Here is a 55,484-nt window from a genome sequence, read left to right as displayed (position 1 = left end):
CACTTTGCTTTGGATTGTGTTTTTTAAACTAAAGTAAGGCACCCAGGGCAATGCTGTGTTCCAGGGGCGAGGGGAACCATGAAAACAGACTATGCTTGCTCCGTCAGGTAATTTTCCATTACCTGTCCCATCGTATAGTTCAGGGTTAAAACCAATCATTTTTGGTGTTGCTATATTAGCTTTATAACTAATAATTCTTCCGGGTAAGATGTTTTGCCATCTTTCAGCATCTTGACATATTCTGCCGATAAATCCTTGATCGCCATGATAGGGCGGGGTTCTTATGGCATTGATTTCCTTTTCAGGATTTTTCATAAATTCATCCCACACATTTTTTTTTGCGGGTGCAGGAATAAACATAATACCTGTTGCTGGCGCAACTGAAGCACCATGCTGAGAAAAGTCATTAAGTAATGTTATTTTTTTCATAGTTGTCAGAGGAGTAATATCTCCCACAATAACGCTATCTATATCAATATAGAGAATATCCTCATTACCAAGAACAGGATGCAGTGGATTGAAAAGTTCTAGTTTTGCCCACCATCCTGGCCAATCATACAAAAGAGGCGCTGTATTTACCCCTTTTATCTTTAGCGCATCTGTTAAACAAACAGAATCATAACCTTTGAGCTGCTTATGTAACCATTGAGCATGTTTTGTGGTGAAGTCTTTGCTTTGTCTGAGCACAGAAACAATAATCATTATATTCCCCGGTGAATATTAGGTGATTTTAGCCATGTTCCACTATATTTAATGTGCTTTATATTGCAACAAAATTAGTGTTCATATGGTTATCGAAGTTTAATTACATTCAAGATGTGAATGTAATTTATTTGTTTATAATGTTATTAATATATGTAATATAAGTTGATAAATGTTTTAATGGTTGTTTTGTCTTTTATATTTCCATGGGGAGATATAAAATAAGAGTTGGGATGGGAGTGATCTTATTTCCCCTTTTTACTGCTCCCAGCTCTATATCAATTCCAAATTTGGAATTTAGCTTGCGATTAATCTATAATCCAGTTTTTTTCTGTTTTTTTGAACCATAGATATACATCTCATTTGCCAGACGCTACCAAAATAAAAAATTAAGACGGCGATTGTTATTGGCCTGCATAAGTAATCGATATAATAAAAATTCATTACTGCGAATAATCTCATGTCGCCAGTATTTCCGTAATCCATTTCCTTTTTTAGATATGGAAAATAATAAGCAATGTAAGAGTTTGATTTTTTCTTCCTCCAATGAAGAAAGCTAGATTGTTAAATAAATGTTATTATCGTGGGGGGTTCACGTATCAATTGGTAAAAATACTATAAGATGGTTTTTTATAATACTTCATTTGCTATGCAAACTGAACATTTGATGCTAAAAAATAATAAAGGGTATTACTTTAATTCAACACCGCCGGGCTTTATACCCGGCGAGAGATTCAACAATCGTATTGCCAGCTACTAACTAAGGCATAAAGGTGGCTGGGGGAGTAGCGCCAGCTATCGTTTAGTCCGAGAAATTCAGCGCAAAACTCGCTGCAAAACAGTTTATCTTTGCGCTCCCGGTTATACAGCGCGATACCGAGCGCGCCCTGCCAGTCATAGCGTTTGCCGTTATGTTTGCGGAAAAAGGCCTCCACTTCCGGCAACGTGGCCTTTAACGGTAGCTTATCCCACTTATCGTCCGGTAACGGTATTATCTTTCCCCGCACGCCGCGATCGCGAAACGATGCAGAGTAGCAGAGGTATTCATTACCGCCGTGCGCCACCGCCAGTTCACAGTGAGAGTAGATACCGCGCGTGACTTTGCGCGTGAGCCAGTCGGCAAACCTGGCGATGCCGCGATACTCCGATCGCCCCTTATAGCAAGCGAGCCAGACGGTGGTTTGACTCATGGCTGCCAGCCTGATGAATAGTCGTAGTCGAGCACTTCCTGGATATCCCCCAGCGCTTCTACCGCCGCAATATGCCGCTGCGCGTTGGCAAACAGGCGCATATCGTGATCCATAGTGACGGTTTCAAACTGCGCGGCGATGTCGTTGGTCAGTTTAATCAAACCGTTATTTTTGGTCTGCCACATTAACCCTGCCGGAATCTGCTTTGCCTGACCCATTCTGGTGAGTGACATTTGCTGAATACGGCTGTTAGCATCGCTGTGGAAATGGTTGCCGTCGATAACGATATAATCGGTGGTAACGGTGTCGCGGTGAGCTTTTATACTTCGAACTACATTTTCTTTTTTATTTACCAGCGCATCATTGAAAGCTGTCGGGTTGTATATCCATTTATCACCTACCAGTTGATAAAATTCACATGGCGGTGGTGTAGTGATAAATGAAAATGGTGCTAAACAAATCCAGCATGGTTTTCCTCTTAATTGCCATTGTTCGTCATTTACTGGTTTTATAGATTCTGGTAATACAACATTTAGCGAGGTATCGTCAATCCAGTCGATAACCTCAAAAGTCGAAGGATGGTAGTACACATATTTAGTCATATTTTCACCATGAAATTTTTACAAAACCATCAGAACCGCGCCCACCAGAATATCCAGATATCGCGGAGCGCGTATTTTGGCTCAATGACGCACCACCACCACCACCAGCTCCATAGCCATCGGCATTTCCTCCGTTTGCAAATGCAGCCGCACTGCCGCCTGTGCCAAAGGCCGAACCCACACCAACCCCTCCTGGAGATGATTCGGTAGATGTAAATTCTGCTATTTTGCCGCTGCTACCTAATCCGCCTTTAGCAGTGATATTAATAAAAGATGAGTCGCCTCCATCAAGCCCTAGTTCACCTGCATCCCCTTTAATTAGCGTATGGCCTTGTCCATTAGGACCAATAGATGTTCTATCTTCATATGAACGTACAAAACCGCCGCCTCCACCTGAACCTCCAGCCCCAACAGAAACCGTATAAGTTTTTTTAGATGTCACACCTATAATGGCAATTTTTAATTCTCCATGATTACCTCCCCTACCAGCTGAATAGGCATTAGTCTTATCGGGATCAGGAGTACATCCACCACCACCTCCTCCACCACCTCCTCCCAGCATTTCAACAAAAACCTGCGTTACCCCATCAGGCACAGTAAAAGTCCCATTAGCTGTAAAAAACTGGTATCGAGGCCCGTTTGAAGCTGCCGTATTTGCCAGATTCAGTGCCGCATTCGCCTTATCCATCGCCGCTTTCACCGCGCTCGGCGTCGCCGCCTCCGTCGTACTGGTGCTGTCGGTGGCGTTATTAAGCTTCACGATCCCTTTTTGCGTTAGCGTACCGTCCGGGGTGCCGGTGATCTGCCCCCAGGCGTGAGTATGGCTGGCCGGGGCCGCCGCACTCGCCTTATCCATCGCCGCCTTTACCGCACTGGGCGTTGCCGCTTCTGTGGTACTGGTGCTGTCCGTCGCGCTGTTAAGTTTCACGATCCCTTTTTGCGTCAGCGTGCCGTCCGGGACGCCGGTAATCTGGTTCCAGGCGTGAGTATGGCTGGCCGGAGCTGCCGCATTCGCCTTATCCATCGCCGCCTTGACCGCGCTCGGCGTTGCCGCTTCCGTTGTGCTGGTGCTGTCCGTCGCACTGTTAAGCTTAACAATCCCCTTTTGCGTCAGCGTACCGTCGGGAACGCCGGTGATCTGATTCCAGGTATGCGTGTGATTACGCGCTTCCGCCATCGCCGCTTTTACCGCCTTTGGCGTAGCCGCTTTGGTTTCGTCATCGCTGTCAGTGGCGTTACTGAGCTGCGTAAACCCTTTCTGCGTTAATGTCGCATCCGGGTGATTTGTCGAATGTTCATGCTCGTCCAGCCGGACATCCACATAGTCGCGCGTCGCCAGCACAATGCTCGGATCGACCGTCAGCGTCACCGCCGTGGTGTTGGAGACCTCCATAATCAGGCGGATACAGACCTGCTTGCCGCAGCCGCCGGGCAACAGCGGTTTGTAGGATTCCGGGAACTTGCCGATGGCGATTAGCTCGCCCTCGTCGTCGAACACGCCCACTTCACGCACATACCAGCCGCCAACGTCCTCCGGCAGCACCAGTTCGGCAATCAGCCAGTTGGGATTATTCGGCGCAACGGTCAGCGTATTCATCTCACCGCGCCAGACTTCGCGGCGTAAAGTGGTCTGGCTGGCGGTTGGTTCATAATATTGCCCACCGCCGTCGCCAACCGCCATCTTTTGCAGATGTATCTGCTTTTTATCCGCCAGGGCGCTGGCGATTTTCGCCATTCCCCTGTCAGTCAGGAGGGTATAAAACTCATTATCCATAATTACTCCGGGTAAATAGATGTAATTTCAAGGCTCCATTGCCCTGTACCGAAATAGATCGGTTTAGTTTGTTGAACTTCCAGAACCTGGAAGGGTAAGACGGTCGTTATTTCTCCACCGTAAAGCGCGCTGCCGATAACAGGAATAGCGCTTTGGTTAATTATCCAGACAATTAACGCTTCCAGCTTTGAGCGCACGTTCTTATACTCATGAATAAGATCGACCAGGTTATTAAACAGATTTTCATCCATGCCCTGGTTGATTAGCTTAATTTCAACCTTAAAAAAATAAGCCTTACCGCCATACTCAAACCATTCGGAAATCGTGCCGGGTAAGGATAATATTTCCAGTACACGGCGAACGGCCCAGGGAGTTCCTTTATATTTATGCAGTTCAATCGCCTGTTTAATTAACTCTCGTTTCTCCTGTTCATTGGCGGCAAATAGCCAGCCCTCCAGCCCTTGAACATGAAACTGTCCGGCCAACGAGGGCAGTGCCGAGGCATCAACGATATCCACCAGATAGACCAGCAACGCCGTCAGGTCGATTTGTGCAAAGCGTTCGGCGGCAATATTCGCCAGAATCGAAAAACGTTCGTCGCTGGCCAGCGGCGGCGGCAGAAGCAGTTTATCCATCGCTGACCCCGGCAATCGTCACGTCAATAGCCGTGCATTCCGCCCATTCGTGCGCCTGCAATACCTTTTTCGCGGGCATATCCAGCGCGACGTCGTAAACGCCATCGACCTGCAATACTTTAATTATCTGGTTTGGCACAATGTCCTGGCCCAGCCGGGTCTGGCGCGAGCGCGTCCATCTATTAATCGCTTCACGCGCGGCGGCAAGCGTCGTCTCCTGATCGGCGGTGGTAAACAGCGTTAGCCGGGCGCGGATCTGATAAGCCACGCGCGGAGAACATTTAGCGCTCACCTTATCGGTTAGCGGGCGCTTTTTCTCTTTGCTCACCTCCCGTTCGATCTGGGCAAGAAGCTCCGGCCCCGGCAGTCCGTTCAGGGTCAGCGGATAGAGTTCCACGCAGCCTTCCGCCAGCCCTTCATCCGGCCCCAGCACCGCCACGTCGATAATCGACTGGCTGACCGAGAGCGTATGGAAGCGATAGGCGCCATAGCTGCCCGCGTTGCTGAAACTTTCCGGCGCTAGCTGGACGCGTTTACGTAGCGCGTCGTCGTTCTCTTCGCCGCAGCCGCCACTTGAGGCCGTCAGATTGGTGACGCTGAGATCGTAATTGCCTACCCGATCCACCAGCGCGCTGATTTGCGCAGGTTGCCAGTTATTGCCGGATTCACCGGTCGCTACACAGGTTGCAGTTACCGCAACGCTCAGGCTGCCCGCAGGCAACACAACATCTTCGTCGGTGGCGAACATCACGCTATCCGACGCGCTGGCGCGAGTCCCTTGTGGAATCACCAGGTTACTTTTAGCCGCTTGCGTAACAGAAAACTGTAGCGTGGTTTTCGCCGCCTGAGCGGGTAGACGGTGAACGCCAACCAGCTCGCCTAAATAATCCAGCATCGGCGCACGGGAATACGCGACCAGGTTTTGCTTCGCCGCCTCCTGGATGGCGATGCGGACAAGGTTTTCACGATAAGCAAACAGGTCAATGAGCAGCCGCTCAGCCTGTGCCGGGTAGAGTTTTTTACCGCTGGCTTCTTCATATTGCGCAATCATCTCGCTGGTGATTTGCGCGGGATCGCGGTCAATAAAGTCGGGTTCGGCTATCGCCATAACACCTCCGTTGAGTTGATTACGCCGTCTGCGGCGCGCCATTGCACGCGTAACGTCAGGTGTTCGCCGTCAATCGTCGGCGTCACCTTCAGCAACCGGCAGCGGGGTTCCCACATGCGAATCGCTTCCACCGATTCGCGAACAACGTGCGGAATGGCCCGCTCGATCGGGTAATCGATGTAGCGCCACAGATTGCTGCCAAAAAGCGGCCTGTGGGGATCGCTGCCGCGCGGCGTGCGCAGAATGATGTGTATTGCCTGATGAATATCATCCAGCCCGCAGACGTATTCTTCAGGACGTTGCAAGGCAGGTTGCCAGTGCAGGGTCGAGGGTCGTGTTTTTGTGTTCATGAGGCTATTTTCGCCTTCCGGCGGGGGGAGAGATATTAAAGCGCTTTAAGGAAATAATTGATGGCGGGGTCAGAATGTGTTTTGCCCGGTGGCGCTTCTGCGCTTACCGGGCCTGTGTTGATGCGCATTTTGTTAAATGGCGAAGATCGCGTTTTACGTAAAGTTAAAATGAAATTGCTGTAATTTCACCTTTGCCTACAGAAGCGTAGTACCAGAATTCATCATTGATTTCTGCGTGCTTCATTTTTTCAACTGGAATCGTTTTCTGCCGTCCATTAACCGAGAGTGTGATCGAACCCGTTAGCTGCTCCCGGCTGATAATAGCGAAATCCCCGCGGGTGTTGCTATAAGCCGTCGTTTCATTGGAAAGGCTGTGCTTCGCTCCATTAGCGATTACAGAATAATCAAAATTGACTTTCTTTTTGAAAATAGCTTGTACATGATAATACTCGCCGTAAACAGCAGGATCATGGAATAAACCAAAATGACCACCGCTATTTTGCAACTTGACGAAATAATAGTCAGGGATGATAAACTTCTGTTTACCTGCCGCTATTTCTTTAGTAATGATTTTTTGTCTTACGATTTCCTGTCCGGCCGTTTTTTTATAACCGTTAAGCATCAATGAATAGGACCAAAGGAATACGATACCACAGAGGACAGTCACGGCAGTTACGCCGACGACTCCAGCCTTAACGCCACTTTTCAACAGGGCGTAAGCGATGAAGGAGATAGCTAAAAGGAAAAACATAAACGTACCGTTCATAACCCGATCGGGGTAGGACGGCGACGCGAACATAATTAAGGAAGTGCTAATACCTATACATACGACTAACGCAGCGCAGATAAGGGACGTTTTATCAATTTTGGCGCGAATCTGCTTATTGAATATGACCAGTAAGACCAGCAATAACAAAACAACATAAGCTATCCAGATCAGCGCCAGATGGTTATGAACGCGTTCTGTTAAGTGAATGAAAATACGTTCAAAAATCGGCCTTCCATACCAGAATTCTTTGCCGCTGGCGCGGATGAAATTGCCCGGAGAAAGTATCAATACGCATGAACCTGCGATTGCACAGAGACTATAAACTATCTTATTGCGCGAAACAGATTTGTTTTGCCATAACTCGTATGCAATGGCCAGAACAGAAATAAGCGAGACGAAAGGTGAGACGCTTTCATTGGAACAGCCTGCCATAAAGCTTAGTAATGCAACCCACGGGCTGATCGCTTTACTGTTTTTTATTGTTATGGTGTAAAAGAAGAACAGCCATGCAACAACGAACAGATTCGTCCACAAATAATTCGCAGCACCAACGATCCAGAAAGTGGTTTGACCCAAATTCGGGTTCGAAATCCAGTAAGTGAAGAATATTAGTGGGAATAATAAGTAGTCGGATTTATTCCAGCGTAATGTACCTGAGGGTGTCTTCACAATGAAATAACAAAATACCAGTGTCGAAACGGCAGCGCTGATGGAATACACGAGTTGAGAACGTGTATACAGGATAAGTGCGCTGGTGTAATCAGCTATAATCCTGCCACTCCATGTCATATAATGATGAAAATGTGATTCCGGCGAAATTCCTAAAAGGTAATAGCGGTAATCATCAGAGTGAATGGGGGTATACCATTCAATAAGAAAAATGGCCAAAAAAGCCAGTAGTATCATCGCCGTTTTCGGTAATATCTTGAGCATAGTAATCATTATTCCATCATTATTCCATCATTGTTTTTTTGTTTTTCACGATATAGCGAGGCCTTTGCTTTACCTCCGTGTAAACGCGTCCGATATATTCACCCATGATGCCTATGCCGATAAGCTGGATGCCGCCTAAGAAGAGAATCGCGGTCATAAGCGAAGGATAACCAGGAACAGGGTTTCCCCACATCAATTTATCAATGATCATCCACATGGCATATATCAGGGAGAGGGCAGAAACGCTCACTCCTATATACGTCCAGATACGCAAAGGGAAAGTAGAAAAACTTGTAATCCCCTCCAGCGCCAGGTTCCAGAGTTTCCAGCCATTAAATTTTGAGTTACCTGCGACACGTTCAGCACGGGCATATTCGACAACATCTGTTTGACCTCCAACCCATGAAAGTATACCTTTCATGAAAAGGTTACGTTCTGGTAATAGCTTGATATTTTCTACAATCTCGCGCGACATCAATCGAAAATCACCGACATTCTCTTCAATCTTTGGCGTACTGATTTTGTTATGCAGCCTGTAGAACCACTCAGCGCTTTTACGCTTCAGGTGGCCATCCGTTGAACGATCGATACGCTTAGCCAGCACCATTTCTGCACCAGCCTGCCATTTATTGATCAAATGTGGGATTACTTCGATGGGATCTTGTAAATCAACATCGATAGGGATCACCACATCTCCGGTCGCGTAATCCAATCCGGCAAAAAGTGCAGGTTCTTTACCAAAATTGCGGGTAAATGAGATCGGAACAACAAGAGGATCGGCAACAGCTAATGCGCTGATGATTGATTCAGTCGCATCGTGACTCCCATCATTAACGAAGATAATCTCAACGTTATAAGGTTTAAGTGAACTGTATTCTCTGACCGTTTTATAGAAAATAGGGATCGCGTCCTCTTCATTAAAGACGGGAACCACTAATGAAATTTTCATTTCTCATTCCTGAAAACAATGAATCTGGAATATAAAAATCCGCAAATAAGGCTAATTGCGGAAAATACAATGAGCGTAAAAATGGGAGGCATAGCACACTTGTCGCCTGTCCATCCCACGACGGCGCTCAGCACGCCCATAAAACCGACGTACAGCAAATAACGTCCGGTTGATACGCTGGCTCCAAAGGTAAACCGGGCGTTAGCGAAAAAACTAAAACTGACAGCGACAGCAAAGCCCGTTACGTTTGCCAAAGCCTGACTTGTTTGAAATCCATAGACGCAAAGGGCAAAGATAGCCCAGTGCAAAGCAGTATTAAGTACGCCTATCGAAACGTACTTTATAAATAATTTTATCATTATAGCAATCAAGAAGTTGTAATTCAGCGAAGTCTACCAGACAAAACTGAGAGGATCATTCCTGAACAGCAGATTTTATGTAAGCAGGGCGAAGTTAAAGTAAAAAATAGCGTTAGTTTTCCAATATACATATATGCAATATTTGCAGCGCAAAGTGATTACATTTTCATCGGAAATAGCGCGCGAAAAGGGACTAATCACGTTGCGCTGAAAATAAATATCCTCCAGCAATTTGCCCGGTGGCGCTTTTGCGCTTACCGGGCCGGTGTTTATGCACCTTTTGCAGGCTGGATAAGGCGAAGCCACCATCCAGCAGCAATTTGCAGGTTAGTGGGAGTGGTGGTTAGAGTTGCCGCCGTTGTCCATCAGCGTGCCGCTGGCGTTAACGTTGCCGAGGACATTCACGTTGCCCGTGATAACCGCGCTGTTTCCGACGCCGCCGCTACCGGCCATACCGCCAAGCCAGGTGAGTTTTTTCATCACGGTAACGTCGCCGGTAAAGGTGCTGAGCGGCGCATCGACGGTGACATTCAGCGCTTTAATGCCCGTATGGGGCGCTTCCACGTTGACATCTACCGCCTTGACGCCCACGGAGGTGGCCGCCACGTCTACGGTTTCTGATATCACCGTGACGTGCTGCGCCCTGACCTCTACTTGCGGTGAAGTAAGCTGCGTACGTTCCTTCACTTCAATGACGATTTTTTCTATGCCGCCGTTGACGGTGAGCTGGTGTAACGCACGGTCATATTCAAAGGCCGCGCCGTCGGAAAACTGCACGTAGCGCTTGTCGCGCGAGGCCAGCGGCGCGGTATCCACGCTGGAGTAGACCGCGCCCAGCACCACCCCATCCTCGCCGTTGTCGTCGAGCAAAACTTCCACCTGTTCGCCAATATCCGGCAACCAGTAATCTTTGTTGTCCTGCGTGTTGCGTTGCAGCACCGCAAGCCAGTTACTGCGCAGGTTATCGCACTCCGGTAGAGTGACTCTGACGCGCACGACCGCCTCATCAATATCGCTGATAATACCCGTCTGGCGGGTAACGCCTTTCATATTGCCTCCTTACTGGCTGGTTGCCGGTCCGCGTGAAATGTCGATTTCGGTAGTGTAGCCGCCGCTGCGCGTGAGTTTGTGCATGGATTTATCAATCAGCCACTGCCCGGAAAGTACGCCAAAATCGCTCAGTTCTATCTTGTTGCCCGCCGTCAACTGCGGGCAGCCCATCAGGGTGAGCGTGCCGGTTTGCTGGTATTCGTTGTGGCTGTCCAGCGCGGCATTGGCTTTAGCCTGCGCCGCGCCGGTATCCGGAGCGCGACTGTTGATCTTCAGGGTATCGGCGCTGGTCGCCGCACCGCGCGCCGAGGTCTTTTCCTGGCTATCATGGGTATAAATAACCAGTTCTTTTTGCTTGCTATTTTGATGCTGCACGGTGGCGTTTTTGTAGATCCGGTTGATGGTATCTTTGAACGTGTAGTGCGAAACATCCGTCCGCCTGAGCGTCTTCACCGGCGCCAGACAGCGCAGCGTCGGCAGATGCGAAAAGATCAGCTCCGTCGCCGTCACTTTCACGGTATAGCCATATTCACTCGCCAGCCGTTTGAGAAACGCCACATCGGTTTCGGCATATTGCGTGACCCGATCAATCGTCAGCGGCGCAATCTTGCCCGCCAGTGTTAAACCGTGTTTTTGCGCGATGCGACTGGCGATGGCGGAAAGCGTCGTCTCCTCAAAGCCCTGGCTGTTTTTGGTGCGTAGCGCTTTGCTGACCGAGGTGGCGATACCGTCGATATTGACCGTCGAAGGTGGCGCGCTGATATCAATTTTATCAATGATATAGATTCCGCAATCGAGCAGATCTTCGCCCTGGTAGCCCAGGCGCAGCGCCAGCGTGTCGCCTTTTCCTGGATACCATTCGTTTACCCAGCGCCCGGCGCTATCTTCCAGCGCAATGGCAATAACATCCGACTCGTTTTTAATGCTGTCGCTGTAACTGATGCTGGTGACGTAAGGCGCGATGTCGTAAGTGATCTCTTTATGTCCGTACCAAAGGGTAAAAATGGGCGTCAGGGTGGCGAACACCCCGCCGGATACCGTTATCTCAGCCATGGCGGTAGCTCCGGGGTCGTTTGCGTAACGCTGATAACCGGGATGATCAGCCGCACGCCTGACGGCAAAACCGGCATAATAGCGACGTGCGGATTGGCCGCGATGATGCGTTCGTAGGCCAGCGCATCGCCGTAATAGCGCCAGGCGAGATTATCCCAGCGTTCGCCGTCGGTAGTGACATGTTCAAGGTAGCGCATTACAGACTCCTCGTAATATCGGTGGCAGCAAGCTGGCTCACGTCAGGGGCGCTTGTTTGCAGCGTGCCGCGCGCCTGATTGACCAGCGTCGCGGCGCTGTCGTAAGTCGCTTCCGCGACGCTGCTGGTGATAGCGTCAAACAGCGATTCGGCGTGTTCGATAAGCGTGCCGGCATCGCCCGCGCATTCGCGGATCCCCGGCAGGCTGTCGATCAGTTCCTGCATTTTCGCCGCCAGCGCTTTCGGCAGCCCGGCCAGCGTTTGCAAATCCAGCGGCTGCTGGAACAGCGCGTCTATCGCGCTAATGGTTTTTTTCAGCGAATCGACGATATCGCCGCATTTTTCTTTCAGCGCTTTGGCTTCCTTCACCAGCTCTTTCGCCTGGGCGATCGTTTTTTTGATGTCATCAATGGCGTCGGCCACCTCATTCATCATCTCTTTGGCTTCACGCATACCCTCTTCGACGGCGCTCAGCAGTTCATCGAACCAGGAATCGCTAACGTCGGGAAGCTCATCCAACATCTCGTCAATGTTCGGTTCCTGAGTGGTGATGGCCGGAGGCAGTAACGGACTCTTCGGATCGCCGGTGTACTCCTGTAGCGACAGAGTGCCGCCCTGGGCAATGACGTTACCGTAAGGATCGGTGTGTTGGTGGGTAGCGGTCAGATCGGTAATCACGAACCAGCCGCGATAATCGCCATTGCCGAACACCAGCGCCATCGCCTGGTGCGCGGTCATCGCTTCCCGCAGACGGTTCAGCTCGGTGGTCGGCTGGCAATACTGACTATGAAAGTTGAATTTCAGGGTGATTTTGTCCAGCTTATCGCCGATAAATTGCACGCCCGGTTTCCCTTCAATACGGGCATGGCTGGTATAATCCACGCCCATCGTGCTTTCAAATTCGTCCCAGTAAGCGACGACGTCAAATTCTATTTCGCCTAATACGGCATACATTATGCGTACTCCCGGCGCCGTTGTTGCGCCATGACATCGTTAATCATTCTCTCCAGCTCGCGTTTGCTCAGCGACAGCACGTTGTTGATATCTTTAGCGGCATTCGCGCCGCTTCCCTGCACGGTAACCTGCGGGGAAAAGTGTACCTGCACGTTGCTTTGCGCGCGGGAGGGCAGCGTATAAGGTTTCCCGCCTGATTTGCCGGGAAGCGCGGCTGGCGTCGGCGGCGTGGCGGCGCTTTTCGTCTTCACAGGCTGCGGCGAGGTCATCGTTTTGGCCGAGGTTGTCACCGCTTTCGCTCCCGATGCCAGCGGCACGCTGGCCTGTTGCGCGACCATTGTTCCGGCAATACCGGGGACGGCGGCGGCGACAGACGGCATTTCAGCGTTGATGCCCAGCGCGCTTTTCGCCCAGTCGGGGATCAGCGCTTTTATCTTCTCAATCGCCCCGTTCAGGAAAGGAAGCGCATTCAGAATGCCGTTGATCAGGCTATCGAGAATATTGCCGCCAAATTCGCTGAAGCTGGCGGGGAGCTCAATGCCAAACCAGTCCAGTACGCTGGCGAAGGCGCGGTAAAACAGCCCCAGCGGCGACCAGTCGAGAATCAGACGCGTGATGCCTGCAATACCTCCGTCAAAGGCGGTTTTGATACGCTCCCAGACTCCGGCAAAGAAACCGGAAATCGGTTCCCAGTAGCGATAAAGTAAATAGGCGGCGCCTGCGATAGCGGTGATAGTCAGGCCGACAGGGTTCATCAGCAGCGCCCGACCCAGCCAGATAAACGTCTGGCCGACCAGCCGTAGCCCTTTTATCAGGCCATTTCCCAGCAGCATCGTCAGGCTTTTCGCACCGTTGCCAAACGATTTCAGAACCGACAGCGCGCGACTGCCGCCGCCCAGCGCCAGACCGGCTTTGACCTTCAGGAAGATATCGATCAGGCGAATAAACGGTGACGCAATGAGGTTTGCTCCCAGCCTGAGAATATTCAGCGCCCCGTTGAACAGCCAGATAACGCCAACGACTTTAGCGACCCCTTGCACCAGCGCCGGATTTTCCCGCAGCCAGGCGCTGAACTGCCGCACCAGCGGCGTGATGCTTTGCGCCAGTTCGCCAATGGCGGGCATCAGCGCCAGGCCGACGGTCAGCCACAGATCGTTAAGTGAAAGTTGTAACGCTTTGGTCTGTTCTCCGGGCGATGTCATTTTCGCGGCGAAGTCATCATCAATAAAATGTTGCCCCGCCGCCTGCATTGCGGAGGCTTTTAGCTGGCGATATTCGTCCATATTCGCCAGCATCGGGGCGAGAAAATCCCGCGTTTGCGCATCGCCGAACATCGCGCCAAGGTTAAATTTCTCCGTTATGGCCTGTAGCGCGTCGCCGCGCGCGGAAAGATCCTCAATTTTCATGGTTTGCCTGAAGGTGTCGAGGATCTGCGGGTTCATTTTCTCCAGTTGCATCTGCACGATGTGGGCCATCGCTTCGGTGATGCCGATGCCGTTTTGCTGATGCTCCAGCAGCGATCCCTGAAGATCCACGCCCTGGCGGGCAAACCAACTGTCCGTCTCTTTCGAAAAGGCGGATTTCAGGAAATGGTCGAAATTCGCTGCCGCCGCGCCTGCGTCAGGAGCGTTTTTCATGGCGATTTGCATCGTTGCGGTCAGTTCCGCAATGCCTTCTTTTCCCTGAGCGCCGGTTTTTCCGGCAAAGGCGTTAATCCACTGGGTTTGTTCTGCAACGGAGCCGCCGCCGCTTTTTGCCACGCTGTACAGCATATTTTGCGCAAAACGGAAGTCGTCAGGGGCGATGTTCAGTTTGTCGCGAGTGGCCAGAGCCGCCTGCGCCCAGCTTTGCGCGCTGTCGCGGGAGGCGGTTGCGGCTTTGGCGATATCGGGCATGTAGCGGCTAAGATCCTGCAATGCGCTGACGCCGCCTTCGATCATCGTGGCGGCGGCGCTTTGCAGATCTTTTTGATCCTGATTGAAATCAAGGCTCCAGTCGCGGATATTCAGGCTCAGGGCGTTCCGCGCGGTGTTATCCATGCCGCCTTTCGCCGCCATATCGACCATGTTGCCCTGAAATTCGTAAGGCAGCTTCCAGTCGGGAGTCTCAACGTTCAGGAGCTTGCCGAGCTGTCCGGCGAACGTTTGTGTTTTTTCCAGCAACCCGGCGCGCTGTTTATCGTTCTCTTCCCGGCGAAGGGCAGAGTTAGCGAGCTGTTGCGTAAGCCGGGTGATTTTTGTTTGCTCAAAGCTGAGCGTGTGCAGCGTGCTGGCGTTGAGTGAGCCGTAACGGGCTATTGCCTGCGTCAACGTCTCATTACGCGCCTGAAGCTGAGTAATAATGTCGTTGGCCAAAATAGTGTCTCGTATAAGTTGCCCGGTAACAGGCTGCTTGCCGGAAAAAGAACAGGGAAGGAGTGAACCGGGCTTGGGTCAGGAAACCCGCAGGCATTAAGCCTGCGAGTCGTATTCGTGTTTAATTTGCGCGCTGGCTTCGTCCAGCCAGCAGGTAAAATCGTCAACCGACAGCGCGTCAATTTCACTGGGCGGAAAGTGAAACCACCTCGCCAGCAGCGCCATTGCCTGCCACAACTGCTGTGGGTTCTGTAGCCATGCTAAGCATGGCCTGAAATCGTTTCTGCAATGCCTGATAGTCCAGCAGATCCATTTCCGCCAGATCTTCGGCTACCAGCCCGGTCATAGCCGCCATCAGCGGCTCATCCCACTCTTCCGGTTTATCGCTGGCGCGTCGCGCGGCGCGCATATCTTTTACCTTCAGGCGACGTAATTGCAGAACGTCGATACGTTCCCCGGCGGCGGAGGTAAACGGGAATTGCAGGGTATATTTTTCGTTCATGGTGTAGTCCTTATTCGTCGTGTTAAATTCGGGGCCGTAGCCCCGAAGTAATTAACCGCCAATATTATTGCGGTAGGCACTTAATTGATCCGCGCCATTTACGCGGAAAATATTCGCCAGATAATCCAGTTCAAGAAGCGTTTCACCGTCAACCACCTGTTTAATATAAGTGCAGCCGAAGGCGCTGCTAAATTCCGGGTTTTCATTCTGTTTAAACGTTCCCAGCGGGTTCTTTTTAAACATTACGGTCATATGCGTCACCAGCGCTAACTGATCCGCTTTACCCTGCGAGTTATAACAATCGATACTGGAGCGGCACTGCAATGCCACCGCCTGCCACGGGTTTGCCGTTTTACGCATGACGTCGTGGTAAAACGAGTTCCATTTAATTTCACCTTCCAGTTTGTCAAAACCGGCAGGCAGTTCAATTTTACCTACCATCCCCAGCGCTTTATGCTCCTGCATAATCATGCTGATATCAGGCAGTTTAATTTCACTCGCGCGACCTAAAAGATTATTACCATCAAGATAAATATTGGCGTTGGTAATACGGTTAATTTGAATTTTTCCAGCCATTAGCGATTGCTCTCCAGAGAAACTAAATATTCAGAGGTAATTTCGGTTTCAAACGTCAGACGTTCCAGCGGCGGCGGCGGAGTGAATTTGTAGCTCAGCAACAGATGCCCGGCTGCCAGTTCAGTCTGTTCGTTACGCGCCGGGTCGTACCAGCATTCAAAACCCAACAGCGCGCCGTCGGCAATCAGCTTGCGACCCCAGGTGTTCACCGATTCGGTCAGCGCGTCGATCAGCGCCTGGTTTATCGGCATATCCATATACTGCTGGCTGAAATAACGAATCGATTCGTTGATTACATCGCCGGTACGGCGCACGTTCTCAAAGTTACGCATATGAGTAACCGTCGGCCAGGCGGCGGTACGGTTGCCCCACAGGCGCAAACCGGAGCCATAGCTGTTGAAGATGGTGGTGATGCCGTTTTCATTCAGTTGATTCACTTCGCTTTGCGGATCGTCGATCATCGCTGACAGCGAGCGCTCTACGCCGGTAATGCCCTGAATTTCCTGATTGGAGTTGCTCCACCAGAAGCCTTTTTCCAGATCCACTTTGGCACGCAGGCCAGCGGCGCGGGAGGAGAGCGGCTCCAGGACTTCGCTGTCCGTCGCGCTGTCGTACACTTTAACGTGCGGATAGCACAGACGCGCGCGATCGGAACTGGTATTGAAGTTAATCGCCCCCTGCGGGCCGCGCCCTGCCAGAACCTGCTGGAAAGTCGTGCCGATGGGCGCATCAATGTAGGTAATGGCTCCCAGCGCTTCTGCCTGAGCGATAAGCTTAACGGCGACCGAGTTTTGCGTACAAAAGACCGGCGCAATCAGGATCTTTGCGTAAAAACCAAACTGGTTCCAGGTGTCCTGTAACAGCTTCATGCCGGTACGGTCACCCGCGGTGTTTACCGCGCCAACAATATCGGCGGCAGTCACTTTGGTGGGGTCCGCGTAAGTATAATTTACATAGGCCTGAACGCCGGGTTTCAGGTTGGTCCCCATGCAGGTGATTTTACCGGTCAGCATATCAATGGTGTAATCGGTGCCTTTGATATAAGCGTTTCCGGCGTTCGTGCTGCGGCCAATACTCATCGTTTGCACGGCCCCGTGCTTGAGTTGAATCTGACCGTTGTCATCAACCTTCACGGTTTCACTGGGAATGGTACTTTTGTGTACCGCCGGATTCAGCACGTTAATCACCACGACCGTCCCTGCGCCGTGATCGTAGATCGCCTTCAGCGCCTGCGGGATGGTGAAATTTGCCAGGCCTGGGCCAAACTGCGCCGCGTCGCTTTCAGAAAGGCACAGCGTCGGCTGGTTAACCGGGCCGCATGGCGCGGTGCCGATCAGACCAATAACCGCAGATTTAACCGCCTTAACCGGGCGTGGGCCGGTTTCGATCTCAATGGTCTCTACACCGTGCAGGTAATTAGCTGCCATGGACAATTTCCTCTTCATTAGTTTCTACTTCTTGCGTAACCACTGGCGCCAGGTGACGGCGGGCAATCATGGTGATTACCCACTCGTTATCTTCCGGCAGCGAGATTTCGCTATTGGGCCACAGTAAGACTTCCTGACCGTCGGCGAGCGTGACGCCGCTTGCCGGGCCACTGTAGATATATTTCATTGAATTTCCTCATAATTAACGATTGTCAGCAGGGGGGAGTCCTTGCTTTCCTGTTCCGCGATAAACAGGGTGCTGGCGGTCATATTCAGGGCGTAACGGCAGAAGTTTGCGGCGTCGCCGATATATTTTTCGCTTTCCAGCCAGAGCGGACGATCGCAGTCGGGAAGTTCAATGCCCCCCAACGAGCGACGTAGACGATCCAGCGCGTTTATCGCGTCACTTATTTGCGGAACAATAACGGTGGCGGAAATCCGGATTAGTTGTTTTTGTACCGTGGCATCCGTATTTTCTGGTTCGGCAAAAACCGAACCGCAGTAGTGAATTAATACCGTTACCTGCTGTCCTGTTGGGATATATACTTTCGCATCGGTTGATGAAATATGTATATCCATATCAGGGTTTAATTCACGTAGTCTATTCGCCACGGTATGTACAACAGATAATGTTTCCATATACGCTTTCCTTGATTTACCGGGAGAGATAATATTCTCTCTTCGTTATCGTTCAGACGTATTTTGATGTATCAGGCATCAGGAATCTTTTAATCTCCTTTAGAGAAAAAAGTTAAAACAAATAACAAATCCCCGGCGTATAAACGGCGGGGATTTGTTTAATGGTTCCCTCGTTGAATCAGTTCTATTTTGCTATATAGCGCATCCAGTTTTGCTTCCAGAACGGCCTGGCCGCGCAGATAGTCGTCTCTGCGGACATAATGCAGCGGCAGATCGGCGCGGAACTCCAGAAATTCTCTCTCCAGCCTGGACCAACCTATTTCTGATTCGCGTCGGGCAGCTTCCAGTGCTTCAAAACGTTCATTCAGCCGTTTTTCAATTTGCGCCAGCAGCAATTTACCGGCAGCAAACATTAATCCAACAAACGAAAGTAAGAGGGAGATGACTTCCCAAAAATCGATACTGAGTTTCATTACTCCCTCTGATTAATGAATGCAGCTAGCCTGCCCCCATTGCAAATAACGGGGAGCATGTTGGTATAAAATCGCTTTGGGATAGTGACGATTCTCGCGCCAGTTTGCGGCGCTGCGCCCGGCGTTAACGCGTTCTACATGTTCAAACCAGATGGACGCATCCAACCCCTTTGCGGCGGCCAGCTTTTTATCTCTGTTAACCCAGCCTTGCCCGCCGTTATAGGCGCTCAGAGTGAAAGCCATTCGCTGGCAGCTATTTTTTGCTGACACGCTTTTCCACAACTGGCGGTCATACTGTACCAGCGCGCGTATCGCCCAGGCGGGATTAAACGGCTTGTTTTCGTGGAGTTCCGGGTACAACTGGCTCACCCATTTTGTCGTTGCAGGCATAAATTGCGCCATACCCTGCGCGCCAGCCGGAGAAAGCGCGTCAGGCGCCCAGCCGGATTCCTGATGTAGTTGCCCGGCAAAATCCGCAACGGGGGCGTTAAGCCCCCAGATTTCGCGCGCGGTACGAATCACTTCGTTTCGCCATTGCAGAGAAGCGCGCGGCGGTTCGGCAGCGTCGGCAGACAAGAAAGTCATAGCGCAGACCAGGCATACGTATTGATAACGCATCGTTACAGCCCCAGCGCGACGGCAAGGCAAATTGCCGCAACGATGATCGCGCGACGAATCATCGCAGCGGCGCAGCACAGCGATTCTTCCCAGGGACAGAAGGAGTCGGGACGCGCCCAGGGGAAAAGACTGCGGTCGAGCCAGTAACCCAGCACCGCTGATAACGAAACCAGGCTGAGTTTATAGATGACGACCGGAATTTGTGCTGATGATGTCCAGCCGATAAGCGCAAACAGTACGACAGAGGCAATCAGCCAGCCGGAAAGTCGGGGAACAATAATTTTTCGCATACTCTATCTCCTGATAATTGAGAGAGAAGTATCGCTTTTCCCCATAGCGGAAGAACGAAAAGGGCTTTAATAAATAACTTTAAAAAATGTTTAGCGCATGGTGTCAAATGCCAACAAATAAACGAATAAATAAAGCTTTCGGGGCAGGGGGTAGAGGCTGCCTGCGGAGAGTCAGTATGTGTCTGCGGCAGGCTACGATGGCGGTATTGCTGCGTCATAATAATCTTTGATTAAAATTATCTTATTGATTTTTAAAGTCAGTTTAAAAACTCACGCGATCGTGAGGAAAGCGATCTTTTTGATCGAACGCAGAAAAAAATGCAAAAAATTAACTGTATATACATACAGTATTGTGTAAAATGATGACATCAGTGAAGGCTTACTTCACCTATAAAATAAATACATATTATAAATTGAAAGCGATATATACATTCTTTTAATTTATAATTAAATGTCGTTGATAGTAAATATTTATATATATTTTGAATGTATTGATAGGTAGTTATTGCACCGTTTTTTACGCTTCCCTTTTTGGTGCCGTCACGGGAAGCATGGTGCTGGATATGGAGATAAAATATGATTCAGAAATCAAAAGAAATGGTTCGGCTTCCGGAGATTATTAACGATCTGGCGTTTCATGCGTCGCAGGTGCTTATTGAAAGCATGAATATTGATAGCGCGTCAGCCGAAAATGCCGGTCAGGCAATTGCTGACAGAATGATGCGTAACTGGGGCGGGCAAAGCATTTATTTTCCCAAAGGTATCTCTGGCCGGGCCTCGGAACGGGATTATCAGATTTACAGCGAGTGCGATGGGCGTAATTATGCGGAGCTGGCCAAAAAGTACAATTTGACACTGCAGTGGATCTATAAAATCGTTAAGCGGGTCCACACGGAAAAACAGCACCAGCGGCGTATGCTGTAAGCGATATCGGGTATGGCGTATAGCGACAAGCGCTATACGCCGGGAGCTGCGACAGGCCGGATAAGGCGCTTGCGTCGCCATCCGGCGGCGTATTGCCTGATAGCGCTCACCCGCTGCCGTGTCAGGGCGATTATTCAAATAAGTTCTGATGTAGCTTTTGCACCACTTTCTCGGCATCGTCTCCCGGCACGAGGAAGCACAGATTGTGGCTGGAGGCGCCGTAACAAATCATGCGAATGTTGAACGGTTCCAGGACGCCAAACACTTCTTTACCAACACCGCAGGCTTTTGACAGGTTGTTGCCAATCAGCGCGACCAGCGCCAGTCCTTCTTCGACTTCTACCCGACACAGCGCGGAAAGCTCCATCAATAAGGATTGGGTCAGTAACGTATCGCCCGTGGAGGTGGAGCCGGTAGTATCCAGCGTCAGCGCGACGCTCACCTCCGAAGTGGTAATCAGATCTACCGAAATATTATGCCGCGCCAGAATGCCGAACACCTCTGCCAGGAAACCTCGTGAGTGCAGCATATTCAGGCTGTGCAGCGTCAATAGCGTTTGATTGCGGCGCAGCGCCAGCGCGCGGAACAGCGGCGGGTTTTGGGTTTTATTGCACACCAGCGTACCGCCCGCTTGCGGATCTTTACTGGAGCCAACGAAGACCGGGATATCGCTACGCACGGCCGGGAGTAAGGTGGCTGGATGCAGTACTTTTGCGCCGAAGGTTGCCATCTCCGCCGCTTCTTCAAAGTCGATTTCATCAATTCGCTGCGCGACGGGCACCACGCGCGGGTCGGTGGTGTAAATACCGGGCACATCTGTCCAGATATCAACCCGCGCGGCATGGAGCGCTTCAGCCAGCAACGCTGCCGTATAGTCGCTGCCGCCGCGGCCTAACGTCGTGGTGCGGCCTTTGCTTTCACTGCCGATAAAGCCCTGAGTAATGACCAAAGTTTCGCTCAGGCGCGGGAGCAACTGCTGCGCGGCCAGTTCCGCAAGCGCTGCGACGTCCGGTTCCGCACGACCAAAGCGATCGCTGGTACGCATCACTTTGCGCACGTCGAACCAGTGGGCCTGTACGTCGCGTTCACGCAGGATCTCAACAAATAGCAGGGTAGACATCAGCTCGCCGTGGCTGACCAGTTCATCGGTCAGGGCTGCCGATGTCGCCAGCGATGCCGCCTCCGCCAGAATAGTGATGTTTTCCAGCAGGCGTTCAATCTCTTCGCGAATGACATTCGGATGACGCAGACGATCAAGGATATCGAACTGGATTTTACGGATGGCGTCGAGCGTAGCGAAACGTTCGCCAGGCTCCATCCCTTCGGCCAGCGCCACCAGCAGGTTAGTGATGCCGGCAGACGCGGAAAGCACGACTAAACGAACATTGGCGTCGGAAAGTACGATATCCGCGCTACGGTTCATGGCGTCAAAATCAGCGACGCTGGTACCGCCAAATTTGGAAACAACGATCTCTGTCATATCAACCTCGTGTCAGGAAATGAAAAACGCGACCATGGCACAAGGGCAGAACAGAAACCGGTGCAGGCGCAAATGCAAGTAACGTATTTATAAATAAAAGTTGTGGCCTGGACTGTCAACGTTGGGATTATGCGGATTTTTTATGCTGAGTTTAGGCTCAGTAACAGCGCTTATAACCCCGATACCCACTTGCCGCCTTTCTGCACCTCGAATTATTTAGGGTATATACTTTTTATCCTCATTCGACAGTGCCTGGGGCAACGGCACTAAAACAATCACACTTTTCTGTGACTGGCGTTACAATCGATCCCAGTCACAATTCTCAAATCAGAAGAGTATTGCTAATGAAAAACATCAATCCAACGCAGACTTCTGCCTGGCAGGCGCTCCAGAAACACTACGATGAAATGAAAGACGTTACGATCGCTGAGCTTTTTGCGAACGATAGCGACCGTTTTGCTAAATTTTCCGCGACGTTTGACGATCTGATGCTGGTGGATTTCTCCAAAAACCGCATCACCGAAGAGACGCTGGCAAAATTACAGGATCTGGCGAAAGAGACCGATCTGGCCGGCGCGATTAAATCCATGTTCTCCGGCGAGAAGATCAACCGCACCGAAGATCGCGCCGTGCTGCACGTGGCGCTGCGTAACCGTAGCAATACGCCGATCATTGTGGACGGCAAAGATGTGATGCCGGAAGTGAACGCCGTGCTTGAGAAAATGAAAACTTTCTCGCAAGCGATTATCTCCGGTCAGTGGAAAGGCTACACCGGTAAGGCCATCACCGACGTGGTGAACATTGGTATCGGCGGTTCCGACCTCGGCCCGTTCATGGTGACCGAAGCGCTGCGTCCGTATAAAAATCATCTGACTATGCACTTCGTCTCTAACGTTGATGGTACCCACATCGCTGAAGTGCTGAAGAAAGTGAACCCAGAAACGACTCTGTTCCTGGTGGCGTCGAAAACCTTCACCACCCAGGAAACCATGACCAACGCCCACAGCGCGCGCGACTGGTTCCTGAAAACTGCAGGCGATGAAAAACACGTGGCGAAACACTTTGCTGCGCTCTCCACCAACGCCAAAGCGGTCGGCGAATTTGGTATCGACACGGCCAATATGTTCGAGTTCTGGGACTGGGTCGGCGGTCGTTACTCGCTGTGGTCTGCCATCGGGCTGTCCATTATTCTGTCCGTCGGTTTCGACAACTTTGTCGAGCTGCTTTCCGGCGCGCACGCGATGGACAAGCATTTCTCCACCACTCCGGCGGAGAAAAACCTACCCATTCTGCTGGCGTTGATTGGCATCTGGTACAACAATTTCTTCGGCGCGGAAACCGAAGCCATTCTGCCGTACGACCAGTATATGCACCGTTTCGCCGCCTACTTCCAGCAGGGCAACATGGAATCCAACGGTAAATACGTTGACCGTAACGGCAACGCCGTGGATTACCAGACAGGCCCAATTATCTGGGGCGAACCAGGCACCAACGGTCAGCACGCGTTTTATCAATTGATTCACCAGGGTACTAAAATGGTGCCGTGTGACTTTATCGCCCCGGCTATCACCCATAACCCGCTATCCGATCATCATCAGAAGCTGCTGTCTAACTTCTTCGCGCAGACCGAAGCGCTGGCGTTTGGTAAATCCCGCGAGGTGGTTGAGCAGGAATATCGCGATCAGGGTAAAGATCCGGCGCAGCTTGAACACGTTGTGCCATTCAAAGTGTTTGAAGGCAACCGCCCGACCAACTCTATACTGCTGCGCAAAATTACGCCGTTCAGCCTGGGCGCGCTGATTGCGTTGTATGAGCATAAAATCTTTACGCAGGGCGCCATCCTGAACATCTTTACTTTCGACCAGTGGGGCGTTGAGTTGGGTAAACAGTTGGCTAACCGTATTCTGCCGGAGCTGGGCGATGATAAAGCTATTTCGTCCCATGATAGCTCTACCAACGGTCTGATTAACCGTTATAAAGCCTGGCGCGCCTGATGGCGCTGCGCTTATCCGGTCTACGTAATGCATAGCGTCTGTAGGCCGGATAAAGCGTTTCGCCGCCATCCGGCAAAAAGAGAATAAGATAATAAAAAGGCCGATATTCACATCGGCTTTTTTTATAAGATAATTCCGCTTGTCCGTCTTTATCCCCACAATTTTATATTGAGCTTAATCCTAAAATAAGCAATAACCAGAAAATCACTCTGCGTTATTTTCAGATTATACGGATGCCGATGTCTTTTAGTTTAATTTTAACTTATTGATTTTATTTGTTTGTTAATTAAATAATGTAGGCGTTACTTCTTTAAAGTTTAATTATCCTAAAACCTCGCTGTTATTTCTCCCGGACATAATCCGCCTGCTTTGGTTGTGTATACTCGGTAGCGCCCGAAATTCTTTTGGGTAAATCTCCATTCATTCAATGAAGGGAAATTATGATGAAAAAAGTACTGTATGGCATTTTTGCCATAACCGCGCTTGCGGCGACATCTGTCTCGGCAGCCCCCGTTCAGGTGGGTGAAGCGGCAGGGTCGGCAGCGACGTCGGTATCGGCGGGAAGCTCCTCCGCTACCAGCGTTAGCACCGTAAGTTCGGCGGTGGGCGTCGCGTTAGCGGCAACCGGCGGCGGCGATGGTTCTAATACCGGAACCACGACCACCACGACCACCAGTACCCAGTAGTATCGGTACGTTTAACCATAACCACACTCCGGTGTGGTTATTTTGCCCCTCTGGAGAAGCGTCGTGAAGCGACTCGCACTTATCCTGATTTGCCTGCTATTACAGGCGTGTTCGGCCACCACTAAAGGCCTGGGCGATTCACTGTGGGACAGTTTGTTCGGTACGCCAGGCGTACAGCTAACGGATGACGATATTCAAAACATGCCTTATGCCAGCCAGTACATGCAGCTTAACGGCGGTCCTCAACTGTTTGTGGTGCTCGCTTTCTCGGAAAACGGGCAGCAGAAATGGGTGACGCAGGATGGCGCGACGATCGTGACGCAGCATGGCCGTCTGGTCAAAACTCTGCTCGGCGGCGACAACCTGATCGATGTGAATAATCTGGCGACCGACCCGCTGGCGAAACCAGGACAGATTATCGATGGTGCGACCTGGACTCGCACCCTGGGCTGGACCGAACATCGCCAGGTGCGTTACGCCACCGCCCGTTCCGTTTTTACATGGCGAGGGACCGATAGCGTTAGCGTCGGCAGTGAAGAGACCGCCGTGCGGGTGCTGGATGAAGAAGTGACGACCGATCAAACGCGCTGGCGTAATCGCTACTGGATTGATAGCGAAGGCCAAATTCGCCAGACGGAACAGTATCTGGGCGCGAATTACTTTCCGGTGAAAACCACGCTGATTAAGGCGGCAAAATCATGATGAAAAGGACGATAAGCGCGCTGGCGCTGGCCTTTATCGCGTCATCCGCCTTTGCCAGCGGCACTGTTACCGTTTTTACCCAGGGTAATAGCGAGCCTAAAACGCTGACAGACGCTGAGCGTCTGCTCGATTTAGTCGGACAGCCGCGCCTGGCAACGAGCTGGTGGCCTGCGGCGGTGATAGGCGAAGAACAGGCGACCGTGACGGCGCGTCAACAGCAGCAGGAACTTCTCGGGCGACTGGCGGCGCTCAGCGCTGAGGAAGATGGCGATGCGGCGGCGGCGATAAACACACTGCGCCGACAGATTCAGGCGGTGAAGGTGACGGGCAGACAATTCGTGAATCTTGATCCTGACGTAGTTCGGGTGAGCGAACGTGGTAACCCGCCGCTGCAAGGTCACTACACGCTCTGGGTCGGGCCGCAACCCACGCAGGTGACGCTCTTTGGCTTGATTAGCCAGCCGGGCAGCCAGCCGTTCGTCCCTGGGCGGGACGTCGCCAGTTATCTCGAGGGTCAGCGCTTACTCAGCGGCGCGGATCGTAGCTATGCCTGGGTGGTTTACCCTGATGGACGCAGCCAAAAAGCGCCGGTGGCTTACTGGAATAAACGTCATATCGAGCCAATGCCCGGCAGCATCATTTTTGTCGGTTTTGCCGATTCCCTTTGGCGCGGCACGCCGGAGGCGATAAATGCCGACATTCTTCATACCCTGACGCAGCGGATACCGGAATAATGAAAAAAACACATCTGCTCAGCGTGCTGGCGCTGGGTATTAGCGCGGCCTGCCATGCCGAAACATATCCAGCCCCTGTTGGGCCTTCACAATCTGACTTTGGCGGCGTGGGCCTGCTGCAAACGCCGACAGCGCGTATGGCGCGTGAAGGGGAGATGAGCCTGAACTATCGCGATAACGATCAGTACCGCTACTACTCGGCTTCGGTTCAGCTTTTCCCGTGGCTGGAAACCACGTTGCGCTATACCGATGTCCGTACGAAAAAGTACAGCAGCGTGGAATCATTCTCCGGCGACCAGACTTACAAAGATAAAGCGTTTGATGTGAAACTGCGGTTGTGGGAAGAGAGTTACTGGATGCCGCAGGTGGCGGTTGGCGCGCGCGATATCGGCGGGACGGGGCTGTTTGATGCGGAATATATTGTAGCGAGTAAGGCCTGGGGGCCATTTGATTTTTCATTAGGTCTCGGCTGGGGCTATCTTGGCACCAGCGGCAATGTGTCTAATCCTTTCTGTTCGTATAGTGATAAATTCTGTTCGCGTGATAACAGCTATAAAGAGGCCGGTTCCGTCGACGGTAGCGATATGTTTCACGGCCCGGCTTCGCTGTTTGGCGGCGTGGAATACCAGACCCCGTGGCAACCGCTACGCCTGAAGCTGGAGTATGAAGGCAATAACTATCAGCAGGATTTTGCGGGGAAACTGGAACAGAAGAGCAAGTTTAACGTCGGCGCCATTTACCGCGTCACCGATTGGGCCGACGTTAACCTCAGCTACGAGCGCGGCAACACCTTTATGTTTGGCGTTACGCTGCGCACCAATTTCAACGATTTACGTCCCGCGTATCATGACAATTCACGCCCGCAATACCGACCACAGCCGCAGGATGCCATCCTGCAACATTCGGTAGTGGCTAATCAATTAACGTTATTGAAATATAATGCCGGTCTGGCGGACCCGAAAATCCAGGTCAAAGGCGATACGCTATACGTTACCGGTGAACAGGTGAAGTACCGCGACTCCCGTGAAGGGATCGTGCGCGCTAACCGGATCGTCATGAACGATCTGCCGGAGGGGATCCGCACGATCCGCGTGACGGAAAACCGCCTTAATCTGCCGCAGGTCACCACTGAAACCGATGTCGCCAGCCTGAAACGCCATCTGGAAGGCGAACCGCTGGGACATGAAACCCCGCTGGCGCAAAAACGCGTGGAGCCGATCGTGCCAGAGAGTACTGAACAGGGCTGGTATATCGACAAGTCGCGCGTTGATTTTCATCTTGATCCCGTGCTGAATCAGTCGGTAGGCGGCCCGGAAAACTTCTATATGTATCAGTTGGGCGTAATGGGAACTGCGGATCTGTGGGTCACGGATCATTTGCTCACCACGGGCAGCGTGTTTGCCAATATCGCCAACAACTACGACAAATTTAACTACACCAATCCGCCGAAGGACTCGCATCTGCCGCGGGTGCGTACGCATGTCCGTGAGTATGTGCAGAACGATGTTTATGTGAATAACCTACAGGCCAACTACTTCCAGTATTTTGGCAATGGTTTCTATGGGCAGGTCTACGGCGGTTATCTGGAGACCATGTTTGGCGGTGCCGGGGCGGAAGTCCTGTATCGCCCGGTAGACAGCAATTGGGCGTTTGGTCTGGATGCCAACTACGTGAAACAGCGTGACTGGCGTAGCGCGCAGGATATGATGAAGTTTACCGATTACAGCGTGAAGACCGGACATTTGACCGCATACTGGACGCCGTCGTTCGCCCAGGATGTGCTGGTGAAAGCCAGCGTTGGTCAGTATCTGGCGGGCGATAAAGGCGGTACGCTGGAGATCGCCAAACGCTTCGATAGCGGCGTCGTTGTCGGCGGTTACGCGACGATTACCGATGCGTCGCCGGATGAATATGGGGAAGGGGATTTTACCAAAGGCGTATATGTTTCCGTGCCGCTGGATATCTTCTCGTCCGGCCCAACCCGAAGTCGTGCGGCAATTGGCTGGACGCCGCTGACGCGTGACGGTGGTCAACAGCTTGGCCGTAAGTTTGGCCTGTATGGTATGACCAGTGACAGGAGCGTAAATTTCCGTTAATACTCAGGCCGGACAAGGCGTTTACGGCGCTATCCGGCAAATTATCTTATTGAACAAAATATAAACATAAATAAAAAATATAGATGCCCGTCACATTTGTGCGTTATACAGAAACCTCGCCGCAGAGAAAGAGGGGGCTGTTATGATGCCATTATCGCGCTCACGTCTTGAGTTTATCGCCACGATTTTACAAAACGTACTAAATTTGGGGCTGCTTACCCTCGGTCTGATCCTGGTCGTTTTTCTCGGTAAAGAGACGGTTCATCTGGCGGATGCATTATTCGTGCCTGAGCAAGCCAGCAAATATGAACTGGTGGAAGGGCTGGTGATCTACTTTCTTTATTTCGAATTTATTGCGCTGATTGTGAAGTACTTTAAGTCTGGCCTTCACTTTCCGCTGCGCTATTTCGTGTACATTGGGATCACGGCGATTGTGCGTCTGATCATTGTCGATCATAAAACGCCAATGGATGTATTACTCTATTCGGCGGCGATCCTCCTGTTGGTTATCACGTTGTGGTTATGTAATTCGAACCGACTACGGCGAGAATAGGCGTCGCCACACCGTAACGGACGTATGGCGTGGCAATAAATTAGCCGCTGTCTATAACGCATAAAAAAAGCGCTCCGAAGAGCGCCAAAATACGACCATAAGTGGGGATAACATAAGTTGAGGGCAGTGGCATTGCCCGTTGCCGGGCAGGTACTTCGATAAAACTTAACCTTTCACACCCCCAGCCGTCAGGCCGTTGACCAGCCAACGTTGCGCCAACAGGAACACCAGGGTGATAGGAATAGCAGAAAGGACGGCGGCGGCGGCAAAGTCGCCCCACAGGTAGTTTTGCGGGTTGAGATATTGCTGCATACCCACGGCCAGCGTATAGCTGTCCACATCGCGCAGTAACAACGAGGCGACCGGAACTTCGGTAATCGCCGCGATGAACGACAGAATAAACACCACCGCCAGAATCGGTACGGAAAGCGGCAGCAGCACCAGGCGAAACGCCTGCCACGGGGTTGCGCCATCCAGCGCGGCGGCCTCTTCCAGCGAGCTGTCGATAGTTTCGAAGTAGCCTTTAATCGTCCAGACATGCAGCGCGATGCCGCCAAGATAGGCGAAGATCACGCCGCCATGCGTATTCAGACCGATAAATGGAATGTATTGTCCCAGGCGGTCAAATAACGCATACAGCGCCACCAGAGACAAAACCGCCGGAAACATCTGGAAAATCAGCATCCCCTTGAGCAGTGTTGCTTTACCTGGAAAACGCATTCGTGCGAAAGCGTAGGCGCAGGTGGTGGAGAGCGCCACGATGCCGATGGCGGTAATACCGGCGATTTTCACCGAGTTCCACAGCCACAGCAGTACCGGGAAGGGAGGCGGCGTTACCCGACCATCCGCATGTTCCACGCTGAAACCCAGCGCCAGCCGCCAGTGTTCCCAGGAGATTTTATCCGGGATCAGGCTTCCGGTGGCGAAGTTCCCCTCACGTAGCGAGATAGCGATGACCATCAGCAGCGGGAACATGATCGCCGCGATGAAAATCAGCAGCCCCAGGTGCGTGATGAAGAGACGTAATTTTTGAGATTTGGGTTGGACCATAGCCATTGTTATTATCTCCCTTAATCAAACTTCATACGCGTGGCTTTCAGGTTCACGATGGCCAGCGCGCCTACCAGCAGGAAGATCAGCGTGGCAATGGCCGCCGCCAGACCGAAGTCCTGACCGCCGCCGCCTTCAAAGGCGATACGGTAGGTGTAGCTGACGAGCAGATCGGTATAACCAGCAGGCGTGGTGGTGCCGAGGCGGTCTGGCCCGCCGTTGGTCAATAACTGAATCAGGACAAAGTTATTAAAGTTAAAGGCGAAGCTGGCGATCATCAGCGGCGTTAGCGGCTTAATCAGCAGCGGTAAGGTGATCTTAAAGAAATTCTGAAATGGACCTGCGCCGTCCATTGCGGAGGCTTCGTACAGGTCATCCGGAATCGCTTTCAGCAGTCCCATGCACAGGATCATCATGTAGGGATAGCCCAGCCAGGTATTCACGATAATCACCATTGCCCGCGCGGTGTTGGGGTCGCTGAACCAGGCCGGTTTAATGCCAAACAGCGCGCTCAGCATCATATTGATTTCGCCAAAGCTTTGGTTGAATAACCCTTTGAAAATCAAAATTGAAATAAACGACGGTACGGCGTAGGGCAGAATCAGCAGGACGCGGTAGATAGCTTTACCTTTCAGCGCTTCCCACTGTACGAGGCAGGCCAATACCATCCCAACCGCCACGGTTAACACCACAGTGAGGACCGAAAAGACCACGGTCCAGACGAAGATAGCGAAAAAGGGCTTCTGGATCCCTTCGTCGGTAAAGACGCGCGTAAAGTTTTTCGCGCCGATAGTAACGGTATAACCAGGACTGAGTTTTTCATCACCCCAGCTTCCGTCGGCGTTGATCGACTGATAATAACCGCTATCGTTGTTTGGCCGGTATTTTACGCCGCTCTGGTTATTGGTAAGCAGGCCGTCATCAGCCAGTGTGTACAGCGGACGGGTACCGGAAAACTGACGTAGCGAGCTCATAATCACTTTACTTTCATCCGGCAGGACGGCGGTTATCTGGTTCAGCGCCAGACGGTTCTGGGTGATTATCCGCAGATTGGCGCGTTCGCCGCCCGGTAGGGCATCGGTCTCTTTCAGCTGTAATTTTTGTTCGCCGCCGAAGGAAAATGCGTCAGACAGGTAATGTTTGCCCGTTTCTCCGTCGGTGAGGGCCAGTTGCCACTCGTCGCCGGCCGGGTAAAGACCGAAGTTATAGGTTTTTCCTGCCTGATAAGAACGGTCCATCAGCACTTGCTGGGCGCGTTCAAAGGTGAGCTGGTTGGTGCTGCTGTAGTTAGTAAAGGCGATGGCGATGGTGCACACCAGCGGGAATAGCACAAACAGCCCCATGCCGGCGAGGCCAGGGTAAACGTAGCGCCAGGCGTAGGTTTTACGATTTGCAAAAATATACAGGCCAGCAGAGCTTAAAATCAGCGTCATGATGGCGAACAGATACTCCCCTTGTACGTACATTAAAACTACAAGGTAACCCACCAGCAGGCCCAGCAGACCAATTACTGACCATTTAAGCTGGTCGCTTTGCCACCAGTGTTTCTTTTTAATGACATCCATGGGGGTTTTCCTCTACAGCGTTGAAACTTCCTGGCCGGAGATGTGCCTGATGGCGCTGCGCTTATCAGGCCTACGGTGTGTTGTAGGCCGGATAAGGCATTTATGCCGCCATCCGGCACAGGCTCACGGCATTACTTAGTGATACGGCTTTGTGCATCTTTCAGCGCGGCATCCACGGTTTGACGGCCGCTGGCGGCGTTGATCACAGCCGTACGTACCGCATACCAGAAGGCGGACATCTGCGGAATATTCGGCATGATCTCGCCTTTCTGGGCGTTATCCATGGTGGCGGCGATACGGGGGTCTTTCGCTAACTGCTCCTGGAAAGATTTCAGCGCCACGGCGCCCAGCGGTTTATCTTTGTTCACCGCTGCCAGACCCTGATCGGTCAGCAGGTAGTTTTCGAGGAACTCTTTCGCCAGCTCTTTATTCGGGCTGGCAGCGTTAATCCCCGCGCTCAGCACGCCGACGAACGGCTTCGAGGGTTTACCTTTGAAGGTCGGCAGCAGGGTGACACCGTAGTTGACTTTGCTCTTGTCGATGTTCGACCATGCCCACGGACCGTTGATGGTCATTGCCGTTTCGCCTTTATTGAAGGCCGCTTCGGCGATGGAGTAATCGGTATCGGCGCTCATATTTTTGTTCTTGATCATATCGATCAGGAAAGTCAGGCCCGCTTTCGCGCCGGCGTTATCGACGCCAACGTCTTTCACGTCATACTTGCCGTTTTCAAATTTGAACGCGTAACCGCCGTCAGCAGCGATCAAAGGCCAGGTGAAATACGGCTCTTGCAGGTTGAACATTATCGCCGACTTCCCTTTCGCTTTTAGTTCTTTATCCAGCGCCGGGATCTCTTCCCAGGTTTTCGGCGGGTTTGGGACGAGGTCTTTGTTATAAATCAGGGAGAGGGCTTCAACGGCGATGGGGTAGGCGATCAGCTTGCCGTTATAGCGTACCGCATCCCAGGTGAACGGATAGAGTTTGTCCTGAAACGCTTTATCCGGAGTGACCTCCGCCAGCAGACCAGACTGCGCGTAGCCGCCAAAACGGTCGTGCGCCCAGAAGATAATGTCAGGACCGTCGCCGGTGGCTGCCACCTGCGGGAATTTCTCTTCCAGCTTATCCGGGTGCTCAACGGTCACTTTAATGCCGGTGTCTTGCTCAAATTTTTTACCGACCTCGGCCAGACCGTTATAGCCCTTGTCGCCGTTGATCCAGATAACCAGTTTACCTTCTTCAATTTTGGCGAGAGCCGGGGCGGAAATCATCATCGTCGTAAGTGCGGATAATGCGAGGATGCCTACGCCAGTTTTAATCTTCATATCTCCCATCCTTTTTGGTGATGTACACAGAGGTGGTTTAACGGTCTCTAGTTTCTTTATACGACAACCTCTTTCCATCCTCCCCGCCCCTACGCCCCACCCCGGCTTTATGTGATCTGTGTTACATAAATGTGAGTAATGCGTGCTGGCGCACATAAAAACACGCCGATTTTTGCGGGCGGCATCACGAAATTCCTTTTCTGCCCGCACCCGTGGTCTCAGGCGCTGTGTCCTCATCCTCCCGCCTCCTCCCCCATAAAAAAGCCGGGGGGTGGAGGATTTACCCCAGTCAGGGATCGCGCATAGTCAGGCCATCATGAATGTTGCTGTCAATGACAGGTTGTAACGAAGGGAGAAAGGCATGGCGAGCGTACAGCTACGAAATGTAACGAAAGCCTGGGGTGACGTGGTGGTATCGAAAGATATTAACCTCGATATCCATGACGGGGAGTTCGTGGTGTTTGTGGGACCGTCAGGCTGTGGTAAATCGACCTTGCTGCGTATGATCGCCGGGCTTGAAACCATCACCAGTGGCGACCTGTTTATCGGGGAAACCCGTATGAATGATATCCCGCCTGCCGAGCGCGGCGTGGGCATGGTATTCCAGTCTTATGCGCTCTATCCCCATCTCTCCGTTGCAGAAAACATGTCTTTCGGCCTCAAGCTGGCGGGCGCCAAAAAAGAGGTAATGAATCAACGCGTCAACCAGGTGGCGGAAGTGCTGCAACTGGCGCATCTGCTGGAACGTAAGCCAAAAGCGCTTTCCGGCGGGCAGCGTCAGCGCGTAGCGATTGGCCGCACGCTGGTGGCGGAGCCGCGTGTGTTTTTGCTGGACGAACCGCTCTCTAACCTGGACGCCGCGCTGCGCGTGCAGATGCGCATTGAAATTTCTCGTCTGCATAAACGTCTGGGCCGCACGATGATTTACGTCACCCACGATCAGGTCGAGGCGATGACCCTGGCCGACAAAATCGTGGTGCTGGACGCCGGTCGCGTCGCGCAGGTCGGTAAACCGCTGGAGCTGTACCACTATCCGGCGGACCGCTTTGTCGCGGGCTTCATCGGCTCGCCGAAGATGAACTTCCTGCCGGTGAAAGTGACCGCCACCGCGATTGAACAAGTCCAGGTCGAACTGCCGAATCGCCAGCAAATCTGGCTGCCGGTCGAAAGTCGCGGCGTGCAGGTCGGCGCCAATATGTCTTTAGGCATTCGGCCGGAACACCTGCTGCCAAGCGATATCGCCGATGTCACCCTGGAAGGTGAAGTCCAGGTGGTCGAGCAGTTAGGGCACGAAACACAAATTCATATCCAGATCCCCGCCATCCGTCAAAACCTGGTTTATCGCCAGAATGACGTGGTGTTGGTAGAAGAGGGCGCCACATTCGCTATCGGCCTGCCGCCAGAGCGCTGTCATCTGTTCCGCGAGGATGGCAGCGCATGTCGTCGTCTGCATCAAGAGCCGGGTGTTTAAGGCCTCCATAAAAAACGAAACGCAAAACCATTCGCAGTTTTAGAAGGTGGCAGCGTTTAAAGAAAAGCAATGATCTCAGGAGATAGAATGATGATTACTCTGCGCAAACTCCCACTGGCAGTTGCTGTCGCAGCGGGCGTAATGTCCGCTCAGGCAATGGCTGTCGATTTCCACGGTTACGCCCGTTCCGGTATTGGCTGGACGGGAAGCGGCGGCGAACAACAGTGTTTTCAGGCAACGGGTGCCCAAAGTAAATACCGTCTCGGTAACGAATGTGAAACCTATGCGGAACTGAAACTGGGCCAGGAAGTGTGGAAAGAGGGCGATAAGAGCTTCTATTTCGACACCAACGTCGCCTATTCGGTTAACCAGCAGAACGACTGGGAATCGACCGATCCCGCCTTCCGCGAAGCGAACGTGCAGGGTAAAAACCTGATTGAATGGCTGCCGGGCTCTACCATCTGGGCCGGTAAGCGCTTCTATCAGCGTCATGACGTACACATGATCGACTTCTACTACTGGGATATTTCAGGTCCTGGCGCAGGTATCGAAAATATCGATCTGGGCTTCGGTAAGCTTTCACTGGCGGCGACCCGCTCTACTGAAGCGGGCGGCTCTTACACCTTCAGCAGCCAGAATATTTATGATGAAGTGAAAGATACCGCTAACGACGTCTTTGACGTACGTCTGGCTGGGCTGCAAACGAACCCGGACGGCGTACTGGAGCTGGGCGTTGATTACGGCCGCGCCAATACGACCGATGGTTATAAGCTGGCTGATGGGGCATCGAAAGACGGCTGGATGTTCACCGCCGAACACACGCAAAGCATGTTGAAAGGCTATAACAAGTTTGTCGTGCAATATGCCACCGATGCTATGACCACGCAGGGTAAAGGCCAGGCGCGCGGTTCCGACGGTTCTTCATCTTTCACTGAAGAATTGCCTGATGGAACCAAAATTAATTATGCCAATAAGGTCATCAATAATAATGGCGATATGTGGCGTATTTTGGATCATGGCGCCATCTCGCTTGGTGATAAATGGGATTTGATGTACGTCGGTATGTACCAGAATATCGATTGGGATAATAACCTGGGTACTGAGTGGTGGACCGTGGGCGTACGTCCAATGTACAAGTGGACGCCAATCATGAGTACCCTGCTGGAAGTCGGCTACGACAACGTGAAATCTCAGCAGACCGGCGATCGTAACAATCAATATAAAATCACCCTGGCGCAACAGTGGCAGGCGGGCGACAGCATCTGGTCGCGTCCGGCTATCCGTATTTTCGCCACCTACGCGAAATGGGATGAGAAGTGGGGCTATATCAAAGACGGCGATAACATTTCCCGTTATGCCGCAGCGACTAACTCCGGCATTTCCACCAACAGCCGTGGCGATAGCGATGAGTGGACCTTCGGCGCCCAGATGGAAATCTGGTGGTAATACGATGGTCATCTGACGTAACGAGGGGCGCAAGCCCCTCTGAAATATCAGGTCTGATGATGCTTGTAAGCCGAATAAGGCGCCAGCCGCCATTCGGCGATATGTTTGGGTTGGCTCGCTATTGCCTGGCTACCGCTGAACCCGCCTTATTGAGGTGAGAATAATGAAAATGAAGAAAAGTCTCGTCGCCCTCTGTTTAACCGCAGGGCTGTTCGCCAGCGTGCCGGGTATCAGCCTGGCGGAAGTGAACTATGTACCGCAAAATACCAGCGCCGCGCCCGCTATTCCTGCTGCTGCGCTACAGCAATTAACCTGGACGCCTGTAGATCAGTCAAAAACGCAGTCTACCCAACTGGCGACGGGCGGCCAGCGCCTTGACGTCGCCGGCATTACCGGCCCGGTCGCCGCTTATAGCGTTCCGGCGAATATCGGCGAGCTGACATTAACTCTGACCAGCGAGGTCAATAAGCAAGCCAGCGTTTTTGCGCCAAACGTGTTGATTCTTGACCAAAATATGACGCCTTCGGCGTTCTTCCCCAGCAGTTACTTTACTTATCAGCAGCCGGGCGTCATGAGCGCAGACCGGCTGGAAGGCGTGATGCGCCTGACGCCTGCGTTGGGGCAGCAGAAACTCTATGTTCTGGTGTTTACGACCGAAAAAGATCTTCAGCAAACCACTACGCTGCTCGATCCGGCAAAAGCCTATGCCAAAGGCGTCGGTAACTCTATCCCGGATATTCCCGATCCAGTTGCTCGCCATACCACTGACGGCGTGGTGAAACTGAAGGTGAAAACCAACAGCAGCTCCAGCGTATTGGTCGGGCCGTTGTTTGGCTCGTCCGGTACCGGGCCGGTAACGGTAGGCAATACCGCCGCGCCGGTCGCGGCGCCAGCGCCAGTCGCGCCGAAGAAAAGCGAACCGATGTTGAACGATACGGAAAGCTACTTTAATAAAGCGATTAAGGATGCCGTAGCGAAAGGCGACGTCGATAAAGCGCTGAAACTGCTTGATGAGGCCGAACGTCTGGGATCGACATCTGCCCGTTCCACCTTTATCAGCAGTGTAAAAGGCAAGGGGTAATTATTTCCCCACAGTGCTGATTTTGCAGCAACTGGTGCGTCTCCTGGCGCACCTTTTTTTGTCATTTCATGCGAATTGTTATTTTTTTGTTGCGCAACAGATCACTTAATTGTGATTGCGCCCCCCGTAATGTCTTTTCTGAGATACAATGACTTTAGGTTATGAATCGGAGAGTAAGGCATGTCACACCCTGCGTTAACGCGACTGCGTGCGCTGCGCTATTTTGATGCGATTCCTGCGCTTGAACCCCATTTGCTGGACTGGCTGTTGCTGGAAGATTCTATGACTAAACGTTTTGAGCAGCAGGGAAAGCGGGTAAGCGTGACGCTGATTCGGGAAGCGTTTGTCGGCCAAAGTGAGGTCGAGGAAGCATCAGGTTTACTGCCATCCGAATCCCGCTACTGGTTACGTGAGATACTGCTTTGCGCTGACGGCGAGCCCTGGCTTGCCGGACGTACCGTGGTACCGGAATCCACGCTGTGCGGACCTGAACAGGTCTTACAACATCTGGGTAAAACCCCGCTTGGACGTTATCTATTTACATCATCGACACTGACCCGCGATTTTATTGAAATTGGACGCGATGCAACGCTGTGGGGGCGCCGCTCTCGACTGCGGTTGAGCGGAAAACCGCTGTTGCTTACCGAGCTTTTTTTACCTGCATCGCCGCTGTACTGAGAGGAAGATAAAGATGGAGTGGAGTCTGACGCAGAGTAAGCTGCTGGCGTTTCACCGTTTGATGCGTACAGATAAGCCTATTGGCGCGTTGCTGCTGCTCTGGCCGACGCTTTGGGCGCTATGGGTGGCGACGCCGGGTATGCCTCAGCTGTGGATTTTGGCAGTTTTTGTCGCTGGCGTGTGGTTAATGCGCGCGGCGGGCTGCGTGGTGAATGATTATGCCGATCGTAAATTTGACGGACATGTAAAACGTACGGTCAACCGACCTTTACCCAGCGGCGCCGTGACAGAGAAAGAAGCGCGCAACCTGTTTGTGGTGCTGGTGCTGCTGGCGTTTCTGTTGGTGCTGACGCTGAACGCCATGACGATTCTGCTTTCCGTGGCGGCGCTGGCGTTGGCCTGGGTTTATCCCTTTATGAAACGCTATACCCACCTGCCGCAGGTCGTGCTGGGGGCCGCTTTCGGCTGGTCAATCCCCATGGCGTTCGCCGCGGTGAGCGAATCCCTGCCGTTGAGCTGCTGGCTAATGTTCCTCGCCAATATTCTCTGGGCAGTGGCTTACGATACGCAATATGCGATGGTCGACAGAGATGATGATATCAAGATAGGCATTAAATCGACGGCGATCTTGTTTGGTCGTTATGACACATTGATTATCGGGATTCTGCAGCTTGGCGTCATGGCGTTAATGGCGCTGATCGGCTGGTTGAATGGTCTGGGATGGGGATATTACTGGGCTGTGCTGGTGGCGGGCGCGCTGTTTGTCTACCAGCAAAAACTGATTGCGAACCGTGAGCGTGAAGCCTGCTTTAAAGCCTTTATGAACAATAACTACGTTGGCCTGGTGTTATTTTTAGGGCTGGCGATGAGTTACTGGCACTTCTGATGTCATGCCGGGCGGACCCGGCCTACAAAGCCAAAATTTTCAATACGTCATATCAGTTGCCCGATAAGCTTACGCCATCGGGCATTTCAGGCACTGGCTTACTCGCCCTGCGTCGCGCTTTCAATCGTCAGACGGACATCAGAGGTAATCAGATCGGCAAGCATCTGATATATCTTCATCGTTTCTGCCGGTTCGGCATCGCCCGTATCACTGATATAACCCTCATCCCGTAGCGTCAACACGAGTGAACTGAACACCGCTTTGTCGAAAAACTCCGGCGCGTTAATACCGTGCAGGACAGACAGACGTTGCGCCACGGTACGGCTTTCTTTCTCCAGCGTACTGCGGTTGATGGACGGATTGGCGCTCAACAGCCAGAACGTAATGGCATAACGCTGTAGCGTTTCGCGCGCGCCTGCCGCCAGCAGCTGCAGCGTACGGGAATGCGTCGGGTTGATATGCAGTTCATCATCCTGCAGGGTAATTAGCCCCTGACGCTGCATTTCACTGGCCAGCGCGTCAATGACCGAGGCTAACTCCTCGCGCTCCCAGCGCAGGAACAGCTCCGCTTTTAACATCGGATAGAGCGCTTCAACATGCTGCTGCAACGCATCACGCGAAATGCGACGATGCTGGGTGATAATCGCCGCCATCAGCGAAGGCATAATCAACATATGCGCGATATTGTTACGATAATAGGTCATCAACACCGCCTGCTCGCGCGGCAGGATGATGATATCGCCAATGGTGTCTTTCTCGACCTCAAACTTATTCATCTGCAGCGCGTGAGCGATGAGCTCGCCAGCGCTGGCGGCAGGAACGGTTGAGTCTGTGGAATAAGGGACATTGCGCATCAGATCGAGATAGCAATCAAGCTGCTCGGTGAGCTGCTCGCGGGTGAGCGAGCGCTGACGCGACGCTAACAGCGCGGTACAACACAGGTTCATCGCGTTTGCCGCGCCAGCGTTGTTAATACGCACCATCAGATCGGCGGCGATACTATTTACCGTCGGCGTCAGCCAGGCTGGGCGTATGGCCTCTATAGGGTCGATAGATTCGCGCCACTCCGGCACATGCTGGTTCAGGTACGTCATGAGCGGCATCGGTTCGCCAAAGTTAACGTAGCCCTGACCCAGATTGCGCAGCTTGCTCAAGCCTTTCAGCATCTGCGGCAGGCTCTCTTTCTCTTTTGTCGCGCCGCGCAGTTCTTTCGCATAGGTGCCCACTTCCATGACGTGCTCATAGCCGATATAAATAGGCACTAACGTAATTGGACGGGTACCGCCGCGCAGCATCGCCTGGATAGTCATCGACAGGGTGCCGGTTTTCGGGTCTAACAAACGTCCGGTACGCGAACGTCCTCCTTCGACAAAATACTCAACCGAGTAACCGCGGCTGAACAGCTCGCCCAGGTATTCGCGAAAGACGGTGGAATAGAGTTTATTCCCCTTAAAGGTGCGACGAATAAAGAACGCGCCCAGACGACGGAAAATCGGGCCAGCGGGCCAGAAATTAAGGTTAATACCGGCGGCAATGTGCGGCGGAACCAGTCCCTGATGGTACAGCACATAAGAAAGGAGCAAGTAGTCCATATGGCTGCGGTGACAGGGTACATAGACGATTTCATGGCCGTCGTGCGCCAGTTGGCGTACGCGCTCGGCGTTATGCACGTTAATCCCCTGGTACAGTCGGTTCCAGGTAAACCCCAAAATCCTGTCGGTCAAACGAATCATCTCGTAAGAGAAGTTCGCCGCGATCTCTTCCATCAGCGCAATGGCGTTTTGCTGCGCTTTTTCATGAGAGATTTTTTTACTGCGCGCTTCGTCTTCTACCGCGCGGGCGATCGCTTTCGAGGCCAGCAGTTTGTTAAACAGATCCTGACGGGCGGGCAGGCGTGGGCCAACCGCCGCCAGGCGCTGGCGAGCAAAGTGCATACGCGCCACGCGAGCCAGCTTCTGCGCGATGATTTTATCGGTGCCGTGTTCATCAGCCATGCGACGCAATGAGACGGACGGCGAGAATCGGACAAAGCTATCGCGGCCCAGCCAGGAGATGGCAAAGAATTTCTGTACGCCGTTCAGCATACGTAAAGGCGGGTTATCTTCTCCCTTTTCACGACCCGGGGCGCGGCCAAACATCACGGAAACGGGCACCATCTGCACGTCCAAAGCCGGATTACTCCGATGCAGATCGAGATAATCGTGAAAAAGTTTCACCGACTCTTCTTTTGGCGTGTAATAGGTAAAGACACGCGGTCCGCCGTGAATAAATACATAGCGTGGCAGCAGCGCGCCGTCGATCTCCAGCGGCTCCAGCGGATCCGGGAGATCGTGCGCCAGACATTGAGCCCGCAGCGTCAGTAAGTCCGCTTTTGAGTTGTATGGCAAGACATACATAATGGGGCGAGAAGTATCGAGCCCCAATTCCTGGGCGGGTTCCGCCGGAATAGACTTGCTTTTTACCAGTATGCTTAATGGTAAATTCAGTAATTTGTAGTAAATTCGTGGCCAGCCGGACATAAACGATGTAAAGCCTCTGGTTAATAATGCAAATGCGGTGCAAGGATATCAGAAAGTTTAGCGAATTTCTGTTGTATCCCGTCATACTTCGCGCTGCGTTACGGCAGTCCGAATCGTGCAGGGCAACCGTATAATGTCATTGACGTTAATAATGTAAAAAGGTTCTTTTGATGGCCAATAATACCACTGGATTCACCAGAATTATCAAAGCGGCAGGATATTCCTGGAAAGGATTTCGCGCCGCATGGACTCACGAAGCAGCGTTTCGCCAGGAAAGCCTCGCGGTATTGCTGGGCGTCATCATCGCCTGCTGGCTGGATGTGGATGCGATTACCCGTGTGTTATTGATAGGTTCCGTTTTACTTATCATGATTGTTGAAATCCTCAACAGCGCTATTGAAGCGGTCGTGGACCGCATCGGTTCTGAATACCATGAGCTTTCCGGCCGTGCGAAAGATATGGGATCGGCTGCGGTGCTACTGTCTATTTTCGTTGCCCTGATGACCTGGGGCATCCTGTTATGGTCACATTTTCGATAAAGGTTCCAAATTTTATAAATCTCTTGTTTTTTGCGCCGTTTGTGGTTCCAAAATCACCTTTAACTGTATATACTCACAGCATGACTGTATATACACCCAGGGGGCGGAATGAAAGCGTTAACGGCCAGGCAACAAGAGGTGTTTGATCTCATCCGGGATCACATCAGCCAGACAGGTATGCCACCGACGCGTGCGGAAATCGCGCAGCGTTTGGGGTTCCGTTCCCCAAACGCGGCGGAAGAACATCTTAAAGCGCTGGCGCGCAAAGGGGTGCTTGAAATCGTTTCTGGCGCATCGCGAGGTATCCGTCTGTTACAGGAAGAAGAGGACGGATTACCGCTTGTCGGGCGTGTCGCGGCGGGTGAACCGCTTCTGGCGCAGCAGCATATTGAAGGCCATTACCAGGTCGATCCTTCACTGTTCAAACCCAGCGCCGATTTCCTGCTGCGCGTGAGCGGTATGTCGATGAAAGACATCGGTATTATGGATGGGGATTTGCTGGCGGTACATAAAACGCAGGACGTCCGTAATGGCCAGGTGGTTGTCGCTCGCATTGACGATGAAGTGACAGTAAAACGCCTGAAAAAGCAGGGCAATAAAGTGGAGCTGCTGCCGGAAAACAGCGAGTTTACACCGATAGTGGTGGATCTGCGCGAACAAAGCTTTACGATTGAAGGGCTGGCGGTAGGCGTCATTCGCAACGGGGAATGGTTGTAGTCTCGTTTTAATCTCCTTGTAAGCCGTCATCCGGCAATCGTGCAGCCTGATGGCGCTGCGCTTATCAGGCCTACGGGAATGCAGTTCCTGAGATGATTAATTTGTAGGCCGGATAAGGCGTTACGTTGCCATCCGGCAATGCGCTCGTTTCGTTTAACTCCTTGTCAGGCTTTTCTCCATGCCGCTTTTTACCTCCTCTGATAAAGCTCTCTGGCATCTCGCGCTGCCGATGATTTTTTCTAACATCACCGTCCCCTTGCTGGGGCTGGTCGATACGGCGGTGATTGGTCATCTGGACAGCCCGGTTTTCCTGGGCGGCGTGGCGGTGGGCGCGACTGCCACCAGCTTTCTTTTCATGCTGCTGCTATTTCTACGTATGAGCACCACCGGCCTAACGGCGCAGGCATTTGGCGCCAAAAATCCGCAGGCGTTAGCCCGGGCGCTCATTCAACCGTTATTACTGGCGCTAGGTGCTGGCGTGATGATTGTGCTATTTCGCACGCCGCTTATCGAGCTGGCTTTACATATTGTCGGCGGGAACGACGCTGTCCTGGTGCAAGCGAGACGCTTCCTTGAAATTCGTTGGCTAAGCGCTCCCGCGTCACTGGCGAATCTGGTGCTGCTCGGTTGGCTGTTAGGCGTTCAGTATGCGCGGGCGCCGGTTATCTTGTTGGTCGTGGGCAATATTCTCAACATCGCGCTCGACCTGTGGCTGGTGATGGGACTTCATATGAACGTGCAGGGCGCCGCCCTGGCGACGGTCATCGCAGAATATGCCACGTTACTGATCGGCCTCATGATGGTACGTAAAGTTCTCCATCTCCGCGGTGTGTCGCTGGATATGCTAAAACAGGCCTGGCGCGGCAACGTGCGCCGCCTTTTGGCGCTCAATCGCGATATCATGCTGCGCTCATTGCTCCTTCAGCTTTGTTTTGGCGCAATCACGGTGTCAGGCGCGCGGCTGGGCAGCGATATTATCGCGGTAAATGCAGTCCTGATGACCTTACTCACCTTTACGGCCTATGCGCTGGACGGTTTTGCTTATGCGGTGGAGGCGCACTCCGGTCAGGCTTACGGCGCGCGTGACGGTAGCAAGCTACTGGACGTCTGGCGAGCGGCGTGTCGTCAGTCGGGAATTGTGGCCTTGTTATTTTCCACAGTCTATGCCCTGGCAGGCGAACATATTGTCGCGTTACTGACCTCATTGCCGCAAATACAGCTACTGGCGGATCGGTATCTTATCTGGCAGGTGGTATTACCGCTGGTGGGCGTATGGTGCTATCTGCTCGACGGTATGTTTATTGGCGCGACGCGCGCCGCCGAAATGCGCAATAGCATGGCAGTCGCCGCGGGAGGATTCGCGCTGACGCTCTTCGCCCTGCCGGTATTAGGAAATCATGGTTTATGGCTGGCATTAACCGTGTTCTTGGCGCTTCGCGGTCTGTCGTTGAGCCTTATCTGGCGTCGTCACTGGCGCGAGGGTACATGGTTTGCCAGATCGTGACGGTTAAAAATTCTGAATATAAAACCGAAGGCCGAATTCCTGCCTACAATTATTATCACGTCCAGCAGAAATTGCAGAGCATTTGGGCGAATAACACCTGCTATTCCTAACCGAATGATGAGGACAAGATGATGAATAAAGACGAAGCCGGCGGTAACTGGAAACAGTTTAAAGGTAAAATGAAAGAACAATGGGGCAAACTGACCGATGACGATATGACCGTTATCGAAGGTAAACGCGACCAACTGGTAGGTAAAATCCAGGAGCGTTACGGTTACCAGAAAGATCAGGCGGAAAAAGAGGTTGTTGACTGGGAAACCCGTAACAACTATCGCTGGTAATATGTTTTCCCCTACCAGGAGTACATGGATGTGCTTCCCACTGTTTGCTTATGAATGCGGGCGTGCCCCTCTCTACTGCCGCCCGTTTTTCCGTTCAGGCTAACGCGGTTTTTTCTTCACCAGCACCGAGTGATCGTGACCACAGTCGCCCGGATGGCGACACGCTTCCACTTCTACGCACGCAGGGCACAGACCGTGCGCCTCAATAACGTTATGTCGTAGCGCAAAGCCCATTTTAGCCGCCAGCGTATGCATGATGTCTTCCACGCCCTCGGCACACTCTTCTTTCACCACGCCGCAACGATCGCAGATAAACATGGCCGAGCTGTGCGTCGGCTGGTCGAACAGGTGGCAAACCACATAACTATTGGTGGATTCCACTTTATGGACAAAACCCTGTTCGAGCAAAAAATCCAGCGCGCGGTAAATGGTGGGCGGTTTGGCCTGTGGTTCCGTTTCGCGCAGCAAATCGAGCAAATCGTATGCGCTGATGGCACCCTGTTGCAGACTCATCAGGCGCAACACTTCGAGGCGCTGAGGCGTCAGGCGCACGTTGCGCTGCGCGCAGAGTTTTTCAGCTTGCGCCAGTAACTCTTGCGTTGTGGTCTTTTCCATGTAGCACCTCGAATGGCATGAAAGTCTAATCCGTTACTTTACCACGAGCTGCTTAAAACTCTGAAATTACCCCGCGACAATATATCGCCTGCTAAGCTTTTCCGCGCCAGTATTCTCATCTATACCTAATGAGGGTCGATATTATAACAACAGGATTTAACATCACTATTTCACAGCAATAGTTCGCCTCTGTCCGGTAAAGCGTGGCGGAGGGATTACTTCACCTGATAATAAGATGGGCTAACTGTGAACAAAAACGTCAAACTTTCACTGATTGCTATCGCGGTCTCGCTTTTTATGGCAAAGCAGGCGAGCGCCGCCAATACCTGGACGGAAGCGCGTAATGACGCAATGGGCGGGACGGGCGTCGCGTCCGCGAATTATGGCAGCGGAGTACTGTTAAATCCGGCGTTACTGGCAAAAGCCAAACCGGAAGACAATATCACTGTTGTCCTTCCTGCGGTCGGCGTCCAGATTACGGATAAAGACAATCTCCAGGATGAAATTGACGATATCAGCGATAAAGTGGATTACTACGATGAGGTCGTCGATAACCTTACGCTGGGGCAAATTCTGCTCAATCCGCGAGGCGTGCTGAATCAATTTCAGGGCGCCGCGCGCGACCTGGCCGATGAGCTGGAATATCTCAACGGAAAAACCGCCCGCGCCAATGCCGGCGCCGGGTTGGCGGTAAGTATTCCAGGGCAAACGCTTTCCGTGGCGTTTATCGCCAAAGGTTATGCGCATGGGCGCGTGAGTTCGTCCATTGATCAGAACGATATTCAGTATTTGCGCGATATCCAGCATGATGAACGTGTCGCGCTTCGTGAAGCAGGACGCGCTGCTTTGCTGGGGTCTGACGAAATTACAAAGCATTTAAACTCTACCGCGTCGGGGCGGGTAGCGATTGTATCTGACTACGGTATTGCGCTGGCGAAGCAGTTTGTGGTGGGCGAGGTGCCTGTTTCCATTGGCGTTACGCCAAAACTGCAAAAAACCTGGCTCTATAACTACACCACCTCAATTTATAACTACGACAGTAGCGACTGGAATAGCAGCCGTTATCGCAATGACGATACGGGTTTTAACATTGATGCGGGGCTTGCTGCCGATATCGGTGAAAACTGGACGCTGGGGCTGAGCGGGCAAAATCTGGTATCTCGCGATATCGATACGAAAGATATTTACATCACTAATGGTATGACGGGAGAAACCACCAACTACAAAGATACATACCAAATCCGCCCCCTGGTTACCGCGGGCATCGCATGGCATAACGATTTGCTGACCGTAAGCGCCGATGGCGATCTGACGGAAACGAAAGGCTTTAAGAGCGAAGACAATTCACAGTACGTGGGTGTCGGCGCTGAAGTTCGACCGTTGTCATGGCTGGCGGTGCGCGCAGGGTATCGTGCGGATGTGAAAAATAACGATAGCAATGTGGTTACCGGCGGTCTTGGCTTTGCGCCCTTTAACCGCGTGCATCTCGACTTAATGGGACTGTACGGCGAAGATGAAACCTGGGGGGCTGGCGCGCAGCTTACGATGACATTCTGAGGCGTTTTCACCGGAGGCGCTACGCCTCCGGTTTAGCGTTATGCTATAGTGACGCCCCTTTTTTAACCGGATGCTTATTTATTCGCCATGCAGCCTGAAACCCAGTCCTCCGCTTTACCTGCTTATCGCTTCTCCATCGCGCCTATGCTCGACTGGACGGACAGACATTGCCGCTATTTCCTGCGTTTGCTGTCTCGCCAGACGCTGCTCTACACCGAAATGGTGACCACGGGCGCAATTATTCACGGTAAGGGTGACTATCTGGCTTACAGCGAAGAAGAGCATCCGGTCGCTCTACAGCTTGGTGGAAGCGATCCGGCTCAGCTTGCGCATTGTGCAAAGCTGGCGGAAGCGCGTGGCTACGATGAAATTAACCTCAACGTGGGGTGCCCTTCCGATCGCGTGCAAAACGGTATGTTTGGCGCCTGTTTGATGGGCAATGCGCAACTGGTCGCCGATTGTGTTAAAGCCATGCGTGATGTCGTCTCGATTCCGGTGACGGTAAAAACCCGCATTGGTATTGACGATCAGGACAGCTATGCGTTTCTGTGTGATTTCATCAATACGGTTTCCGGTCAGGGCGAATGCGAGATGTTTATTATCCATGCGCGCAAAGCCTGGCTTTCTGGCTTAAGCCCGAAAGAAAATCGTGAGATCCCGCCGCTGGATTACCCGCGCGTATACCAGCTAAAGCGGGATTTTCCGCACCTGACCATGTCCATTAACGGCGGCATCAAATCGCTGGAAGAGGCGAAGGAGCACCTGCGCCATATGGATGGCGTCATGGTTGGCCGCGAAGCTTATCAGAATCCGGGTATACTGGCCGCGGTGGATCGGGAGATCTTTGGCGCCGATACCACCGATGCCGACCCGGTTGCGGTGGTTCGCGCGATGTATCCCTATATTGAGCGTGAATTGAGCCAGGGAGCGTATCTGGGGCATATCACTCGCCATATGCTGGGGTTGTTCCAGGGCATCCCCGGCGCGCGGCAGTGGCGTCGCTATCTGAGCGAAAACGCCCATAAAGCTGGCGCGGATGTTGCTGTACTGGAGCAGGCGCTAAAACTGGTAGCAGACAAGCGTTAAAAGTTCGCCAAAAATTAGTCAATCTCACCACGATCTGTGCGGTCTTGCAGTGCGTTTTCTTTATATATCAAAAACATAAATATTGGCATGATTTTTGTAATAGCTTACCTGACCAAACCCGGTAAGCGCCGTGCCGCCGGGCAATGCCATCTTTATGGGGAGCGACTATGCTGGAACTACTTTTTGTGCTTGGCTTTTTTCTGATGTTAATGGTGACGGGCGTCTCCTTGCTGGGCATTCTGGCCGCGCTGGTTGTAGCGACTGCCGTCATGTTCCTGGGCGGAATGTTCGCCCTGATGATCAAGCTGTTACCGTGGCTACTGCTGGCGGTGGCTGTGGTGTGGGTGATCAAAGCAGTAAAAACGCCAAAAATCCCACAGTATCAGCGCAATAACCGTCGGTTTTACTAAGGTATTGAGCGGTTCGTCACAACCTGGAACTTTGCCCTCACAGGCAAATAGGAATCGATTATTAAATCTGTCATGATTGCGCAGGTAACGAATTCATCGCGCTGTACCCTACATACAGCCGAACAAAAAAAGAAAGGGCTTCCCGGGTGGAAGCCCAATTTCTTTGCAGAGCTATTACGGAATCAGCAGGCTTGAGCCCTGTGTGGCCCGGCTTTCCAGCACCTCATGCGCGCGACGTGCATCTTTTAACGCATAGCGTTGATTTTCAGCCACATCGACTTTAATCACGCCGCTGGCGATCAATGAGAACAATTCATTGCTGGCTTCGGTTAGTTCTTCACGCGTCGTAATATACCCCTGTAGTGAAGGTCGCGTGGCATACAGGGAACCTTTCTGATTCAGAATACCTAAATTCACGCCGGTGACGGGGCCGGACGCATTGCCGAAACTGACCATCAGTCCCCGACGTTGCAGGCAGTCCAGTGAGGCTTCCCAGGTATCTTTCCCCACGGAGTCATAGACCACGCGGACTTTTTTGCCGCCGGTGATCTCTTTTACCCGTTCTACAATGCTCTCCTCACGGTAATTAATTACCTGCCAGGCGCCGGCGTCCAGCGCCCGCTGCGCTTTTTGCGCGCTACCGACGGTACCGATAAGCTTCGCGCCCAGCGCTTTCGCCCATTGGCAGGCGATCAGACCGACGCCGCCCGCAGCGGCATGAAACAGGAAGGGTTCGTCGGGTTTCACTTCATAGGTTTTGCGCAACAGGTAAAAAACGGTCAATCCCTTGAGAAAAGAGGCTGCCGCCTGTTCGAAGGAAATGGCGTCAGGTAAAATCGCGGCTTTATCTGCGGGGACGTTATGGACGGAACTGTAAGCGCCGAGCGTTGACTGCGCGTAGACGACGCGATCGCCGACGCGAATGTGCTCCACGCCGTTGCCAACTTTACTGACCACACCCGCAGCTTCGGTTCCCAGGCCCGCAGGCAACGACGGGGGCGGATAGAGTCCGCTACGGATATAGGTGTCGATGAAGTTGATACCAATGGCTTTGTTCTCAACCTGGATTTCGTGTTCCGCCGGTTCCGTTGGCGTAAACTCCACGGTCTGAAGCACTTCCGGACCACCATGCTTGTGAAATTCAATACGCGTTGCCATGCTTCCTCCAAAAGAAATGTGGTAATCTTTCGACCCAATCACTATCTCGGTAACTCCATTCACTATGGCAGGAAATAAACCCTTCAACAAACCACAGACTGATGCCCGCGACCGCGATCCGCAGGTTGCCGGGATAAAAGTGCCGCCGCACTCGATTGAAGCGGAACAGTCGGTGTTGGGCGGTTTAATGCTGGATAACGAGCGCTGGGACGATGTGGCCGAGCGCGTGGTGGCGGAAGATTTCTATACCCGTCCGCATCGCCATATCTTTACGGAGATGGGGCGCTTGCAGGAAAGCGGCAGTCCTATCGACCTGATTACGCTCGCGGAATCGCTGGAGCGGCAGGGCCAACTGGACAGCGTCGGCGGTTTCGCCTATCTGGCGGAGTTGTCTAAAAACACGCCAAGCGCGGCGAATATCAGTGCTTATGCGGACATTGTGCGCGAACGCGCCGTTGTCCGCGATATGATCGCGGTGGCGCATGAAATTGCGGACGCTGGTTACGATCCACAGGGGCGTAATAGCGACGAACTGCTGGATCTGGCGGAGTCGCGCGTCTTCCAGATCGCGGAAAACCGGGCCAACAAAGACGAAGGCCCGAAAAGCATCGACCAGATTCTCGACGCTACCGTGGCGCGTATTGAGCAGTTGTTCCAGCAACCGCACGATGGCGTTACAGGCGTGGATACCGGCTATCAGGATCTCAATAAAAAGACGGCAGGGTTACAGCGTTCGGATTTGATTATCGTCGCGGCGCGTCCCTCCATGGGTAAAACCACTTTTGCGATGAACCTCTGCGAAAATGCGGCGATGTTGCAGGATAAACCGGTACTGATCTTTAGTCTGGAGATGCCCGGCGAACAGATCATGATGCGTATGCTGGCCTCGCTGTCCCGCGTCGATCAGACACGTATTCGTACCGGTCAACTCGATGATGAGGACTGGGCGCGAATCTCCGGCACGATGGGCATTCTGCTGGAGAAACGCAATATGTATATTGACGACTCCTCAGGTCTTACGCCGACAGAAGTCCGTTCGCGCGCACGGCGTATTTTCCGCGAACATGGCGGGTTAAGTCTGATTATGATCGACTACCTGCAATTGATGCGCGTGCCGTCGCTTTCTGATAACCGTACTCTGGAAATCGCCGAAATTTCTCGCTCGTTGAAAGCGCTGGCGAAGGAACTTCAGGTGCCGGTCGTGGCGCTATCGCAGCTTAACCGCTCCCTGGAACAACGCGCGGATAAACGTCCGGTGAACTCCGACCTGCGTGAATCCGGCTCTATTGAACAGGATGCCGACTTAATTATGTTTATCTACCGTGATGAGGTTTATCACGAGAACAGCGACTTAAAAGGCATTGCTGAAATTATTATTGGTAAGCAACGTAACGGTCCTATCGGTACGGTTCGTCTGACGTTCAATGGTCAGTGGTCGCGCTTCGATAACTATGCGGGACCGCAATACGATGATGAGTAACTCTCCGTCATTCTGTTAACAAGGAATTCAAATGCAAGCGGCAACAGTCGTCATTAACCGCCGCGCTCTGCGACACAACCTGCAACGTCTGCGTGAACTGGCGCCTGCCAGTAAGCTGGTTGCGGTGGTGAAAGCGAACGCTTATGGACACGGTCTTCTGGAGACCGCGCGAACGCTCCCTGATGCTGACGCTTTTGGCGTGGCGCGTCTTGAAGAGGCTCTACGTCTGCGAGCGGGCGGGATCACGCAGCCTATCCTGCTGCTGGAGGGTTTTTTCGACGCCGCCGATCTGCCGACCATTTCCGCGCAATGTCTGCATACCGCCGTACATAATCAGGAGCAGCTTGCCGCCCTGGAGGCCGTGGAGCTGGCGGAGCCAGTAACGGTCTGGATGAAACTGGATACCGGTATGCATCGTCTCGGCGTGCGCCCCGAAGAGGCGGAGGCGTTCTACCAGCGTCTGACGCACTGTAAAAATGTACGCCAGCCGGTGAATATCGTCAGCCATTTTGCCCGTGCGGATGAGCCGGAATGCGGCGCTACCGAACATCAGCTCGACATTTTTAATGCCTTCTGTCGGGGTAAACCCGGTCAGCGCTCTATTGCCGCGTCTGGCGGTATTCTGCTGTGGCCGCAGTCTCACTTTGACTGGGCGCGTCCGGGCATCATTTTGTATGGCGTATCGCCGCTGGAACACAAACCCTGGGGGCCGGATTTTGGTTTTCAGCCGGTGATGTCTTTAACCTCCAGTTTGATCGCGGTGCGTGACCACAAAGCGGGCGAACCGGTGGGCTACGGCGGGACATGGGTGAGTGAGCGCGACACGCGCCTGGGCGTGGTGGCGATGGGTTATGGCGATGGCTACCCACGAGCGGCGCCTTCCGGTACGCCAGTACTGGTCAATGGTCGTGAAGTCCCGATTGTCGGGCGGGTGGCGATGGATATGATTTGCGTGGATTTGGGGCCAAACGCGCAGGATAACGCGGGCGATCCGGTGGTCTTATGGGGCGAAGGTCTGCCGGTTGAACGTATCGCTGAAATGACAAAAGTAAGTGCTTACGAACTTATCACGCGCCTGACTTCAAGGGTGGCGATGAAGTATATTGATTAAATACGCGGCAGGCCGGGTGGCGCTTGCGCTTATCCGGCTTGTCTCGCGCATTGGCTGTAGGCCGGATAAGACGTTCACGCCGCCATCCGGCAATATGCGCATCCACCACAACATCCTCTCGATCTTCTCGTCCTTCCGGTTTATTGTGTTATTTCCTGCCCTCTGTAAACCTGGAGAACCATCGCGTGTTTCAAAAAGTTGACGCCTATGCCGGCGATCCGATTCTTTCACTGATGGAGCGTTTTAAAGACGACTCCCGTCACGACAAAGTAAATCTGAGCATTGGCCTGTATTACAACGAAGACGGGATTATCCCACAGCTCAAAACGGTGGCCGAAGCCGAAGCCCGGCTTAACGCGCAGCCGCATGGCGCTTCGCTGTACCTGCCGATGGAAGGACTCAATACTTATCGCCATACTATCGCGCCTTTGCTCTTTGGCGCCGATCACCCGGTTCTTCAGCAACAGCGCGTGGCTACTATCCAGACATTAGGCGGTTCCGGCGCGCTGAAAGTGGGCGCGGATTTCCTGAAGCGTTATTTCCCCGACGCAGGCGTATGGGTGAGCGACCCCACCTGGGAAAACCATATTGCGATATTTGCCGGGGCAGGATTCGAAGTGAGTACTTACCCCTGGTATGACGACGCGACTAACGGCATCCGTTTTAACGATCTGCTGGCCACGCTGAATACGTTACCTGCACGCAGTATCGTGCTGCTGCACCCCTGTTGTCACAACCCGACCGGGGCGGATTTAACGCCTTCGCAATGGGATGCGGTGATTGAAATAGTGAAAGCGCGCGATCTGATTCCGTTCCTTGATATTGCCTATCAGGGGTTTGGCGCAGGCATGGACGAGGATGCTTACGCTATTCGCGCCATTGCCAGCGCCGGGTTACCTGCGTTAGTCAGTAACTCTTTTTCGAAGATTTTCTCGCTGTACGGCGAGCGCGTCGGCGGCCTGTCCGTGGTGTGTGAAGATGCTGAAATTGCCGCGCGGGTTCTGGGACAGCTAAAAGCGACGGTGCGCCGAATTTACTCCAGTCCGCCGTGTTTCGGCGCTCAGGTGGTCGCTACGGTCCTGGGCGATGAGGCGTTAAAAGCGGGCTGGCTGGCGGAAGTCGACGCGATGCGTAACCGCATTATATCGATGCGCCAGACGCTGGTGAAGGAGCTGAAGGCGGAGATGCCTGACCGCAACTTTGATTACTTGTTACAGCAGCGCGGTATGTTCAGCTATACCGGGTTAAGCGAGGAGCAGGTCGAGCGGTTGCGCGATGAGTTTGGCGTTTACCTGATTGCCAGTGGCCGCATGTGTGTCGCCGGGCTTAATGCTTCAAATGTACACCGCGTGGCGAAGGCATTTGCCGCTGTCATGTAATATTCAGGCCGGACGGCGATAACATTGCCCTCCGGTCTGACAATAGCTGTTGTGATCATCCTCTTTTTTCGTAACAAAACCGCAGATAATCCTTCCTTTTGACCGTTACTGGCGTTATGGTCAGATAGTTTTTTGAGCAAAGACTCATCTTAATAACTATAATATTCTGAATTTTAAGGGAAAAGCATGAAAAAAATAACCCTGGCGCTGAGTGCCGTCTGTTTGTTGTTTACGCTAAACCATTCCGCGAATGCGTTAGTATCTTCCCCTTCGACGCTCAATCCGGGCACTAACGTTGCAAAACTCGCGGAACAAGCGCCTGTCCATTGGGTCTCTGTCGCCCAGATTGAAAACAGCCTCACCGGACGCCCGCCGATGGCGGTCGGCTTTGATATTGACGACACCGTGTTATTTTCCAGCCCCGGATTCTGGCGCGGAAAGAAAACCTACTCCCCGGACAGCGACGATTATCTGAAAAATCCGGCCTTTTGGGAAAAAATGAACAACGGCTGGGATGAGTTCAGTATTCCAAAAGAAGTGGCCCGACAGCTCATTGATATGCATGTTCGCCGTGGCGACAGTATTTACTTTGTCACTGGTCGTAGTCAGACGAAAACGGAAACCGTGTCGAAAACGCTGGCGGATAACTTCCATATTCCGGCGGCGAATATGAATCCGGTGATTTTCGCCGGCGATAAACCGGAACAAAATACGAAAGTACAGTGGCTGCAGGAGAAGAACATGCGTATCTTCTACGGCGATTCGGATAACGATATTACCGCGGCTCGTGATTGTGGTATCCGCGGTATTCGCATCCTGCGCGCGGCTAACTCCACCTACAAACCGCTGCCGCAGGCAGGAGCGTTTGGCGAGGAAGTCATTGTCAACTCGGAGTACTAAAAATCAGGAGAGCGACAGGCTCTCCTTTTTTGCATGATTTTTGCACAAACTTGCCCCGCTGGCTTTTACCTTTTCCAGACTTGCTGCACACTATTCAGGAGACGTTTGTTTTTAGGAAGGAGCAGCCTATGTGGTATCAGCGCACCATTACACTGAGCGAGAAGCCGCGCGGGTTTCATCTGATAACAGATGAAATTATCGATAAATTGTCTGGCTTACCGCCTGTCGAAACGGGTTTGCTGCATCTGTTGTTGCTACATACCTCGGCCTCGCTGACGCTAAACGAAAACTGCGATCCCACCGTGCGCGCTGATATGGAGCGCCATTTCCTGAAAACCGTTCCCGATAATGCGGCGTATGAACATGATTACGAAGGCGCGGATGACATGCCTTCGCATATTAAGTCGTCAGTATTGGGCGTCTCGTTGCTGCTGCCTGTACGCCAGGGGCGTTTACAGTTAGGAACATGGCAAGGTATCTGGTTGGGAGAGCACCGTATTCACGGCGGTCCACGTAAAATCATCGCGACACTACAAGGGGAATGATAATGACCATTTCGGAATTACTGCAATACTGCATGGCAAAACCTGGCGCAGAGCAGAGCGTCCACAGCGACTGGAAAGCGACGCAAATTAAAGTGGAAGATGTACTTTTCGCGATGGTAAAAGAAGTTGAAGGACGCCCGGCAGCCTCTCTCAAAACCAGCCCGGAACTGGCAGAGTTGTTACGTCAGCAGCACAGCGATGTACGACCGAGTCGGCACCTTAATAAAGCGCACTGGAGCACGGTCTATCTGGACGGATCGCTGCCGGATTCACAACTCTATTATCTGGTCGATGCCTCTTATCAACAGGCGGTAAATGCGCTGTCGGAAGATAAACGCAAGCAGTTGCCGCAGTCCTGATTATAGCGCGCCGACCAACAACACCAGGGCGATATCAATGAGGCGGATGACCGTAGACCGGATACGGCTGCCGAGGGCGATTTGCGCATTATTGGCGCGTAGCCTGGCGAGGTCCCGCTGTCCTTCCAGCAGAATAATCATATCGTCGTCGTCCAGCCAGCCGCGAGCATGTTCCTGAAGCGCGCGGGCGATAAACGCGGCGGACTCGCGGATACCGTCGTCGCTGTCTTCTCTTGCCTGCTTATACGCCTGGATAAACTCGGCAATCGCCGAAGAGACTACAGGGTGTTCGGCTCGGGCGGTGGTCATCAGGTTATGTATTTCGTTAATAGACGCCATTTTCTTCTCCCTGAGTGCAGCGGGCGCCCCAATGCAGACACTCACCCTGTATGGCTAATTTCCAGACCTGATTATTTTGCTGTTGGTATCTCTCAGCCTGGATGTAAGTAAGTGGTTGCTTACGTTGTATAACCCGCGCATAAAGACGCAAATAGTGATTTTTCAGCAGCGCCAGATTTTCGAGTCGGTGTTTATCCCCACCTTGACGGGCGACCCGCTCAGCCTGAAAAAATGTCTGGCGGATATCGCGGTCATCCTTGAGCAGTGTCTCTTTTTGCCACGGTATTCGCGCCGCGTCCTGCAGGAAGCGGGTTGAGCGCGCTTGTAATAGCGTCAGTTGTTGAAAAGCCACGGCGCTAAAGCGGTCAGGCAGCGTACAGGCGGATAAAAACAGGCACAGCAGTAGTGTGATTGCGTAGGGCAACTTCATGGTGTTTTCCATAACAGACCGTTTGCGCTATCACATGTCAGAGCGAGGCGGCACGCAAATCACAAATGCTCAACACGGAGACAATGAGGTGGGATGAGGAAAAATGATGCCGCTTCCCGGCGAATCGGAAAGCGGCGTGAAGGTTATTTGAGCATAGGTTTAAGGAAGCGGGCGGTATGCGACGCCTCGCACTCCGCCACGGTTTCCGGCGTACCGGAGACGAGAATTTCGCCGCCGCCGCTGCCGCCTTCCGGGCCGAGGTCGACAATCCAGTCCGCCGTTTTAATGACGTCCAGGTTGTGTTCGATCACCACGATGGTGTTG

The 55,484-nt window shown here is 52.5% G+C and carries 60 protein-coding genes and 2 pseudogenes (2 of these 62 cut by a window edge); 27 read left to right on the top strand and 35 right to left on the bottom strand.

Annotation, left to right across the window (positions count from 1 at the left end; translation table 11 throughout):
- The 25 genes and pseudogenes from K8W53_RS21805 to K8W53_RS21685 form a co-directional block, all read right to left on the bottom strand.
- Nucleotides 1–702, bottom strand: partial view of a hypothetical protein gene (locus K8W53_RS21805; RefSeq protein WP_000587738.1) — the 5' portion only. It extends 27 nt beyond the left edge of the window; the window shows 702 of its 729 coding nt (coding positions 1–702); its start codon is at nt 700–702; the stop codon falls past the left edge of the window.
- Between the two features lie 196 nt (nt 703–898).
- Nucleotides 899–1,188 (bottom strand): annotated as a pseudogene (locus K8W53_RS21800) (hypothetical protein).
- A 248-nt stretch (nt 1,189–1,436) separates the two neighbouring features.
- Entirely contained in the window at nt 1,437–1,892 is a 456-nt protein-coding gene (locus K8W53_RS21795; protein WP_023203255.1) for a hypothetical protein, read from the bottom strand.
- Entirely contained in the window at nt 1,889–2,494 is a 606-nt protein-coding gene (locus K8W53_RS21790) for a DUF4376 domain-containing protein (RefSeq protein WP_023203256.1), read from the bottom strand. Before K8W53_RS21790 ends, K8W53_RS21795 begins: the two co-directional genes overlap by 4 nt.
- Before the next feature lie 4 nt (nt 2,495–2,498).
- Nucleotides 2,499–4,268, bottom strand: a complete 1,770-nt coding sequence (locus K8W53_RS21785) for a tail fiber protein (protein WP_023224731.1) — start codon at nt 4,266–4,268, stop codon at nt 2,499–2,501.
- A 2-nt stretch (nt 4,269–4,270) separates the two neighbouring features.
- On the bottom strand, nt 4,271–4,903 hold the full coding sequence (locus K8W53_RS21780) for a phage tail protein I (protein WP_000359504.1): 633 nt from the start codon (nt 4,901–4,903) through the stop codon (nt 4,271–4,273).
- A complete protein-coding gene (locus tag K8W53_RS21775; protein WP_023224732.1) occupies nt 4,896–6,011 on the bottom strand; it encodes a baseplate J/gp47 family protein in 1,116 nt (371 codons plus the stop codon). The genes K8W53_RS21780 and K8W53_RS21775 overlap by 8 nt, the downstream gene beginning before the upstream one ends.
- Nucleotides 6,002–6,361, bottom strand: a complete 360-nt coding sequence (locus tag K8W53_RS21770) for a GPW/gp25 family protein (RefSeq protein ID WP_001093501.1) — start codon at nt 6,359–6,361, stop codon at nt 6,002–6,004. The genes K8W53_RS21775 and K8W53_RS21770 overlap by 10 nt, the downstream gene beginning before the upstream one ends.
- A gap of 163 nt (nt 6,362–6,524) precedes the next feature.
- The gene (locus K8W53_RS21765; RefSeq protein ID WP_023138094.1) at nt 6,525–8,072 is read right to left on the bottom strand and encodes a DUF6056 family protein; all 1,548 of its coding nucleotides are present in this window, start codon (nt 8,070–8,072) and stop codon (nt 6,525–6,527) included.
- Nucleotides 8,073–8,082: 10 nt separating this feature from the next.
- Nucleotides 8,083–9,012 carry a glycosyltransferase family 2 protein gene (locus tag K8W53_RS21760; protein WP_023137582.1) on the bottom strand — a complete coding sequence of 310 codons (930 nt, stop codon included), beginning with the start codon at nt 9,010–9,012 and terminating at the stop codon, nt 8,083–8,085.
- On the bottom strand, nt 9,009–9,371 hold the full coding sequence (locus tag K8W53_RS21755; RefSeq protein WP_000593184.1) for a GtrA family protein: 363 nt from the start codon (nt 9,369–9,371) through the stop codon (nt 9,009–9,011). Before K8W53_RS21755 ends, K8W53_RS21760 begins: the two co-directional genes overlap by 4 nt.
- Nucleotides 9,372–9,698: 327 nt before the next feature.
- A complete protein-coding gene (locus K8W53_RS21750; RefSeq protein WP_000679393.1) occupies nt 9,699–10,421 on the bottom strand; it encodes a phage baseplate assembly protein V in 723 nt (240 codons plus the stop codon).
- 9 nt (nt 10,422–10,430) lie between these two features.
- Nucleotides 10,431–11,474, bottom strand: a complete 1,044-nt coding sequence (locus K8W53_RS21745) for a phage late control D family protein (RefSeq protein WP_023224735.1) — start codon at nt 11,472–11,474, stop codon at nt 10,431–10,433.
- Nucleotides 11,462–11,671: a tail protein X gene (locus K8W53_RS21740; protein WP_001269716.1), complete on the bottom strand. Its 210-nt coding sequence runs from the start codon at nt 11,669–11,671 to the stop codon at nt 11,462–11,464. Before K8W53_RS21740 ends, K8W53_RS21745 begins: the two co-directional genes overlap by 13 nt.
- Nucleotides 11,671–12,624, bottom strand: a complete 954-nt coding sequence (locus K8W53_RS21735) for a phage tail protein (protein WP_052939512.1) — start codon at nt 12,622–12,624, stop codon at nt 11,671–11,673. The genes K8W53_RS21740 and K8W53_RS21735 overlap by 1 nt, the downstream gene beginning before the upstream one ends.
- Complete coding sequence (locus K8W53_RS21730) at nt 12,624–14,978, bottom strand: phage tail tape measure protein (RefSeq protein WP_052939511.1); 2,355 nt, start codon at nt 14,976–14,978, stop codon at nt 12,624–12,626. The genes K8W53_RS21735 and K8W53_RS21730 overlap by 1 nt, the downstream gene beginning before the upstream one ends.
- A gap of 96 nt (nt 14,979–15,074) precedes the next feature.
- The gene (locus K8W53_RS21725) at nt 15,075–15,203 is read right to left on the bottom strand and encodes a GpE family phage tail protein (RefSeq protein ID WP_023224737.1); all 129 of its coding nucleotides are present in this window, start codon (nt 15,201–15,203) and stop codon (nt 15,075–15,077) included.
- Nucleotides 15,163–15,480 carry a phage tail assembly protein gene (locus K8W53_RS21720; protein ID WP_001003638.1) on the bottom strand — a complete coding sequence of 106 codons (318 nt, stop codon included), beginning with the start codon at nt 15,478–15,480 and terminating at the stop codon, nt 15,163–15,165. Before K8W53_RS21720 ends, K8W53_RS21725 begins: the two co-directional genes overlap by 41 nt.
- 51 nt (nt 15,481–15,531) lie before the next feature.
- A complete protein-coding gene (locus K8W53_RS21715; protein ID WP_023224738.1) occupies nt 15,532–16,056 on the bottom strand; it encodes a phage major tail tube protein in 525 nt (174 codons plus the stop codon).
- A complete protein-coding gene (locus K8W53_RS21710; RefSeq protein WP_000729853.1) occupies nt 16,056–17,483 on the bottom strand; it encodes a phage tail sheath family protein in 1,428 nt (475 codons plus the stop codon). Before K8W53_RS21710 ends, K8W53_RS21715 begins: the two co-directional genes overlap by 1 nt.
- Nucleotides 17,473–17,670, bottom strand: a complete 198-nt coding sequence (locus tag K8W53_RS21705) for a hypothetical protein (protein ID WP_000875313.1) — start codon at nt 17,668–17,670, stop codon at nt 17,473–17,475. Before K8W53_RS21705 ends, K8W53_RS21710 begins: the two co-directional genes overlap by 11 nt.
- Entirely contained in the window at nt 17,667–18,122 is a 456-nt protein-coding gene (locus K8W53_RS21700; protein WP_000449440.1) for a Gp37 family protein, read from the bottom strand. Before K8W53_RS21700 ends, K8W53_RS21705 begins: the two co-directional genes overlap by 4 nt.
- A gap of 158 nt (nt 18,123–18,280) precedes the next feature.
- Complete coding sequence (locus tag K8W53_RS21695; protein WP_000777267.1) at nt 18,281–18,595, bottom strand: hypothetical protein; 315 nt, start codon at nt 18,593–18,595, stop codon at nt 18,281–18,283.
- Between the two features lie 12 nt (nt 18,596–18,607).
- Nucleotides 18,608–19,213 carry a lytic transglycosylase domain-containing protein gene (locus K8W53_RS21690; protein ID WP_023224739.1) on the bottom strand — a complete coding sequence of 202 codons (606 nt, stop codon included), beginning with the start codon at nt 19,211–19,213 and terminating at the stop codon, nt 18,608–18,610.
- A gap of 2 nt (nt 19,214–19,215) precedes the next feature.
- Complete coding sequence (locus K8W53_RS21685) at nt 19,216–19,503, bottom strand: putative holin (protein ID WP_001226439.1); 288 nt, start codon at nt 19,501–19,503, stop codon at nt 19,216–19,218.
- A 576-nt stretch (nt 19,504–20,079) separates the two neighbouring features.
- On the opposite strand from K8W53_RS21685, the gene K8W53_RS21680 reads away from it, so the two are divergent.
- Entirely contained in the window at nt 20,080–20,427 is a 348-nt protein-coding gene (locus tag K8W53_RS21680; RefSeq protein WP_000615248.1) for a Mor transcription activator family protein, read from the top strand.
- Nucleotides 20,428–20,557: 130 nt separating this feature from the next.
- Here K8W53_RS21680 and lysC read toward each other — a convergent pair whose 3' ends face one another.
- Entirely contained in the window at nt 20,558–21,907 is a 1,350-nt protein-coding gene (gene lysC, locus K8W53_RS21675) for a lysine-sensitive aspartokinase 3 (RefSeq protein ID WP_000136394.1), read from the bottom strand.
- 344 nt (nt 21,908–22,251) lie between these two features.
- On the opposite strand from lysC, the gene pgi reads away from it, so the two are divergent.
- From pgi to psiE, 6 genes are all read left to right on the top strand, one after another.
- Nucleotides 22,252–23,901, top strand: coding sequence for a glucose-6-phosphate isomerase (gene pgi, locus K8W53_RS21670; protein ID WP_023224740.1), 1,650 nt, complete (start codon nt 22,252–22,254; stop codon nt 23,899–23,901).
- Nucleotides 23,902–24,344: 443 nt separating this feature from the next.
- The gene (gene yjbE, locus K8W53_RS21665) at nt 24,345–24,587 is read left to right on the top strand and encodes an exopolysaccharide production protein YjbE (RefSeq protein ID WP_001541297.1); all 243 of its coding nucleotides are present in this window, start codon (nt 24,345–24,347) and stop codon (nt 24,585–24,587) included.
- Between the two features lie 63 nt (nt 24,588–24,650).
- Nucleotides 24,651–25,289: a YjbF family lipoprotein gene (locus tag K8W53_RS21660; protein WP_000824801.1), complete on the top strand. Its 639-nt coding sequence runs from the start codon at nt 24,651–24,653 to the stop codon at nt 25,287–25,289.
- Nucleotides 25,286–26,023, top strand: a complete 738-nt coding sequence (locus tag K8W53_RS21655) for a capsule biosynthesis GfcC family protein (protein ID WP_023216234.1) — start codon at nt 25,286–25,288, stop codon at nt 26,021–26,023. Before K8W53_RS21660 ends, K8W53_RS21655 begins: the two co-directional genes overlap by 4 nt.
- Nucleotides 26,023–28,119: a YjbH domain-containing protein gene (locus K8W53_RS21650; protein ID WP_023224741.1), complete on the top strand. Its 2,097-nt coding sequence runs from the start codon at nt 26,023–26,025 to the stop codon at nt 28,117–28,119. Before K8W53_RS21655 ends, K8W53_RS21650 begins: the two co-directional genes overlap by 1 nt.
- Before the next feature lie 142 nt (nt 28,120–28,261).
- Nucleotides 28,262–28,672, top strand: a complete 411-nt coding sequence (psiE, locus tag K8W53_RS21645; protein ID WP_000982752.1) for a phosphate-starvation-inducible protein PsiE — start codon at nt 28,262–28,264, stop codon at nt 28,670–28,672.
- Between the two features lie 165 nt (nt 28,673–28,837).
- On the opposite strand, the gene malG is transcribed toward psiE, so the two are convergent.
- Nucleotides 28,838–29,728: a maltose ABC transporter permease MalG gene (gene malG, locus K8W53_RS21640; protein ID WP_001252081.1), complete on the bottom strand. Its 891-nt coding sequence runs from the start codon at nt 29,726–29,728 to the stop codon at nt 28,838–28,840.
- A 14-nt stretch (nt 29,729–29,742) separates the two neighbouring features.
- Nucleotides 29,743–31,287: a maltose ABC transporter permease MalF gene (malF, locus tag K8W53_RS21635; protein WP_000382565.1), complete on the bottom strand. Its 1,545-nt coding sequence runs from the start codon at nt 31,285–31,287 to the stop codon at nt 29,743–29,745.
- A 42-nt stretch (nt 31,288–31,329) separates the two neighbouring features.
- Between malF and K8W53_RS24085 the strand changes: the two are divergent.
- Nucleotides 31,330–31,470: pseudogene (locus K8W53_RS24085) on the top strand (hypothetical protein); the annotation flags it as partial.
- Here K8W53_RS24085 and malE read toward each other — a convergent pair.
- Complete coding sequence (malE, locus tag K8W53_RS21630; protein WP_001651229.1) at nt 31,419–32,609, bottom strand: maltose/maltodextrin ABC transporter substrate-binding protein MalE; 1,191 nt, start codon at nt 32,607–32,609, stop codon at nt 31,419–31,421. The pseudogene K8W53_RS24085 and the gene malE sit on opposite strands and share 52 nt — an antisense overlap.
- Before the next feature lie 361 nt (nt 32,610–32,970).
- Between malE and malK the strand changes: the two genes are divergently transcribed.
- The 5 genes from malK (at nt 32,971) to ubiA (ending at nt 38,171) form a co-directional block, all read left to right on the top strand.
- Nucleotides 32,971–34,080, top strand: a complete 1,110-nt coding sequence (malK, locus tag K8W53_RS21625; protein WP_000179176.1) for a maltose/maltodextrin ABC transporter ATP-binding protein MalK — start codon at nt 32,971–32,973, stop codon at nt 34,078–34,080.
- Between the two features lie 87 nt (nt 34,081–34,167).
- Complete coding sequence (locus tag K8W53_RS21620) at nt 34,168–35,526, top strand: maltoporin (RefSeq protein WP_000973642.1); 1,359 nt, start codon at nt 34,168–34,170, stop codon at nt 35,524–35,526.
- Nucleotides 35,527–35,689: 163 nt separating this feature from the next.
- The gene (gene malM, locus K8W53_RS21615; RefSeq protein ID WP_000782497.1) at nt 35,690–36,607 is read left to right on the top strand and encodes a maltose operon protein MalM; all 918 of its coding nucleotides are present in this window, start codon (nt 35,690–35,692) and stop codon (nt 36,605–36,607) included.
- 180 nt (nt 36,608–36,787) lie between these two features.
- Nucleotides 36,788–37,285 (top strand): chorismate lyase, encoded by a 498-nt coding sequence (gene ubiC / locus K8W53_RS21610; RefSeq protein WP_000019230.1) that lies wholly within the window; start codon nt 36,788–36,790, stop codon nt 37,283–37,285.
- 13 nt (nt 37,286–37,298) lie between these two features.
- A complete protein-coding gene (gene ubiA, locus K8W53_RS21605) occupies nt 37,299–38,171 on the top strand; it encodes a 4-hydroxybenzoate octaprenyltransferase (RefSeq protein ID WP_000455249.1) in 873 nt (290 codons plus the stop codon).
- Nucleotides 38,172–38,269: 98 nt separating this feature from the next.
- On the opposite strand, the gene plsB is transcribed toward ubiA, so the two are convergent.
- The gene (plsB, locus tag K8W53_RS21600; RefSeq protein WP_000017360.1) at nt 38,270–40,690 is read right to left on the bottom strand and encodes a glycerol-3-phosphate 1-O-acyltransferase PlsB; all 2,421 of its coding nucleotides are present in this window, start codon (nt 40,688–40,690) and stop codon (nt 38,270–38,272) included.
- A 170-nt stretch (nt 40,691–40,860) separates the two neighbouring features.
- Here plsB and K8W53_RS21595 point away from each other — a divergent pair, with 170 nt between their 5' ends.
- The 5 genes from K8W53_RS21595 (at nt 40,861) to K8W53_RS21575 (ending at nt 43,791) form a co-directional block, all read left to right on the top strand.
- Nucleotides 40,861–41,229: a diacylglycerol kinase gene (locus K8W53_RS21595; RefSeq protein ID WP_000002902.1), complete on the top strand. Its 369-nt coding sequence runs from the start codon at nt 40,861–40,863 to the stop codon at nt 41,227–41,229.
- Between the two features lie 108 nt (nt 41,230–41,337).
- Nucleotides 41,338–41,946, top strand: a complete 609-nt coding sequence (lexA, locus tag K8W53_RS21590) for a transcriptional repressor LexA (protein ID WP_000646079.1) — start codon at nt 41,338–41,340, stop codon at nt 41,944–41,946.
- 178 nt (nt 41,947–42,124) lie between these two features.
- Nucleotides 42,125–43,450, top strand: coding sequence for an MATE family efflux transporter DinF (gene dinF / locus K8W53_RS21585; protein ID WP_001128102.1), 1,326 nt, complete (start codon nt 42,125–42,127; stop codon nt 43,448–43,450).
- A complete protein-coding gene (locus K8W53_RS21580) occupies nt 43,447–43,560 on the top strand; it encodes a hypothetical protein (protein ID WP_010989093.1) in 114 nt (37 codons plus the stop codon). Before dinF ends, K8W53_RS21580 begins: the two co-directional genes overlap by 4 nt.
- A 21-nt stretch (nt 43,561–43,581) precedes the next feature.
- Nucleotides 43,582–43,791 (top strand): CsbD family protein, encoded by a 210-nt coding sequence (locus tag K8W53_RS21575; RefSeq protein WP_001030592.1) that lies wholly within the window; start codon nt 43,582–43,584, stop codon nt 43,789–43,791.
- Nucleotides 43,792–43,890: 99 nt separating this feature from the next.
- On the opposite strand, the gene zur is transcribed toward K8W53_RS21575, so the two are convergent.
- The gene (gene zur / locus K8W53_RS21570) at nt 43,891–44,406 is read right to left on the bottom strand and encodes a zinc uptake transcriptional repressor Zur (RefSeq protein WP_000416271.1); all 516 of its coding nucleotides are present in this window, start codon (nt 44,404–44,406) and stop codon (nt 43,891–43,893) included.
- 246 nt (nt 44,407–44,652) lie between these two features.
- Between zur and K8W53_RS21565 the strand changes: the two genes are divergently transcribed.
- The 3 genes from K8W53_RS21565 to pspG all read left to right on the top strand — a co-directional run bounded on the left by K8W53_RS21565 (nt 44,653) and on the right by pspG (nt 47,459).
- On the top strand, nt 44,653–45,963 hold the full coding sequence (locus K8W53_RS21565) for a conjugal transfer protein TraF (RefSeq protein ID WP_001039335.1): 1,311 nt from the start codon (nt 44,653–44,655) through the stop codon (nt 45,961–45,963).
- An 87-nt stretch (nt 45,964–46,050) separates the two neighbouring features.
- Nucleotides 46,051–47,049 (top strand): tRNA dihydrouridine(20/20a) synthase DusA, encoded by a 999-nt coding sequence (gene dusA, locus K8W53_RS21560; RefSeq protein WP_001182233.1) that lies wholly within the window; start codon nt 46,051–46,053, stop codon nt 47,047–47,049.
- A gap of 167 nt (nt 47,050–47,216) precedes the next feature.
- Nucleotides 47,217–47,459 carry an envelope stress response protein PspG gene (pspG, locus tag K8W53_RS21555; protein ID WP_000891414.1) on the top strand — a complete coding sequence of 81 codons (243 nt, stop codon included), beginning with the start codon at nt 47,217–47,219 and terminating at the stop codon, nt 47,457–47,459.
- A 174-nt stretch (nt 47,460–47,633) separates the two neighbouring features.
- On the opposite strand, the gene K8W53_RS21550 is transcribed toward pspG, so the two are convergent.
- Complete coding sequence (locus tag K8W53_RS21550) at nt 47,634–48,617, bottom strand: quinone oxidoreductase (protein ID WP_000235555.1); 984 nt, start codon at nt 48,615–48,617, stop codon at nt 47,634–47,636.
- Nucleotides 48,618–48,681: 64 nt separating this feature from the next.
- On the opposite strand from K8W53_RS21550, the gene dnaB reads away from it, so the two are divergent.
- The 6 genes from dnaB to K8W53_RS21520 all read left to right on the top strand — a co-directional run bounded on the left by dnaB (nt 48,682) and on the right by K8W53_RS21520 (nt 54,391).
- On the top strand, nt 48,682–50,097 hold the full coding sequence (dnaB, locus tag K8W53_RS21545) for a replicative DNA helicase (protein ID WP_000918353.1): 1,416 nt from the start codon (nt 48,682–48,684) through the stop codon (nt 50,095–50,097).
- Between the two features lie 31 nt (nt 50,098–50,128).
- Nucleotides 50,129–51,208 carry an alanine racemase gene (alr, locus tag K8W53_RS21540; RefSeq protein WP_001147301.1) on the top strand — a complete coding sequence of 360 codons (1,080 nt, stop codon included), beginning with the start codon at nt 50,129–50,131 and terminating at the stop codon, nt 51,206–51,208.
- A 185-nt stretch (nt 51,209–51,393) separates the two neighbouring features.
- Nucleotides 51,394–52,587: an aromatic amino acid transaminase gene (gene tyrB / locus K8W53_RS21535; RefSeq protein ID WP_000486910.1), complete on the top strand. Its 1,194-nt coding sequence runs from the start codon at nt 51,394–51,396 to the stop codon at nt 52,585–52,587.
- A 186-nt stretch (nt 52,588–52,773) separates the two neighbouring features.
- Nucleotides 52,774–53,487 (top strand): acid phosphatase AphA, encoded by a 714-nt coding sequence (aphA, locus tag K8W53_RS21530; RefSeq protein WP_000724435.1) that lies wholly within the window; start codon nt 52,774–52,776, stop codon nt 53,485–53,487.
- 128 nt (nt 53,488–53,615) lie between these two features.
- The gene (locus K8W53_RS21525; RefSeq protein ID WP_000270392.1) at nt 53,616–54,032 is read left to right on the top strand and encodes a secondary thiamine-phosphate synthase enzyme YjbQ; all 417 of its coding nucleotides are present in this window, start codon (nt 53,616–53,618) and stop codon (nt 54,030–54,032) included.
- A gap of 2 nt (nt 54,033–54,034) precedes the next feature.
- Nucleotides 54,035–54,391 (top strand): MmcQ/YjbR family DNA-binding protein, encoded by a 357-nt coding sequence (locus K8W53_RS21520; RefSeq protein WP_000155666.1) that lies wholly within the window; start codon nt 54,035–54,037, stop codon nt 54,389–54,391.
- Here the strand turns inward: K8W53_RS21520 and K8W53_RS21515 are convergent, their stop codons facing one another.
- From K8W53_RS21515 to uvrA, 3 genes are all read right to left on the bottom strand, one after another.
- Nucleotides 54,392–54,730, bottom strand: a complete 339-nt coding sequence (locus K8W53_RS21515; RefSeq protein ID WP_023205185.1) for a hypothetical protein — start codon at nt 54,728–54,730, stop codon at nt 54,392–54,394.
- Nucleotides 54,717–55,172: a hypothetical protein gene (locus tag K8W53_RS21510; RefSeq protein ID WP_000432214.1), complete on the bottom strand. Its 456-nt coding sequence runs from the start codon at nt 55,170–55,172 to the stop codon at nt 54,717–54,719. Before K8W53_RS21510 ends, K8W53_RS21515 begins: the two co-directional genes overlap by 14 nt.
- Before the next feature lie 131 nt (nt 55,173–55,303).
- Nucleotides 55,304–55,484: the 3' portion of an excinuclease ABC subunit UvrA gene (gene uvrA, locus K8W53_RS21505; protein ID WP_224435201.1), read on the bottom strand. Its footprint extends 2,645 nt past the window's final position; 181 of the gene's 2,826 nt are visible here — the last part of the coding sequence; its start codon lies beyond the right edge, outside the window; the stop codon is at nt 55,304–55,306.

It is taken from the genome of Salmonella sp. A29-2 (assembly GCF_020150755.1).
In the GTDB taxonomy this organism is placed as follows: Bacteria; Pseudomonadota; Gammaproteobacteria; order Enterobacterales; family Enterobacteriaceae; genus Salmonella; species Salmonella enterica.
This window is presented reverse-complemented; position numbering and strand designations above follow the sequence as displayed.

What these genes read in the sequence shown, in the direction of transcription:
- malM (WP_000782497.1), top strand. Translation starts at nt 35,690, where the DNA reads ATGAAAATGAAGAAAAGTCTCGTCGCCCTCTGTTTAACCGCAGGGCTG.
- malK (WP_000179176.1), top strand. Translation starts at nt 32,971, where the DNA reads ATGGCGAGCGTACAGCTACGAAATGTAACGAAAGCCTGGGGTGACGTG.
- K8W53_RS21740 (WP_001269716.1), bottom strand. Translation starts at nt 11,671, where the DNA reads ATGCGCTACCTTGAACATGTCACTACCGACGGCGAACGCTGGGATAAT.
- pgi (WP_023224740.1), top strand. Translation starts at nt 22,252, where the DNA reads ATGAAAAACATCAATCCAACGCAGACTTCTGCCTGGCAGGCGCTCCAG.
- K8W53_RS21735 (WP_052939512.1), bottom strand. Translation starts at nt 12,624, where the DNA reads ATGTATGCCGTATTAGGCGAAATAGAATTTGACGTCGTCGCTTACTGG.
- K8W53_RS21685 (WP_001226439.1), bottom strand. Translation starts at nt 19,503, where the DNA reads ATGCGAAAAATTATTGTTCCCCGACTTTCCGGCTGGCTGATTGCCTCT.
- K8W53_RS21755 (WP_000593184.1), bottom strand. Translation starts at nt 9,371, where the DNA reads ATGATAAAATTATTTATAAAGTACGTTTCGATAGGCGTACTTAATACT.
- malF (WP_000382565.1), bottom strand. Translation starts at nt 31,287, where the DNA reads ATGGATGTCATTAAAAAGAAACACTGGTGGCAAAGCGACCAGCTTAAA.
- K8W53_RS21710 (WP_000729853.1), bottom strand. Translation starts at nt 17,483, where the DNA reads ATGGCAGCTAATTACCTGCACGGTGTAGAGACCATTGAGATCGAAACC.
- K8W53_RS21510 (WP_000432214.1), bottom strand. Translation starts at nt 55,172, where the DNA reads ATGGAAAACACCATGAAGTTGCCCTACGCAATCACACTACTGCTGTGC.
- K8W53_RS21655 (WP_023216234.1), top strand. Translation starts at nt 25,286, where the DNA reads ATGATGAAAAGGACGATAAGCGCGCTGGCGCTGGCCTTTATCGCGTCA.
- dinF (WP_001128102.1), top strand. Translation starts at nt 42,125, where the DNA reads ATGCCGCTTTTTACCTCCTCTGATAAAGCTCTCTGGCATCTCGCGCTG.
- K8W53_RS21705 (WP_000875313.1), bottom strand. Translation starts at nt 17,670, where the DNA reads ATGAAATATATCTACAGTGGCCCGGCAAGCGGCGTCACGCTCGCCGAC.
- K8W53_RS21780 (WP_000359504.1), bottom strand. Translation starts at nt 4,903, where the DNA reads ATGGATAAACTGCTTCTGCCGCCGCCGCTGGCCAGCGACGAACGTTTT.
- K8W53_RS21520 (WP_000155666.1), top strand. Translation starts at nt 54,035, where the DNA reads ATGACCATTTCGGAATTACTGCAATACTGCATGGCAAAACCTGGCGCA.
- K8W53_RS21720 (WP_001003638.1), bottom strand. Translation starts at nt 15,480, where the DNA reads ATGAACGAAAAATATACCCTGCAATTCCCGTTTACCTCCGCCGCCGGG.
- K8W53_RS21790 (WP_023203256.1), bottom strand. Translation starts at nt 2,494, where the DNA reads ATGACTAAATATGTGTACTACCATCCTTCGACTTTTGAGGTTATCGAC.
- psiE (WP_000982752.1), top strand. Translation starts at nt 28,262, where the DNA reads ATGATGCCATTATCGCGCTCACGTCTTGAGTTTATCGCCACGATTTTA.
- K8W53_RS21715 (WP_023224738.1), bottom strand. Translation starts at nt 16,056, where the DNA reads ATGGCTGGAAAAATTCAAATTAACCGTATTACCAACGCCAATATTTAT.
- dusA (WP_001182233.1), top strand. Translation starts at nt 46,051, where the DNA reads ATGCAGCCTGAAACCCAGTCCTCCGCTTTACCTGCTTATCGCTTCTCC.
- malE (WP_001651229.1), bottom strand. Translation starts at nt 32,609, where the DNA reads ATGAAGATTAAAACTGGCGTAGGCATCCTCGCATTATCCGCACTTACG.
- zur (WP_000416271.1), bottom strand. Translation starts at nt 44,406, where the DNA reads ATGGAAAAGACCACAACGCAAGAGTTACTGGCGCAAGCTGAAAAACTC.
- K8W53_RS21775 (WP_023224732.1), bottom strand. Translation starts at nt 6,011, where the DNA reads ATGGCGATAGCCGAACCCGACTTTATTGACCGCGATCCCGCGCAAATC.
- plsB (WP_000017360.1), bottom strand. Translation starts at nt 40,690, where the DNA reads ATGTCCGGCTGGCCACGAATTTACTACAAATTACTGAATTTACCATTA.
- K8W53_RS21795 (WP_023203255.1), bottom strand. Translation starts at nt 1,892, where the DNA reads ATGAGTCAAACCACCGTCTGGCTCGCTTGCTATAAGGGGCGATCGGAG.
- K8W53_RS21595 (WP_000002902.1), top strand. Translation starts at nt 40,861, where the DNA reads ATGGCCAATAATACCACTGGATTCACCAGAATTATCAAAGCGGCAGGA.
- K8W53_RS21785 (WP_023224731.1), bottom strand. Translation starts at nt 4,268, where the DNA reads ATGGATAATGAGTTTTATACCCTCCTGACTGACAGGGGAATGGCGAAA.
- pspG (WP_000891414.1), top strand. Translation starts at nt 47,217, where the DNA reads ATGCTGGAACTACTTTTTGTGCTTGGCTTTTTTCTGATGTTAATGGTG.
- K8W53_RS21690 (WP_023224739.1), bottom strand. Translation starts at nt 19,213, where the DNA reads ATGCGTTATCAATACGTATGCCTGGTCTGCGCTATGACTTTCTTGTCT.
- K8W53_RS21745 (WP_023224735.1), bottom strand. Translation starts at nt 11,474, where the DNA reads ATGGCTGAGATAACGGTATCCGGCGGGGTGTTCGCCACCCTGACGCCC.
- ubiC (WP_000019230.1), top strand. Translation starts at nt 36,788, where the DNA reads ATGTCACACCCTGCGTTAACGCGACTGCGTGCGCTGCGCTATTTTGAT.
- K8W53_RS21550 (WP_000235555.1), bottom strand. Translation starts at nt 48,617, where the DNA reads ATGGCAACGCGTATTGAATTTCACAAGCATGGTGGTCCGGAAGTGCTT.
- K8W53_RS21765 (WP_023138094.1), bottom strand. Translation starts at nt 8,072, where the DNA reads ATGATTACTATGCTCAAGATATTACCGAAAACGGCGATGATACTACTG.
- aphA (WP_000724435.1), top strand. Translation starts at nt 52,774, where the DNA reads ATGAAAAAAATAACCCTGGCGCTGAGTGCCGTCTGTTTGTTGTTTACG.
- K8W53_RS21725 (WP_023224737.1), bottom strand. Translation starts at nt 15,203, where the DNA reads ATGGCGCTGCTGGCGAGGTGGTTTCACTTTCCGCCCAGTGAAATTGAC.
- dnaB (WP_000918353.1), top strand. Translation starts at nt 48,682, where the DNA reads ATGGCAGGAAATAAACCCTTCAACAAACCACAGACTGATGCCCGCGAC.
- K8W53_RS21750 (WP_000679393.1), bottom strand. Translation starts at nt 10,421, where the DNA reads ATGAAAGGCGTTACCCGCCAGACGGGTATTATCAGCGATATTGATGAG.
- K8W53_RS21575 (WP_001030592.1), top strand. Translation starts at nt 43,582, where the DNA reads ATGAATAAAGACGAAGCCGGCGGTAACTGGAAACAGTTTAAAGGTAAA.
- K8W53_RS21650 (WP_023224741.1), top strand. Translation starts at nt 26,023, where the DNA reads ATGAAAAAAACACATCTGCTCAGCGTGCTGGCGCTGGGTATTAGCGCG.
- ubiA (WP_000455249.1), top strand. Translation starts at nt 37,299, where the DNA reads ATGGAGTGGAGTCTGACGCAGAGTAAGCTGCTGGCGTTTCACCGTTTG.
- malG (WP_001252081.1), bottom strand. Translation starts at nt 29,728, where the DNA reads ATGGCTATGGTCCAACCCAAATCTCAAAAATTACGTCTCTTCATCACG.
- K8W53_RS21515 (WP_023205185.1), bottom strand. Translation starts at nt 54,730, where the DNA reads ATGGCGTCTATTAACGAAATACATAACCTGATGACCACCGCCCGAGCC.
- K8W53_RS21620 (WP_000973642.1), top strand. Translation starts at nt 34,168, where the DNA reads ATGATGATTACTCTGCGCAAACTCCCACTGGCAGTTGCTGTCGCAGCG.
- lysC (WP_000136394.1), bottom strand. Translation starts at nt 21,907, where the DNA reads ATGACAGAGATCGTTGTTTCCAAATTTGGCGGTACCAGCGTCGCTGAT.
- yjbE (WP_001541297.1), top strand. Translation starts at nt 24,345, where the DNA reads ATGAAAAAAGTACTGTATGGCATTTTTGCCATAACCGCGCTTGCGGCG.
- K8W53_RS21680 (WP_000615248.1), top strand. Translation starts at nt 20,080, where the DNA reads ATGATTCAGAAATCAAAAGAAATGGTTCGGCTTCCGGAGATTATTAAC.
- K8W53_RS21695 (WP_000777267.1), bottom strand. Translation starts at nt 18,595, where the DNA reads ATGAAACTCAGTATCGATTTTTGGGAAGTCATCTCCCTCTTACTTTCG.
- K8W53_RS21700 (WP_000449440.1), bottom strand. Translation starts at nt 18,122, where the DNA reads ATGGAAACATTATCTGTTGTACATACCGTGGCGAATAGACTACGTGAA.
- lexA (WP_000646079.1), top strand. Translation starts at nt 41,338, where the DNA reads ATGAAAGCGTTAACGGCCAGGCAACAAGAGGTGTTTGATCTCATCCGG.
- K8W53_RS21525 (WP_000270392.1), top strand. Translation starts at nt 53,616, where the DNA reads ATGTGGTATCAGCGCACCATTACACTGAGCGAGAAGCCGCGCGGGTTT.
- K8W53_RS21760 (WP_023137582.1), bottom strand. Translation starts at nt 9,012, where the DNA reads ATGAAAATTTCATTAGTGGTTCCCGTCTTTAATGAAGAGGACGCGATC.
- alr (WP_001147301.1), top strand. Translation starts at nt 50,129, where the DNA reads ATGCAAGCGGCAACAGTCGTCATTAACCGCCGCGCTCTGCGACACAAC.
- K8W53_RS21770 (WP_001093501.1), bottom strand. Translation starts at nt 6,361, where the DNA reads ATGAACACAAAAACACGACCCTCGACCCTGCACTGGCAACCTGCCTTG.